The organism is Paraburkholderia edwinii (genome assembly GCF_019428685.1).
Lineage (GTDB): Bacteria > Pseudomonadota > Gammaproteobacteria > Burkholderiales > Burkholderiaceae > Paraburkholderia > Paraburkholderia edwinii.
Genome location: NZ_CP080095.1, coordinates 3,563,845 through 3,620,791 on the forward strand (window position 1 = coordinate 3,563,845; position 56,947 = coordinate 3,620,791).

At 63.5% G+C, this 56,947-nt stretch carries 54 protein-coding genes (2 of these 54 running past the window's edge); 32 read left to right on the top strand and 22 right to left on the bottom strand.

The window, feature by feature from the left end; genetic code table 11:
• Window positions 1-775: the beginning of a nitrite/sulfite reductase gene (locus KZJ38_RS15725; RefSeq protein ID WP_219797013.1), read on the bottom strand. 905 nt of this gene lie to the left of the window's left edge; 775 of the gene's 1,680 nt are visible here — the first part of the coding sequence; its start codon is at window positions 773-775; its stop codon lies beyond the left edge, outside the window.
• A 232-nt stretch (window positions 776-1,007) separates the two neighbouring features.
• On the opposite strand from KZJ38_RS15725, the gene KZJ38_RS15730 reads away from it, so the two are divergent.
• The 3 genes from KZJ38_RS15730 to KZJ38_RS15740 all read left to right on the top strand — a co-directional run bounded on the left by KZJ38_RS15730 (window position 1,008) and on the right by KZJ38_RS15740 (window position 3,648).
• Window positions 1,008-1,949 (top strand): CysB family HTH-type transcriptional regulator, encoded by a 942-nt coding sequence (locus KZJ38_RS15730; RefSeq protein ID WP_219797015.1) that lies wholly within the window; start codon window positions 1,008-1,010, stop codon window positions 1,947-1,949.
• Window positions 1,950-2,173: 224 nt separating this feature from the next.
• Window positions 2,174-3,334: an ABC transporter substrate-binding protein gene (locus KZJ38_RS15735; RefSeq protein WP_219797016.1), complete on the top strand. Its 1,161-nt coding sequence runs from the start codon at window positions 2,174-2,176 to the stop codon at window positions 3,332-3,334.
• Between the two features lie 56 nt (window positions 3,335-3,390).
• On the top strand, window positions 3,391-3,648 hold the full coding sequence (locus KZJ38_RS15740) for a hypothetical protein (protein ID WP_219797018.1): 258 nt from the start codon (window positions 3,391-3,393) through the stop codon (window positions 3,646-3,648).
• A 39-nt stretch (window positions 3,649-3,687) separates the two neighbouring features.
• Here the strand turns inward: KZJ38_RS15740 and KZJ38_RS15745 are convergent, their stop codons facing one another.
• The 6 genes from KZJ38_RS15745 to KZJ38_RS15770 form a co-directional block, all read right to left on the bottom strand.
• Window positions 3,688-4,827 (bottom strand): Gfo/Idh/MocA family protein, encoded by a 1,140-nt coding sequence (locus tag KZJ38_RS15745; protein WP_246641492.1) that lies wholly within the window; start codon window positions 4,825-4,827, stop codon window positions 3,688-3,690.
• Window positions 4,828-4,868: 41 nt separating this feature from the next.
• A complete protein-coding gene (locus tag KZJ38_RS15750) occupies window positions 4,869-5,921 on the bottom strand; it encodes a sugar phosphate isomerase/epimerase family protein (protein WP_219800374.1) in 1,053 nt (350 codons plus the stop codon).
• Between the two features lie 73 nt (window positions 5,922-5,994).
• Window positions 5,995-6,960, bottom strand: coding sequence for a substrate-binding domain-containing protein (locus tag KZJ38_RS15755; RefSeq protein ID WP_219797020.1), 966 nt, complete (start codon window positions 6,958-6,960; stop codon window positions 5,995-5,997).
• A 164-nt stretch (window positions 6,961-7,124) separates the two neighbouring features.
• A complete protein-coding gene (locus KZJ38_RS15760) occupies window positions 7,125-8,141 on the bottom strand; it encodes an ABC transporter permease (RefSeq protein WP_219797022.1) in 1,017 nt (338 codons plus the stop codon).
• Complete coding sequence (locus KZJ38_RS15765) at window positions 8,122-9,609, bottom strand: sugar ABC transporter ATP-binding protein (protein ID WP_219797023.1); 1,488 nt, start codon at window positions 9,607-9,609, stop codon at window positions 8,122-8,124. Before KZJ38_RS15765 ends, KZJ38_RS15760 begins: the two co-directional genes overlap by 20 nt.
• Window positions 9,610-9,634: 25 nt before the next feature.
• Window positions 9,635-10,660: a LacI family DNA-binding transcriptional regulator gene (locus KZJ38_RS15770; RefSeq protein WP_219800375.1), complete on the bottom strand. Its 1,026-nt coding sequence runs from the start codon at window positions 10,658-10,660 to the stop codon at window positions 9,635-9,637.
• 389 nt (window positions 10,661-11,049) lie between these two features.
• Between KZJ38_RS15770 and KZJ38_RS15775 the strand changes: the two genes are divergently transcribed.
• The 4 genes from KZJ38_RS15775 (at window position 11,050) to KZJ38_RS15790 (ending at window position 14,402) form a co-directional block, all read left to right on the top strand.
• A complete protein-coding gene (locus KZJ38_RS15775) occupies window positions 11,050-11,703 on the top strand; it encodes a protein-L-isoaspartate O-methyltransferase family protein (protein ID WP_219797025.1) in 654 nt (217 codons plus the stop codon).
• 58 nt (window positions 11,704-11,761) lie between these two features.
• On the top strand, window positions 11,762-12,085 hold the full coding sequence (locus KZJ38_RS15780) for a rhodanese-like domain-containing protein (RefSeq protein WP_219797027.1): 324 nt from the start codon (window positions 11,762-11,764) through the stop codon (window positions 12,083-12,085).
• A gap of 239 nt (window positions 12,086-12,324) precedes the next feature.
• A complete protein-coding gene (locus tag KZJ38_RS15785) occupies window positions 12,325-12,792 on the top strand; it encodes a DUF2844 domain-containing protein (RefSeq protein ID WP_246641493.1) in 468 nt (155 codons plus the stop codon).
• Between the two features lie 545 nt (window positions 12,793-13,337).
• Complete coding sequence (locus KZJ38_RS15790; RefSeq protein WP_246641494.1) at window positions 13,338-14,402, top strand: DUF3443 family protein; 1,065 nt, start codon at window positions 13,338-13,340, stop codon at window positions 14,400-14,402.
• A gap of 146 nt (window positions 14,403-14,548) precedes the next feature.
• On the opposite strand, the gene aptA is transcribed toward KZJ38_RS15790, so the two are convergent.
• Window positions 14,549-15,877 carry an omega-aminotransferase AptA gene (gene aptA, locus KZJ38_RS15795; RefSeq protein WP_219797028.1) on the bottom strand — a complete coding sequence of 443 codons (1,329 nt, stop codon included), beginning with the start codon at window positions 15,875-15,877 and terminating at the stop codon, window positions 14,549-14,551.
• 546 nt (window positions 15,878-16,423) lie between these two features.
• Here aptA and urtA point away from each other — a divergent pair.
• The 12 genes from urtA (at window position 16,424) to ureG (ending at window position 27,899) form a co-directional block, all read left to right on the top strand.
• Window positions 16,424-17,722: an urea ABC transporter substrate-binding protein gene (gene urtA, locus KZJ38_RS15800; protein WP_219797030.1), complete on the top strand. Its 1,299-nt coding sequence runs from the start codon at window positions 16,424-16,426 to the stop codon at window positions 17,720-17,722.
• Window positions 17,723-17,834: 112 nt separating this feature from the next.
• The gene (urtB, locus tag KZJ38_RS15805; RefSeq protein ID WP_219800380.1) at window positions 17,835-19,496 is read left to right on the top strand and encodes an urea ABC transporter permease subunit UrtB; all 1,662 of its coding nucleotides are present in this window, start codon (window positions 17,835-17,837) and stop codon (window positions 19,494-19,496) included.
• A gap of 5 nt (window positions 19,497-19,501) precedes the next feature.
• Complete coding sequence (gene urtC / locus KZJ38_RS15810) at window positions 19,502-20,719, top strand: urea ABC transporter permease subunit UrtC (RefSeq protein WP_219797032.1); 1,218 nt, start codon at window positions 19,502-19,504, stop codon at window positions 20,717-20,719.
• Window positions 20,720-20,791: 72 nt separating this feature from the next.
• Window positions 20,792-21,577, top strand: coding sequence for an urea ABC transporter ATP-binding protein UrtD (gene urtD / locus KZJ38_RS15815; protein ID WP_246641781.1), 786 nt, complete (start codon window positions 20,792-20,794; stop codon window positions 21,575-21,577).
• Window positions 21,578-21,596: 19 nt separating this feature from the next.
• Window positions 21,597-22,289: an urea ABC transporter ATP-binding subunit UrtE gene (urtE, locus tag KZJ38_RS15820; RefSeq protein ID WP_219797036.1), complete on the top strand. Its 693-nt coding sequence runs from the start codon at window positions 21,597-21,599 to the stop codon at window positions 22,287-22,289.
• Window positions 22,290-22,324: 35 nt separating this feature from the next.
• Window positions 22,325-23,236: an urease accessory protein UreD gene (locus tag KZJ38_RS15825; protein WP_219797038.1), complete on the top strand. Its 912-nt coding sequence runs from the start codon at window positions 22,325-22,327 to the stop codon at window positions 23,234-23,236.
• A gap of 208 nt (window positions 23,237-23,444) precedes the next feature.
• Entirely contained in the window at window positions 23,445-23,747 is a 303-nt protein-coding gene (gene ureA / locus KZJ38_RS15830) for an urease subunit gamma (RefSeq protein WP_075156485.1), read from the top strand.
• A gap of 19 nt (window positions 23,748-23,766) precedes the next feature.
• Window positions 23,767-24,120 (top strand): urease subunit beta, encoded by a 354-nt coding sequence (locus tag KZJ38_RS15835; RefSeq protein ID WP_219797040.1) that lies wholly within the window; start codon window positions 23,767-23,769, stop codon window positions 24,118-24,120.
• 62 nt (window positions 24,121-24,182) lie between these two features.
• Window positions 24,183-25,889, top strand: a complete 1,707-nt coding sequence (ureC, locus tag KZJ38_RS15840; protein WP_219797042.1) for an urease subunit alpha — start codon at window positions 24,183-24,185, stop codon at window positions 25,887-25,889.
• A 14-nt stretch (window positions 25,890-25,903) separates the two neighbouring features.
• Window positions 25,904-26,569, top strand: coding sequence for an urease accessory protein UreE (gene ureE / locus KZJ38_RS15845; RefSeq protein WP_219797044.1), 666 nt, complete (start codon window positions 25,904-25,906; stop codon window positions 26,567-26,569).
• Window positions 26,556-27,236, top strand: a complete 681-nt coding sequence (locus KZJ38_RS15850) for an urease accessory protein UreF (protein WP_219797046.1) — start codon at window positions 26,556-26,558, stop codon at window positions 27,234-27,236. Before ureE ends, KZJ38_RS15850 begins: the two co-directional genes overlap by 14 nt.
• A gap of 27 nt (window positions 27,237-27,263) precedes the next feature.
• A complete protein-coding gene (gene ureG, locus KZJ38_RS15855) occupies window positions 27,264-27,899 on the top strand; it encodes an urease accessory protein UreG (RefSeq protein ID WP_219797047.1) in 636 nt (211 codons plus the stop codon).
• 119 nt (window positions 27,900-28,018) lie between these two features.
• On the opposite strand, the gene KZJ38_RS15860 is transcribed toward ureG, so the two are convergent.
• The 9 genes from KZJ38_RS15860 to KZJ38_RS15900 all read right to left on the bottom strand — a co-directional run bounded on the left by KZJ38_RS15860 (window position 28,019) and on the right by KZJ38_RS15900 (window position 36,361).
• A complete protein-coding gene (locus tag KZJ38_RS15860; protein WP_219797049.1) occupies window positions 28,019-28,783 on the bottom strand; it encodes an SDR family NAD(P)-dependent oxidoreductase in 765 nt (254 codons plus the stop codon).
• 44 nt (window positions 28,784-28,827) lie between these two features.
• Complete coding sequence (locus KZJ38_RS15865; RefSeq protein ID WP_219797051.1) at window positions 28,828-29,478, bottom strand: ANTAR domain-containing response regulator; 651 nt, start codon at window positions 29,476-29,478, stop codon at window positions 28,828-28,830.
• A gap of 1 nt (window position 29,479) precedes the next feature.
• Complete coding sequence (locus KZJ38_RS15870) at window positions 29,480-30,634, bottom strand: transporter substrate-binding domain-containing protein (protein WP_219797053.1); 1,155 nt, start codon at window positions 30,632-30,634, stop codon at window positions 29,480-29,482.
• Between the two features lie 64 nt (window positions 30,635-30,698).
• Complete coding sequence (locus KZJ38_RS15875) at window positions 30,699-31,685, bottom strand: acetamidase/formamidase family protein (protein ID WP_219797055.1); 987 nt, start codon at window positions 31,683-31,685, stop codon at window positions 30,699-30,701.
• Window positions 31,686-31,698: 13 nt separating this feature from the next.
• Window positions 31,699-32,406, bottom strand: coding sequence for an ABC transporter ATP-binding protein (locus KZJ38_RS15880; protein WP_219797057.1), 708 nt, complete (start codon window positions 32,404-32,406; stop codon window positions 31,699-31,701).
• On the bottom strand, window positions 32,403-33,113 hold the full coding sequence (locus KZJ38_RS15885; RefSeq protein WP_219797058.1) for an ABC transporter ATP-binding protein: 711 nt from the start codon (window positions 33,111-33,113) through the stop codon (window positions 32,403-32,405). Before KZJ38_RS15885 ends, KZJ38_RS15880 begins: the two co-directional genes overlap by 4 nt.
• Window positions 33,110-34,165 carry a branched-chain amino acid ABC transporter permease gene (locus KZJ38_RS15890; protein WP_246641495.1) on the bottom strand — a complete coding sequence of 352 codons (1,056 nt, stop codon included), beginning with the start codon at window positions 34,163-34,165 and terminating at the stop codon, window positions 33,110-33,112. Before KZJ38_RS15890 ends, KZJ38_RS15885 begins: the two co-directional genes overlap by 4 nt.
• 24 nt (window positions 34,166-34,189) lie before the next feature.
• The gene (locus KZJ38_RS15895) at window positions 34,190-35,059 is read right to left on the bottom strand and encodes an ABC transporter permease subunit (RefSeq protein WP_219797062.1); all 870 of its coding nucleotides are present in this window, start codon (window positions 35,057-35,059) and stop codon (window positions 34,190-34,192) included.
• A gap of 66 nt (window positions 35,060-35,125) precedes the next feature.
• Complete coding sequence (locus tag KZJ38_RS15900; RefSeq protein WP_219797064.1) at window positions 35,126-36,361, bottom strand: urea ABC transporter substrate-binding protein; 1,236 nt, start codon at window positions 36,359-36,361, stop codon at window positions 35,126-35,128.
• Between the two features lie 409 nt (window positions 36,362-36,770).
• Between KZJ38_RS15900 and KZJ38_RS15905 the strand changes: the two genes are divergently transcribed.
• The 3 genes from KZJ38_RS15905 (at window position 36,771) to KZJ38_RS15915 (ending at window position 39,944) form a co-directional block, all read left to right on the top strand.
• On the top strand, window positions 36,771-38,024 hold the full coding sequence (locus KZJ38_RS15905; protein ID WP_219797065.1) for a glycosyltransferase: 1,254 nt from the start codon (window positions 36,771-36,773) through the stop codon (window positions 38,022-38,024).
• A 238-nt stretch (window positions 38,025-38,262) separates the two neighbouring features.
• A complete protein-coding gene (locus KZJ38_RS15910) occupies window positions 38,263-39,060 on the top strand; it encodes a DUF4118 domain-containing protein (RefSeq protein ID WP_219797067.1) in 798 nt (265 codons plus the stop codon).
• 2 nt (window positions 39,061-39,062) lie between these two features.
• A complete protein-coding gene (locus KZJ38_RS15915) occupies window positions 39,063-39,944 on the top strand; it encodes an alpha/beta hydrolase (RefSeq protein ID WP_219797069.1) in 882 nt (293 codons plus the stop codon).
• 137 nt (window positions 39,945-40,081) lie between these two features.
• On the opposite strand, the gene waaA is transcribed toward KZJ38_RS15915, so the two are convergent.
• The 4 genes from waaA to KZJ38_RS15935 form a co-directional block, all read right to left on the bottom strand.
• On the bottom strand, window positions 40,082-41,410 hold the full coding sequence (waaA, locus tag KZJ38_RS15920; RefSeq protein WP_219797070.1) for a lipid IV(A) 3-deoxy-D-manno-octulosonic acid transferase: 1,329 nt from the start codon (window positions 41,408-41,410) through the stop codon (window positions 40,082-40,084).
• A gap of 145 nt (window positions 41,411-41,555) precedes the next feature.
• Window positions 41,556-42,440: a Kdo hydroxylase KdoO gene (gene kdoO, locus KZJ38_RS15925; RefSeq protein WP_219797072.1), complete on the bottom strand. Its 885-nt coding sequence runs from the start codon at window positions 42,438-42,440 to the stop codon at window positions 41,556-41,558.
• Window positions 42,441-42,552: 112 nt separating this feature from the next.
• The gene (gene waaC, locus KZJ38_RS15930) at window positions 42,553-43,572 is read right to left on the bottom strand and encodes a lipopolysaccharide heptosyltransferase I (protein WP_219797074.1); all 1,020 of its coding nucleotides are present in this window, start codon (window positions 43,570-43,572) and stop codon (window positions 42,553-42,555) included.
• Between the two features lie 211 nt (window positions 43,573-43,783).
• Window positions 43,784-45,178 (bottom strand): phosphomannomutase/phosphoglucomutase, encoded by a 1,395-nt coding sequence (locus KZJ38_RS15935; RefSeq protein WP_219797075.1) that lies wholly within the window; start codon window positions 45,176-45,178, stop codon window positions 43,784-43,786.
• 245 nt (window positions 45,179-45,423) lie between these two features.
• Between KZJ38_RS15935 and KZJ38_RS15940 the strand changes: the two genes are divergently transcribed.
• The 4 genes from KZJ38_RS15940 (at window position 45,424) to galE (ending at window position 49,811) form a co-directional block, all read left to right on the top strand.
• Window positions 45,424-46,698, top strand: a complete 1,275-nt coding sequence (locus KZJ38_RS15940) for an oligosaccharide flippase family protein (protein ID WP_219797077.1) — start codon at window positions 45,424-45,426, stop codon at window positions 46,696-46,698.
• Window positions 46,699-46,841: 143 nt separating this feature from the next.
• On the top strand, window positions 46,842-47,609 hold the full coding sequence (locus KZJ38_RS15945) for a glycosyltransferase (RefSeq protein WP_246641782.1): 768 nt from the start codon (window positions 46,842-46,844) through the stop codon (window positions 47,607-47,609).
• A gap of 10 nt (window positions 47,610-47,619) precedes the next feature.
• Window positions 47,620-48,777, top strand: a complete 1,158-nt coding sequence (locus KZJ38_RS15950) for a glycosyltransferase family 4 protein (RefSeq protein WP_219797080.1) — start codon at window positions 47,620-47,622, stop codon at window positions 48,775-48,777.
• A gap of 11 nt (window positions 48,778-48,788) precedes the next feature.
• Window positions 48,789-49,811, top strand: a complete 1,023-nt coding sequence (gene galE, locus KZJ38_RS15955; protein ID WP_219797082.1) for a UDP-glucose 4-epimerase GalE — start codon at window positions 48,789-48,791, stop codon at window positions 49,809-49,811.
• A 166-nt stretch (window positions 49,812-49,977) separates the two neighbouring features.
• Here galE and KZJ38_RS15960 read toward each other — a convergent pair whose 3' ends face one another.
• Window positions 49,978-51,267, bottom strand: coding sequence for an acyl-CoA dehydrogenase family protein (locus KZJ38_RS15960; RefSeq protein WP_219797083.1), 1,290 nt, complete (start codon window positions 51,265-51,267; stop codon window positions 49,978-49,980).
• Window positions 51,268-51,509: 242 nt separating this feature from the next.
• On the opposite strand from KZJ38_RS15960, the gene KZJ38_RS15965 reads away from it, so the two are divergent.
• The 6 genes from KZJ38_RS15965 to KZJ38_RS15990 all read left to right on the top strand — a co-directional run.
• Window positions 51,510-52,010, top strand: coding sequence for a DUF2165 family protein (locus KZJ38_RS15965; RefSeq protein ID WP_219797085.1), 501 nt, complete (start codon window positions 51,510-51,512; stop codon window positions 52,008-52,010).
• 492 nt (window positions 52,011-52,502) lie between these two features.
• On the top strand, window positions 52,503-52,829 hold the full coding sequence (locus KZJ38_RS15970; RefSeq protein WP_219797087.1) for an ArsR/SmtB family transcription factor: 327 nt from the start codon (window positions 52,503-52,505) through the stop codon (window positions 52,827-52,829).
• A gap of 304 nt (window positions 52,830-53,133) precedes the next feature.
• The gene (locus KZJ38_RS15975) at window positions 53,134-54,522 is read left to right on the top strand and encodes a cytochrome ubiquinol oxidase subunit I (RefSeq protein WP_219797089.1); all 1,389 of its coding nucleotides are present in this window, start codon (window positions 53,134-53,136) and stop codon (window positions 54,520-54,522) included.
• A 156-nt stretch (window positions 54,523-54,678) separates the two neighbouring features.
• Complete coding sequence (gene cydB, locus KZJ38_RS15980) at window positions 54,679-55,677, top strand: cytochrome d ubiquinol oxidase subunit II (protein WP_219797091.1); 999 nt, start codon at window positions 54,679-54,681, stop codon at window positions 55,675-55,677.
• Window positions 55,678-55,755: 78 nt separating this feature from the next.
• Complete coding sequence (locus KZJ38_RS15985) at window positions 55,756-55,905, top strand: hypothetical protein (protein WP_219797093.1); 150 nt, start codon at window positions 55,756-55,758, stop codon at window positions 55,903-55,905.
• Window positions 55,906-56,057: 152 nt separating this feature from the next.
• Window positions 56,058-56,947 carry the 5' portion of an FdhF/YdeP family oxidoreductase gene (locus tag KZJ38_RS15990; RefSeq protein WP_219797094.1) on the top strand. The gene runs 1,429 nt beyond the window's last position, so 890 of the gene's 2,319 nt are visible here — the first part of the coding sequence; its start codon is at window positions 56,058-56,060; its stop codon lies off the right edge, out of view.

A 56,947-nucleotide genomic window follows, 5' to 3' on the forward strand; every position in this document is an offset into this window, starting at 1 on the left:
AGAGCGCCTTCACGAGAATCTTGATGCGCGCCTTGTACAGGTTGTCGCGGCGGCCGTAGCGGTTATACACACGCAGCACGGCTTCGCAGTAAGTCAGCAGATGCTGCCACGGCAGGTTTTCGCGGATGATCGCGCCGATGATCGGCGTACGGCCGAGGCCGCCGCCCGCGAGAATGCTCGCGACCACTTCGCCGTCGGCATTCTTCGACAGATAGACGCCGAGGTCGTGAATCTGCACGGCCGCGCGATCTTCCTTCGAGCCTGACACAGCAATCTTGAACTTGCGCGGCAGCCACGCGAATTCAGGGTGGAACGTCGACCACTGACGCAGAATTTCGGCCCACGGACGCGGGTCGATGTGCTCGTCGGGCGCGATGCCCGCGAACTGGTCGGCGGTGATATTGCGGATGCAGTTGCCCGACGTCTGGATGCCGTGCATTTGCACCGACGCGAGCTTGCGCAGAATTTCCGGCGTTTCCTCGAGCTCGACCCAGTTGAACTGGATGTTCGTGCGCGTCGAGAAATGGCCGTAGCCGCGGTCGTGTTCGCGCGCGATCGTCGCGAGCATGCGCATCTGGTCGCTGCGCAGATTGCCGTAAGGAATCGCGATGCGGTGCATGTAGGCGTGACGCTGCATGTACAGACCATTCTGCAGACGCAACGGGCGGAACTCTTCTTCGCTCAATTCGCCCGACAGCCGGCGGCGAACCTGGTCGGCGTACTGCGCGACGCGTTCGTCAACGATGGTCTGGTCGTACTGATCGTATTGATACATTCGGGGACCCCAGTTTGTTTGTCTCAACCCGCCCGGCGTTCCGGTTACGCCGCGCGATGGATACCGCTCTGTCCTGTTAGCCGAGCAAGTCACGTGCATTACGTTAGACCTGCCCGCGATTTGCTAATGACGAAAAGAGATATCCATATTGGAAAAGTTGGAGAAATCGTAATAAACTCCCTTAATATCTCAAACGACTAAAAAATTCTGTTGATATGCGGAGAGGTTATATATGAACCTGCACCAGTTCCGCTTCGTCCGGGAAGCCGTCCGCCAGAACTTCAACCTCACCGAAGCGGCCAAGGCGCTGTATACGAGTCAGCCTGGCGTCTCCAAGGCCATCATCGAGCTCGAGGACGAGCTGGGCGTCGAAATCTTCACGCGGCACGGCAAGCGCGTGCGGTCGCTGACCGAGCCGGGGCGCATCATTCTGGCGTCGGTCGAGCGAATCCTGCAGGAAGTGGAAAGCCTGAAACGGATCGGCAAGGACTACGCGGCGCAGGACCAGGGCAACCTCGTGATCGCCGCGACCCACACCCAGGCGCGCTATTCGCTGCCCGCCGCGATCGCCGAATTCAAGAAGCGCTACCCGAAAGTTCACCTTTCAATCTTGCAAGGCAGCCCGAGCCAAGTGGCCGAGATGGTGATTCACGACCAGGCGGACGTCGCGATCGCGACCGAGGGGCTGTCGAACTATAAGGAACTGGTGACGCTGCCGTGCTTCACCTGGCACCACGTCGCGGTCATGCAGGACGACCACCCGCTGCTCGAGCGCAAACAGCTGTCGCTCGACGACCTGTCGCAATACCCGCTCATCACCTACGAAAACGCGTTTGCCGGCCGCACGAAGATCAACGACGCGTTCCGGCTGCGCGGCCTGCATCCGGACATCGTGCTCGAGGCGATCGACGCGGACGTGATCAAGACCTACGTCGAACTGGGGCTCGGCGTCGGCATCATGGCCGACATCGCGTTCAACGCCGAGCGTGACCGGCACCTGCGCGCGATGCCGGTCGGGCATCTGTTCGGCAGCAACATCACGCGCGTCGGACTCAAGCAAGGCGCTTACTTGCGCAGTTACGTCTACACGCTGGTCGAACTGCTGTCGCCGAGCATGAACCGCAAGCTGATCGAGCAGGCGTTGAAGGGCGAGAGCGAGACGTACGAGCTTTGAGGGTTTCGATCATTCGATGGCACGCCGCAAACCTTCCGCACTTCGCGCACGCGCAAACCTTCGGTTTCCACATCAATGACGGCGCGTTCCAGGGGCCCGGGCGCGGCTTTGTCGATAGCGTAGGCAGCCGTGGCATTGCGTAACGCGTCCGGACCCGCTTTGCCCGGGCCACCGGCCGCGCCACGCGATCCCACTTTTTCGCTTTTACGCCACGGAGTTTCTGCATGACGTCATATAAGAAGACCCTGCGCCGGCTCGCCGCGCTCGGCGCATTGATGTTTGCCGCCGCCGCGCACGCGGACCTGAAGGTCGGCATCGACCTGTCGACGACGGGCCCCGCCGCCGCGATCGGCATCACAAGCAAGAACGCGATCCTGATGTGGCCGAAGACGATCGCCGGCCAGCCCGCGCAATACATCATCCTCGACGACGGCTCCGACCCGGGCGCCGCGGTCCGCAACATCCACAAGCTCATCAACGAAGACCACGTCGACGTGATCGTCGGCCCGAACGTGACGCCGGCCGCGCTGGCCGCGCTCGACCCCGTCGCCGAAAGCCAGACGCCGATGATCACGCTGATCGGCTCGGCGGCCGTCGTCGAACCGCAGGAAGGCAAGCGCGTCTGGGCGTTCAAGATGGCGCAGACCGATAGCGCGATGGCCGACGTGATGACGCGCTATATGGCGAACCACAACGTGAAGACGGTCGGCTTTATCGGCTTTGCGGACAGTTACGGCGACAGCTGGCTCAATGAGTTCACGAAATTCGCGGCGCTACGGCATATTCAGGTGGTCGCGACCGAGCGCTTCAATCGCACCGATACGAGCGTGACGGGCCAGGTGCTGAAGCTGATCGCGGCAAAACCCGACGCGATACTGATCGCGGGCGCGGGCACACCGAGCGTGCTGCCGCAACGCACGCTCGTCGAGCGCGGCTACAAGGGCGCCATTTATCAGACGCATGGCATCGCGACGCCGGAGTTCATCAGGCTCGGCGGCAAGGACGTCGAAGGCACGCTGTTTCCGACGCAGCCGGTGGTCGTCGCGCGCACGCTGCCGGCCGACCATCCGGCGAAGCGGGCCGCGCTCGCGTTCGTCGATTCCTATGAAGCGAAGTACGGTCCGAATACGGTCACGCAGTTTGCCGGCGACGCGGCGGGCGTCTATCCGCGTCTGCAGGACGCGGTCGCGCGTGCGTTGAAAACGGCGCAGCCCGGGACGCCGGCGTTTCGCGTCGCGCTGCGCGAATCGCTCGAGCAGGCGCATGAACTCGTGGTGCCGAACGGCGTCGTCAATACGAGCGCGAAGGATCACGTCGGGCTCGATCAGCGCGCGAGCGTGATGGGGACGATCAAGGGCGGGAAGTTTATCTACCTGAGCCAGTGACGCTGTTGTTAAAGTAGACGTCTTTCGTCGCCCTGATCGCGTTCCGCGTCTCCATCATGCGCACCACCCGAGCCATCCACGCCGTCGAACGGCTGAAGACCCGCAGCGGCAACGCCCGCTATGCGGCCATTGCGCTGTCCGGCGGCCTGTTCTATCTCGTCGACCGCTCGAGCGGCACCGATCAGAAAATGTCCGATCCGCTGCCGCTCGACGACTTCGTCAAATTCGTCGACGAATTCGGGCCGAAAAAGCCGCGCAAGGTCAGCAAGCTCGATCTTGCGTTCGAAGAGCAGATCAAGAAGAGCAAGAGTTAAGGCAGGCGTAGAGCCTTGAGCGGCGCGGCCGGCCCGACCTCAGATCTGCCGCCACTGCCCGCCCGCCGCGCTGCTGGCCAGCATCGCGTCGATAAACCGCAAACCTTCCACACCGTCGTCGACGGTCGTCAGAAGGCGGCTTTCCGGCGGCAACGGCTGACCGGCATCGAGCGCTTCGATCTGCTGCGCGGCGTCCTTATACAACTGCGCGAACGCTTCGAGATACCCTTCCGGATGCCCCGCCGGCACGCGCGTCGCGTTCGCGGCCGCGTCGCCTTTCACCCGCCCGCGCGTGATCCGCTGCCGCGCGCCGCCAAGCGGCGTGAACCACAGTTCGTTCGGCTCTTCCTGTTCGAACGCGATGCTCGCCTTCGTGCCGTACACGCGCAAACGCAGCCCATTTTCCTCGCCGCTCGCGACCTGGCTCGCCCACAGCATTCCGCGCGCGCCGTTCGCATAACGCAGCATCGCCTGCACGTGATCGTCGACGCGGCGCCCCGGCACGAACGTGTGCACTTCCGCGGCTAGCGCCTCCGGCAGCATGCCGCTGATGAAGCCGGCGAGGTGATACGCATGCGTGCCGATATCGCCGAGACACCCGGCCGGCCCCGACAGTTTCGGATCGGTGCGCCACACGGCCTGCTTGTTCGTGCCGCTTTGTTCGATCGGCTCCGCGAGCCAGTCCTGCGCATATTCGACCTGCACGACGCGAATCTCACCGAGTTCGCCCGCTTCGATCATCTCGCGCGCGTGCCGCACCATCGGGTAGCCCGAGTACGTGTGAGTCAGCGCGAACAGCCGTTGTTTGTCGTGCGCGAGCCGCGCCAGCGCCTCGCCTTCGGCAAGCGATACCGCAAGCGGCTTGTCGCAGATCACATGGATACCGGCCTCGAGAAACGCCGTCGCAACCGGCGCATGCAGATGGTTCGGCGTGACGATCGCGACCGCGTCGATGCCGTCGTCGCGCGCCCCTTCCGCGCGCGCCATCTCGCGCCAGTCCGCATAGCTGCGCGCGATGTTCGCTTCGTCGGCGCTGGCCTGCGCGCGCTTCGGGTCCGACGATAACGCGCCCGCGACCATCTCGAAGCGGTCGTCGAGGCGCGCCGCGATCCGGTGCACCGCGCCGATAAACGCGCCTTGCCCGCCGCCGACCATGCCCAGTTTCAGTCTTCTTGCCATCGCGTCCTGCTCCTTAGGTTTTCGTTGCGCGCGCAACCGGATCAATCGATGCCCAGTACACGCTGCAACTGTGCGCGATCGACGCCGCTTCCCGCAAAGTCGTCGAACGAGCGCTCGGCCACGCGGATGATATGCCGCTTGATAAACTCGGCCCCTTCGCGCGCGCCGTCGTGCGGATGCTTCAACGCGCACTCCCATTCGAGCACGGCCCAGCCCTGGTAGTCGTACTGCGCCATCTTCGAGAAAATCGCGCTGAAATCGACCTGCCCGTCACCGAGCGAACGGAAGCGCCCCGCCCGCTCGGCCCAGTTGCTGTAGCCGCCATATACGCCCTGACGCCCGGTCGGCCGGAATTCCGCGTCCTTCACATGGAACGCCTTGATCCGCTCGTGATAGATATCGATGAACTCGAGATAGTCGAGCTGCTGCAGCACGTAGTGGCTCGGATCGAACAGGATATTCGCGCGCGGATGATCGTGCAGCGTCGCGAGAAAACGCTCGAACGTGACCCCGTCGTGCAGATCCTCGCCCGGATGCAGTTCGTAGCAGACGTCGACGCCCGCTGCGTCGAACGCATCGAGAATCGGCTTCCAGCGGCGCGCGAGTTCGTCGAAGGCCGTTTCGATCAGACCCGCCGGACGCTGCGGCCACGGATAGATATACGGCCATGCGAGCGCGCCGGAAAACGTCACGTGCGTGTTGAAGCCCAGCCGCTGCGATGCTTTCGCCGCGAGCATCATTTGCGCAATCGCCCATTCGGTGCGCGCCTGCGGATTGCCGCGCACGTGCGGCGCGGCAAAGCCGTCGAACAACAGGTCGTAGGCCGGATGCACGGCCACGAGCTGGCCTTGCAGATGGGTCGCGAGCTCCGTCACGGTCACACCGGCATCGGCGGCAACGCCGAGCCAATCGTCGCAATACGTCTGGCTCGCCGCCGCCTGTTCGAGATCGATCAGTTGCGGGGCGACCGGCACCTGAATGCCTTTGAAACCGAGTCCCGCCGCCCATTGGGCGAGATGCGCGAGCGTGTCGAACGGCGGTTCATCGCCCAGGAACTGCGCGAGGTAAATCGCCGGTCCTTTGATGGTCTTCATCATGCGCCTCCGTCAGTGGTCGAACCCGTGCGGCGCAGCATGTCGCATGCCGCACCGCACGCGTTCGCGTCGCTCAGAACGGCGAGTCAGGGAAGTAGAACTGCTGCGCGTTTTCCTTCGTAATCAGCACCGAGGGAATGATCGTCGTGGGCGGCAGCTTCTCGCCTTTCAGGCGCGCTTCGGCCGTCAGCTTGATCGCGTCGTAGATGAATTTCGGCGAGTACGACACGTCGGCCTTGATCATCGGCGCGCCGTCCATCACGTTCTTCACCATGCCTTTCGAGCCCGCGCCGCCGAACACGATCTTGATGTCGGTGCGTTTGGCCTGATCGATGGCCTTGATCACGCCGACGGCCATATCGTCGTCAGAGGCCCACACGGCGTCGATATGCTTGAAGCGCGTCAGGTAATCCTGCATCACCTTGAACGCGTCGTCACGATTCCAGTTCGCGTACTTCGCATCGAGAATCTTGATGTTCGGATATTGCTTCATCACCGACGTGAAGGCGGTCCAGCGCTCATTGTCGAGCGTCGTCGGAATGCCGCGTAGCGCGACGATATCGCCCTTGCCGTCGAGCGCCTTGGCCAGATACTCGGCCGGAATCTTGCCGAACGCCGTGTTGTCGCCGGCCACGTACGCGTCCTGCGCGCTCGTGTCGGTCAGGCCGCGATCGACCACCGTCACGTACACGCCCTTCTTCTTCACTTGCGCAACGGGCTGCGTCAACGACGCAGACTCCTGCGGGAAGATCACGAGCGCGTTGATCTTGTTCACCGTGACGAGATCCTGCAGCTGGTTCGCCTGTTCAGGCGCACTCGCTGCGGTCTTCACAATGATCTTGAGCCCGGGGTGCTGTTTTTCGAGGTCCGTTTTCGCCTTGTTCGCCCACCAGACGATGCCGCCCGTAAACCCGTGGTCCGCCGTCGGAATCGAGACACCGAGGATAACCGGGTCGTCGGCGCGCGCGGTGCCCGTCGTGATGCCCAGCATCGTAAGCGCCAGCATGCCGGCGCCGACCGCTCGTATGACGTGTTTCATGATGTTTGTCTCCTTTGTGCGGGCGCTTTCGTGGTTGCGCCCGGATTTCATTGTCGAACGACCGAAACGACTGAAACGAACCTTAGCGACTAAACAAAATAAGCCCTGCCAGGCCAACCAGGCCAACTTCCTTTCCTGATGCTGCTTCCCCTCCACAAACCGCCTTAACGCCGCCCGCGCTGCAAAAACGCGACGACGATAATCACGACGCCCTGCACCGCCGCGTTCAGATACACGCTGATGATGCTGGTCAGATTCAGGATGTTGGCGATCACCGACAGCAGGATCGCGCCGATCACCGTGCCGATCACACGGCCCTCGCCGCCCTTGAGCGCGGTGCCGCCGACCACCACCGCGGCGATCGCTTCGAGTTCCCACAGGAGGCCCGTGGTCGGCGTCGCCGAACCGAGCCGCGGCACATACAACACCGTTGCCACGCCGACGCATACGCCGAGCAGCACATACGTGACGATCTTCACCGTATCGACGCGAATCGCCGCATAGCGCGCGACCTGCTCGTTCGAGCCAATCGCCTGCACATGGCGGCCGAATGCGGTGCGATTGAGAATCAGCGCGCCGCCCGCTGCGACGACGAGAAACACCCAGATCGGCACGGGCACGCCAAGCAGACTTGCGTAGTACACCGGCCCATACAGATCGGACAGATTGTTATCGAGCGTCAGTGCGCCGCCATCGGCAAGCCATGTGAGCACCGCGCGAAAAATCCCCAAGGTGCCAAGCGTGACGATAAACGGCTCGATGCGCCCTTTCGTGATCAGCAGTCCATGTGCACAGCCGAACAGCGCGCCGAGCACGAGCGCACAAACAATGCCGATCGCGACGATCGCCAGCGGCGCAAGCGTATGCGCCGCTGCGCTGCCGGCCAGCCCGTTCATGAGCCAGATCATCACGCCCGCGATCAGCGCGGCCATCGAGCCGACCGACAGATCGATGCCGCCGGAAATAATCACGAAGGTCATGCCGACCGCGATGATCCCGATAAACGACGTGCGCGTGAGCACGTTCATCATATTGTCGACGGTCGCGAAGTCGCGGTTCAGCAGCGTGCCCGCGATGCACAGCGCGATCAGGCCCGCGAGCGGACCGAAGCCATACAGTATGTGTGCGACGCGCAGGGCGCGCGGCGTCGGCGTGGAAGTGTCAGTGGGTGCCGGTCGCATGAGCGATCAACTCCTCTTCGGTCAGATGGTCGAGGCCGAGCGTCGCCTGCAGCCTGCCCGCGCGCATGACCGCAACGCGATGGCACAGGCCGATCAGCTCGATCAGTTCGGACGAAATCACAATCACCGCCCGCCCTTCCGATGCGAGCCGGTGAATCAGGAAATAGATGTCGCGTTTCGCGCCGATATCGACGCCGCGCGTCGGTTCGTCGAGCACGATCACGTCGGGGTTCGGCTGCAGGAATTTCGCGAGCGCGAGCTTCTGCTGGTTGCCGCCCGACAGCATGCGCGCGCGGCTATTGAGATCACCGGTGCGAATGCCGAATTCGCGCACCGCTTCGGTCAAGGCAGCACGGCCTGCTTTGACGTCGAGCAGCGGATGCGTATAGCGATCGAGCGTCATCAGCGTCAGGTTGTCCTGCAGGCTCAGGTCCACATGCAGGCCCTTGCCCTTGCGGTCTTCGCTCAGATACGTGAGGCCGTGACGCATCGCGTCGCGCGGGCTCTTCAACTCCGCGCGGCGGCCGGCAATCTCGATGCGGCCCGCGCTGCGCTTGCGCAGTCCGATAATCGCTTCGAACGCTTCGGTGCGGCCCGCGCCGACGAGGCCCGCAAAGCCGAGCACTTCGCCCGCGCGCACCTCGAAGCCAAGATCGTCGACCCAGTCGGGCACGCTCAACCCTTCGACACGCAGCGCGACGCGCGCATCCGCCGCGACCGGTATCTTGTCCGGGAACATATCGGACAGCTCGCGGCCGACCATCAGATTCGCCATCTGCTGCCGCGCAAGCGCCGCCGTTTCGCTGCGCGCGACGAAGCGGCCGTCGCGCATCACAATCACTTCATCGGTGATGCGCTCCACTTCGTCGAGCTTGTGCGAGATATAGACGATCGTCACGCCGTCCGCCTTCAGCTTTGCCATCAGCGCGAACAGGCGCTCGGTTTCGGAGGGCGTGAGCGTCGCAGTCGGCTCGTCCATGATCAGCAGTCGCGCGTTGCGCGACAGCGCCTTCGCGATCTCCACCATCTGCTTTTCGGCCACGATCAGATCGCGCACCTTCGTATCCGGCTGCTTCATCAGGCCGACCTGCGCGAGATAGCGCTTTGCGTCGGCACGCATCGCGGCGTCGTCGAGCAGCAGGCCGCGGCGCTTCTCGTGACCGAGATACATGTTCTGCGCGATCGTCAGATGCTCAGCGAGATTGAACTCCTGGTGAATCAGCACGATGCCCGCTGCTTCCGCCGCGCGCGAACCGTCGAACTGCCGCGGCGTGCCGTCCACCAGCACCGCGCCCGAGCTCGCGCGCTCGTAGCCCGCGAGTATTTTCATCAGCGTCGACTTGCCCGCGCCGTTCTCGCCGAGCAGTCCGTAGATGCGGCCCGGCGCGAGGTCGAAACTCACGCCGTGCAGCACGCGCACGGGGCCGAAGTCTTTGCGGATATCGTCGAAGCGGACGGCTAGGCTCATCGCCAGGGGGCTCCTCAAGCGCGCATCATGCGCTGCCGCGCACGACGAGCCGATGCGGCAGCAGCACGCCCGGCACCGTCGCACCACGATTCGCGAGGCGCTTGAGCAACAGCCGCGCGGCCGTTTCGCCGAGCTCGCGCATCGGCTGGGAGATCGTTGTGAGAGGCGGATCGATTTGCGCCGCAAGCGAGATATCGTCGAAGCCGACTACCGCGACGTCATCCGGCACGCGCTTGCCGACTTTGCGCAGGCCGTTGATCACACCAATCGCGAGCGTGTCCGATACCGTGAAGATCGCCGTCGGCGGATCGGGCTGCGCCATCAGCAACGCGGCGGCAGACGCGCCCGCTTCGTAATCGAGGCTATCCAGATGAATGAGCCAGCGCGCGTCGGGAACGAGGCCCGCGTTGTGCATCGCGTCCATATAGCCGCGCTCGCGCTGCTGCGCGTACAGGTAGCCGTCGCCCGAGTTAATCAGCGCGATGCGCGTGTGGCCGCGCGACAGCAGATGCAGCACCGCGTCGCCGGCCGCGCGGTAGTTGTCGATGCCGACATACGGCACGCCGACGTCCGCATCGAATTCGCAGCATGCGACCCACGGCAGCGTGGTCATCTCTTCGGACAGCGCCTGCTGCGCGGCAGCCGGGTCGAGGCAGATCGCGCCGTCCGCGCGGCGCCGCCGCAGCATATCGAAGTAGCTGCGCTCGCGGCCCGGGTCCGCGCCCGTGTCGCACAACAACATGAAATAGCCATGCTGGCGCGCGACGCTGTCGATGCCGCGCACGATTTCCGCGTAAAACGGATTGCCGAAGTTAGGCACCATCGTCAACAATAAGCGGCTTTCGGCGGTGCGCAGGTTGCGCGCGAGTTCGTTGACGCGATAGCCGCTCTGCTCGATCGCCGCCAGCACGCGCTCGCGCGTCTCGGCGCGCACGTTCGAATGGCCGTTCAGCACGCGCGACACGGTCGCGACCGATACCCCCGCCTGCTCGGCGACGTCGTCGATCGAAATGTCCTTCGGCACGCTGAACGAGGCCCGCGCACGGCCCAGCGGCGGCGCTGATGCGGCCTTCGCTCTGGGCTTCGGCGCGGACGCCCGGGCGGCGGATGGCCTTGAAGGCACCCCGTCGTCGGGATCGTTCGGGGCGTGCGGCAACGGTCTTGGCACGAAATGGTCTCCAGGCGATGTAATCGATTACATTCTATCCGTATATTCTTGTTCGAGCACCGCCAAATCGCAAGGACGACAGCGTAGGGATTTATACCGAGACTTGAAGAACCCGAGACTCGCGGGACCCGAGACTTGAAGGGCGCCTGATCCGGCCGGATGCGCGCGTCGCGAACGCCCGGTTTGGTACAATCGCGAGGTTCTCCCGCAGCGGCCCGCGCGTCTCGCGCGGTCTTTGCCGGCATTCCAACCACACGCAGAACGAACCCACCATGAACATCGAGCAAGCGCGCTTCAACATGATCGAACAGCAGATTCGCCCCTGGGACGTGCTCGACCAGGACGTGTTGAATCTGCTGTCGATCGTCAAGCGTGAGAACTTCGTCCCCGCCGCGTACCGCGAACTGGCTTTCGCCGATCTGGAAATTCCGCTGCCCGCCGGCCAGCACATGCTGGCGCCGCGCGTCGAAGCGCGTGTGCTGCAGGAACTGTCCGTGAAGAAGCACGAAAGCGTGCTCGAAATCGGCGCCGGCTCCGGCTATATGGCCGCGCTGCTCGCCCATCGCAGCCAGCACGTGCTGACTGTCGAGATCGAGCCGGAACTGGCCGAACTCGCGAAGTCGAATCTCGCCGCGAACGGCGTGCTCAATGCCGAAGTCGTGACCGGCGACGCCGCGCGCGGCTGGACCGCGGCCGCGCCGTACGACGTGATCTGCGTGTCGGGCGGCCTGCCCGTGCTGCCGCAGGAAATGCTCGAGCACCTGAAGGTGGGTGGGCGCCTCGCGGCTTTTGTCGGCTCGTTGCCGGTCATGAAGGCGCAAATCATCACGCGCGTCGACGAAAAGCAGTTCCGCGTCGCCGATGTGTTTGAAACGTACGTCGAGCCGCTCGCGAACGCGGTGCAGCCGCCGCGCTTCAAGTTCTAAGCAGCGGCCGCTCTCCGGTCCGCCCGCCCCCGTTTGAGTTGATCCACAGGATTCACTGATGCAAAACCTGTCTGCCCCCGCTCTTGCCGAATGGCTCGCCGATCAATCGCGCCCCGCGCCCGTGGTGCTCGACGTACGCGAACCGTGGGAAATTGAAACGGCAAAGATCGCCGGCAGCGTGTCGATTCCGATGCGCGAGATCCCGGCGCGCAGCGAGGAACTCGACGACGAAGCGCCCGTCGTTTGCGTCTGCCATCACGGTGCGCGCAGCGCGCAGGTCGCAATGTTCCTCGAATCGCGCGGCCATAAGAATGTGTTTAATCTGCAGGGCGGCATCGATGCATGGTCGCGGCAGGTGGATCCGTCGGTTCCGACTTATTGAGCTTGCGGGTTTGTCGATGTTGTGAGAGAAGCGCCGGCGTTGGCCGGCGCTTTTTTTTGCTCTGCGTGATGTGCGCTTTTTTGTTTTGTCTTGCGCGTTTCGCCTTTCGCTTCTTGCGTGGGTCTGCACTGCGCGCGCCTCATCTGATGCCTTTTCCACGCATCGATTCTGAAGTTTCGTAAGCCATCCTGATGTGTTCGTCTGGCACCATGCTTCGACCTTTTTTCGGAGCATGACCTGTGACCCGATGTTCACCGATCGCGGCCTGTGCAACCGCCGCGCTGCTGCTATTCCCCGCCCTGTCCCATGCGACGTTGGGCGGCAAGCCGACGCCTGCCGCGTCGAATGCACCCGTACAGCTGCTTTTGCGCAGCGCAGCGCAGCCGACGGCTTCGAATCCGCCCTGGTCCCTGCACAGCACGCGTAGCGACGATGGCGTCACCGTGCACGAATACGCGTCGCTCGACGGCGTGGTGTTCGCGGTCACGTGGAGCGGCCCCGTGCGCCCCGATATGGCCGCGCTGCTCGGCAGCTACTTCCCGAACGTCGCGTCCGCGGCTCGGCGCGGACGACGCGGCACGGGTCCGCTCGTCGAACGCAACGGTGACTTGCAGATCGAGTCGATCGGGCATCAAGGACAGTTCACCGGCAAGGCGTGGCTGCCGCGGCTCGTGCCGGCGCGCGTCGATATGGGCGATCTGGAGTGAGGCCGATGATGTTCGAGACGAGGAAATACATGATGATCGGCGCACCGCGAGTGGGATTTGGCAGGACGCTATGTGTGGCCGCGTTTGCGGCTGTCGCGTTGTCCGCGTGCGGCGGTGATGGCGGCAATGAACTGGATACACAGTCCTGGCTCGGCAAGCCGGTTGAGCCGTCGAAGAGTTCGACCGTTGCGAATACGGGCGATGGCGGGAGGGCGAATGGAGCAGCGGGCGGGGCGCGTGGAAATAACACTTCCGGTGGTGGTTCTTCGGGCGGTGGTTCTTCGGACGGTAGCTCTTCGGGCGGTAGCTCTTCGGGCGGTAGCTCTTCGGGCGGTAGCTCTTCGGGCGGTAGCTCTTCGGGCGGTGGCTCTTCGGGCGGCGGTTCTTCCGGCGGTAGCTCCTCCGGCGGCAATTCTTCCGGCAGCGGTGCTTCGGGCGGCGGTTCTTCCAGCGGCGGCTCTTCCAGCGACACACCCAGCGGCGACACCCCCACCCCTCCGTCAAACACCGCATCCATCACCATCGACAACACACTCGGCGCAACGGTGAATCAACCCTACGTCACCGTCAAACTGTGCCCACCCAACGCGCAAACCGACGCCGCATGCTCCACCGTCGACCACATGCTGCTCGACACCGGCTCGATCGGCGTGCGTGTTTTCGCCAGCGCACTCGGCTCATCGCTAACCTCACGCCTGCCGCAGCAAACCGGCGCATCGAACGATTCAACCGGCAGCGCGCCGCTCGCCCAATGCGCGCTATTCGGCTCCGGCTATCTCTGGGGCTCGCTGCGCCGCGCGGACGTGACGATCGGCAGCATGACCGCGCGCGACATCCCCGTGCAGATTGTCGGCGACGCCGCCTATGGCGCGACGCCCGCCGACTGCGAATCGCGCGGCGTCGCCGACCTGGGCACGGTCGACTCGCTCGGCGCGAAGGGTGTCGTCGGCATCGGCCATCGTGTGCGCGACTTCCCGCAGGCCGCGCAGACCGCGCTTGCCGCAACCTACTACTACTGCGCAAGCGCCACATCGTGCACGGCCGCGCGCGTGCCGCTCGAGCGGCAGGCAATGAACCCGGTCGCCGGTTTCGCCACCGACAACAACGGCACACTCATCCGACTGCCCGCCCTGCCGCCCGCCGGTCAGGCAAGCGCGACCGGCGAGCTGATCTTCGGCGTCGGCACACGCTCGAACAATGCCTTGCCCGCGAACGCAACCATCCTCGCCGTCTCCGCTCAAGGCACGTTGACGACGCTCTACGCGAACCGCTCCGTGCCCGCCATCGTCGACAGCGGCACCAACGGCTTGATGTTCCGCGATACGACGATCCCGACCGGCGTCAACAACTGGTTCTCGCCGCAGACCACGCTGAGCCTCTCCGCGACGATGATGTCGACCATCGGCCTGCAAGCCACGGTGCCGTTCTCCATTGCGGATGCCGAGCGGCTGTTCGAATCGAACTACGCGGCCTACGACAATCTGGGCGCGCTATCGCTGTCGTCGAACATGTTCGTCTGGGGCTTGCCGTTCTATTACGGACGCAGCGTCTATACCGTGCTGAGCGGCGCGCAGGCCGGCGACAAACCGGGTCCGTTCGTCGCGTTCTGAAGCGGCTTTGAAGCGGCAACGAAGCCGCAACGAAGCCGCTCTGAAGCAGTTTTAAAGCCCCAAAACGAAACACGGCGGCGTGGACCGTGCGGCTCAACACGCCGCCGCGGCCCGCGCCGCCGCATCAATCGCCCAGCCGGTCTTCTTTAATCGACTTCGTTCAACGCCTCGCCGACGGTCTTGAAGATCTCCGCAATCTGTTCCTCTTCGGCAATAAACGGCGGCGAAAACTCGAGGATGTCGCCGGCGGGACGCACGAGCACGCCCTTCTGGAAGCAGCGCACGAAGGTTTCATAGCCGCGCGCGCCCGGCGCGCCATCGCGCGGCGCCAGCTCGACGCCGCCGATCAGCCCGAGGTTGCGGATATCGATCACATGCCGCGCGCCGCGCAGCGAATGAATCGCTTCCTCGAACACCGGAGCCAGCTTCGCGGACCGCGCAAACAGCTGCTCGCGTTCATAGAGATCGATCGTCGCGCACGCAGCGGCCGTCGCGATCGGGTGCCCCGAATATGTGTAACCGTGGAAGAGCTCGATACCCGCGGGCGTGCCGTTGACGATCGCATCGTGAATCCGCGCGCTCGCCGCGACCGCGCCCAACGGCGCCGCCGCATTGTTGGTGCCCTTGGCCATCGTCAGCAGGTCCGGCGTGACCTTGAAGTACTGCGCGGCGAACGGCGTACCGAGGCGTCCCCAGCCCGTGATCACTTCATCGAAAATCAGCAGGATGCCGTGCTTGTCGCAAATCTCGCGCAGCCGCTCCAGATAACCTTGCGGCGGCACCAGTACGCCGGTCGAACCGGCCACGGGCTCGACGATGACCGCGGCAATCGTCGATGCATCGTGCAGCGCGACGAGACGCTCGAGTTCGTCGGCCAGATGCGCGCCCCACTTCGGTTGCCCTTTCGAGAATGCCGCTTCCTTGATGTTCAGCGTATGCGGCAGAAAGTCGACAGCCGGCACCATCGCGCCCGAATACGCCTTGCGGTTGGCCGGAATGCCGCCCACCGACGTGCCGCCGAAGTTCACGCCGTGGTACCCGCGCTCGCGGCTGATAAAGCGCGTGCGGTGCCCTTCGCCGCGCGCGCGATGGTAAGCGAGCGCGATCTTGAGCGCCGTATCGACGGCTTCCGATCCCGAGTTGGCAAAGAAGATGTGCTTGAGGTCGCCCGGCGTGTGTTTCGCGATTTTGGTCGCCGCTTCGAACGCTTTCGGATGGCCCATCTGGAAGGTCGGCGCGAAGTCCATCTCGGCCGCCTGCTCCTGCACCGCCGCGACGATCTCGTCGCGGCAATGGCCCGCATTCACGCACCACAGGCCTGCTGTGCCGTCGAGAATGCGCCGGCCGTCATGCGACGTGTAGTACATCCCTTTCGCCTTCGAAAGCAGCCGCGGCGCGCTCTTGTACTGGCGGTTCGCGGTGAACGGCATCCAGAACGCGGACAGGTCGAGCATGTTGGCAGCGCGGTCATTCATCTTGCGTCTCCAGGTATTCGGTTGATTGGTTGGTTGCTTGGTTAATCGGTTAACGGGTCGCCCGCAAGATCAACCGCGGGGTCGACAGCAGGGTCAGCCTCAGGATCAACCGCGGGGCCGACCGCGGTTTTTCCGGTCGCAGTCTTTCAGTGTATGCAGCCGCGCCCTGGTGCACAACCAGTGCGCAACCTCAGGCAGCGGCTGCACCGATCGTGCGCGCCCGCCTTGCGCGTGTTCACGGCCGCGCTTCGTTGCGGCGCGTCACGCACCGCAACGAAGCACACCGCCCGTTCATGCACCGCTTTGGCCCTTATCACGCATGGAAAGCTCGCGTCCGCCGCGGGCCGGAACCCGCCTCACAGCGCGCATGGTAGCCGTTCAGTGCTGCTTTGCAACGATTGGCATATGCCTTGCAGTAACGAGCACGGCCAGTCATGCACTACGCAACCATCAGCCGGTCCGCCACTTCGACCGGCCGCCGCAAAAGCCACGCGGCGCAAGCCGCAAGAACTAACAACACTCAACATCCAAGGCAAGGGGTAGCACATGAAACGTCGCAGTCTTCTGAAGCTCGGTTCGATGTCGGGCGCGCTCGCGCTCGCGGGCAAGGTGCCGTTCGCCAACGCGCAGTCGAACAGCGGGCCGATCAAGGTCGGCATTCTGCATTCGCTGTCCGGCACGATGGCGATTTCGGAGACGTCGCTCAAGGACACCGCGTTGATGACGATCGCCGACATCAACAAGAACGGCGGCGTGATGGGCCGGCAGATCCAGCCCGTGGTGGTGGACCCGGCGTCGAATTGGCCGCTGTTCGCCGAAAAGGCCCGCGGGCTGCTGACGCAGGACAAGGTGGCCTGCGTGTTCGGATGCTGGACATCGGTGTCGCGCAAGTCGGTGCTGCCCGTGTTCGAAGAATTGAACGGGCTGCTCTACTACCCGGTGCAGTACGAAGGCGAAGAGATGTCGCGCAACGTGTTCTATACGGGCGCCGCGCCGAACCAGCAGGCGATTCCCGCCGTGGAGTACCTGATGAGCAGCGAAGGCGGCGGCGCGAAGCGCTTCTTCCTGCTCGGCACCGACTATGTCTACCCGCGCACGACGAACAAGATCCTGCGCGCGTTCCTGCATTCGAAGGGTGTGCAGGACGCCGACATCCAGGAGGTCTACACGCCGTTCGGCCATAGCGACTATCAAACCATCGTCGCGAACATCAAGACGTTCTCGCAAGGCGGCAAGACCACGGTCGTCTCGACCATCAACGGCGATTCGAACGTGCCGTTCTACAAGGAGCTCGGCAACCAGGGGATCAAGGCGACCGACGTGCCCGTCGTCGCGTTTTCGGTCGGCGAGGAAGAGCTGCGCGGCATCGATACGAAACCGCTCGTCGGGCATCTGGCCGCGTGGAACTACTTCATGTCGGTGAAAGGGCCGAACAACACGTCGTTCAAGGAAGAGTTCGCCTCGTATGTGAAGGCGCAAAGCCTGCCGGGCGGTGCGAAGCGCGTGACGAACGATCCGATGGAAGCGACCTTCGTCGGCATCCATATGTGGAAGCAAGCCGTCGAAAAGGCGAAGAGCACGGACGTCGACAAGGTGCGCGTCGCGATGATCGGCCAGAAGTTCGCGGCGCCGTCGGGCTTCACGCTTGAAATGGACGGCAACCACCATCTGCACAAGCCCGTGATGATCGGCGAGATTCGCGGCGACGGTCAGTTCAATGTGGTCTGGAAGACGAAGACCGCGGTCCGCGCGCAGCCGTGGAGCCCGTTTATCGCCGGTAACGAGAAAAAGCCCGATGTGGTGACCTCGATTCCGTCGTTCCTGCGGCGCTCGCGCGTGGCGTAAGCGAAGTCGGCTGCCTTCCGGGGTTGACCCGGGTTTTACCTGCATCAGGCGGCAGCGGACTCATCGTCCGCCGCCGCCGACATGCATGCCGCTTTTCTCTTCAAAGGCCATCATGGCGTTCTTCCTTTCCAGAATCGCGCGGCGCGGGGCTCACGCCGCGCGCTCTTTCTCCGCGGTTGCGGCGTGTACGCTGTTTGTGGCGCTGGCCATCCCGCAACACGCGTTCGCGCTCACCACCGCCGATGTCGCACCGCTTGCCGGCGACGACTTCGACGCAAAGTCCGCCGCGATCGACAAGCTGATCGCGATGCACGACGCGCCATCGCTCGCGCTTTTGAAAGCGCTCTCCGAAGACAACGCACTCGCGACCGACGCCGGCGCAGTGCTGATCCAATCGGCTGACGGCGGCGACCACACCTACGATGCGGTAACCGGAAAAACCGTCGCAGCAGGCGACGCACAACCGGTCACGCTGAACAACCTCTTACGCTCGAAAGTCGCAGGTGCCCTATCGGGCCTGCAGCTCGCCTCGCCGGACCTCGAAACACGGCGCGCCGCGATCGGCGAACTGCTGAAAAGCCCCGACATCGCCATGAAGCCGATGATCGACGCGGCACGCGCCAAGGAAACCGACCCGACGCTAAAACGCCGCCTCGATGTGCTCTGGGCCATGACCGCGCTGCACGACACCGACGCCGCGAAGCGTCTCGAAGCCGTGCAACTCGTCGCGGCACGCCACGATCTCGAGATGAACGAACTGCTGCGCCCGATCGTCGCGAAGCAGCCGGACGGCAGCTTCACCGAACCCGACGCGCGCGTGCGCGCGGCCGCGCAGCAAGGCATCGACGCACTCGATGCGATCCAGCGCCGCAGTGAAATCGTGGGCACCGTGTTCGCGGGGCTGTCGCTTGGCAGCGTGCTGCTGCTCGCGGCACTCGGTCTGGCGATCACGTATGGCCTGATCGGCGTGATCAATATGGCGCACGGCGAATTCCTGATGATCGGCGCGTACGCGACCTATGTGGTGCAGAACCTGATTCAGCACTATGCGCCCGGCGCGTTCGACTGGTATCCGCTGTTCGCCATTCCTGCCTCGTTCGTCGCGGCGGCTGCGGTCGGCATCGTGCTCGAACGCCTTGTGCTCAAGCATCTGTATGGCCGTCCGCTCGAAACGCTGCTGACGACTTTCGGCGTCAGCCTGATCCTGATCCAGGCGACACGGATGATCTTCGGCGCGCAGAACGTGCAAGTGGTGAACCCGTCGTGGATGAGCGGCGGCGTGACCGTGATGCAGAACCTGATCCTGCCGTACAACCGGCTCGCGATTCTCGCGTTCTCGCTGATCGTGGTCGGCATCGCATGGGCCGTGCTGACAAAAACGCGTCTCGGCCTGTTCGTGCGCGCCGTGACGCAGAACCGCCGGATGGCCGCATGTGTCGGCGTAAAGACCGCACGCGTCGATTCCTATGCGTTCGCGTTCGGCGCGGGCATCGCGGGCCTCGGCGGCTGCGCGCTCTCGCAAATCGGCAACGTCGGCCCGGATCTCGGCCAGAGCTACATCATCGATTCGTTTATGGCGGTTGTATTGGGTGGTGTTGGACAGATCGCGGGGACGGTGCTCGGTGGCTTTGGCCTCGGCCTCGTCAGCAAGGCGATCGAACCGTTCTGGGGCGCGGTGCTCGCGAAAATCGCGGTGCTCGTGCTGATCGTGCTGTTTATCCAGAAGCGTCCGCAGGGCATGTTCGCCCTGAAGGGCCGCAGCGCGGAGGCCTGATCATCATGACACTCGCTGCTTCTTCCTCACCCGCCGCCGTCGATGCACGCGCCGCGGCAAGCGGCACAGCAAGCGGCACAACGGGCGACGCGCACCCGGCCGACCTGTCCGGCTTCACGCTCGGCTTGCCGCCCCGCCCGGCGCTGCTGTCGCGCCGCGCATGGCAGGCGCTGCTCGCGCTGATTATCGTGATCGGCCTCGGCGTCCCGTTCTCCGCGCTCGTGCTGCCCGAAACCAGCGCGTTCCACCTGTCCGCGTATGCGATGACGATTGCCGGCAAGTTCATGTGCTACGCGATCGCCGCGCTCGCGCTCGACCTCGTCTGGGGCTACTGCGGCATTCTGAGCCTCGGGCACGGGTTGTTCTTCGCGCTCGGCGGTTACGCGATCGGCATGTATCTGATGCGCGCAATCGGCCACGACGGCAAATACGGCAGCGACCTGCCCGACTTCATGGTCTTTCTCGACTGGCACCAGCTACCGTGGTACTGGCAAGGCACGCAGCATCTCGCGTATGCCTTGCTGCTGGTCGTGCTCGCGCCGGCGGTCGTGGCCTGGGTGTTCGGCTTCTTCACATTCCGCTCGCGCGTGAAGGGCGTGTATCTGTCGATCATCACGCAGGCTATGACGTTCGCGGCAATGCTGCTGTTCTATCGCAATGAAACCGGCTTCGGCGGGAATAACGGTTTCACCGATTTCAAGCGGATTGCCGGCTTTCCGATCACGCATCCGGGCACACGCACCGTGTTGTTCCTGATGACCTTCGCCGTGCTCGTGCTGACCTTCATCGGCGCGCGCGCGGTCGTCACGTCGAAGCTCGGCCGCGTGGTGACCGCGGTGCGCGACGGCGAAACGCGGCTGATGTTCCTCGGCTATAGCCCGCTCGCGTACAAGCTGTTCGTATGGACTGTGTCCGCCGTGCTGTGCGGCATCGCGGGCGCGCTGTACGTGCCGCAGGTCGGCATTATCAATCCGGGCGAAATGTCGCCGGGCAATTCGATCGAAATGGCGATCTGGGTCGCGGTCGGCGGGCGCGGCACCCTGATCGGGCCGATTATCGGCGCGTTTGCCGTGAACGGCGCAAAGAGCTTTTTTACGGCGCACTTCGCCGAATACTGGCTGTTCTTTCTCGGCGCGATTTTCGTGCTCGTGCCGCTGTTTTTGCCGAACGGCATCATGGGGCTGATCGAGACGCTCACGATGCGCAAAAAGAACCGCCCTTAAGGACCGCACATGAGCGACTACGTATACGACGCGGACGCGATCGACGAGCGTGCCTTCGGCGGCGATGCCGGGATGGGCCACGTCGCGACGCCCGGCGAGATCGATATCTCGCACGGCACGATTCTGTATCTCGACGACGTGACCGTCAGCTTCGACGGCTTTCGTGCGCTGAACAAGCTGTCGCTGGCGATCGACGCGGGCGAACTGCGCTGCATCATCGGCCCGAACGGCGCCGGCAAGACCACGATGATGGATGTGATCACCGGCAAAACCGAACCGGACTCGGGCAAGGTTTTTCTCGGCCAGACGATCGACCTCACGCGCATGAACGAGCCCGAGATCGCGCGCATCGGCATTGGCCGCAAGTTCCAGAAGCCGACCGTGTTCGAGCAGCACCCGGTGTGGGAAAACCTCGAACTGGCGATGAAAACCGATAAAGGCTGGTTCGCTTCGCTGCGCGCGCGGCTCGACCGCGCGGCGCAGGCGCGCATCGAGGAAACGCTCGCGTTGATCCGCCTCGAAGGTGAAGCGCGGCGGCCGGCCGGCGAGTTGTCGCACGGGCAAAAGCAGCGGCTCGAAATCGGCATGCTGCTGATGCAGCAGCCCGCCCTGCTGCTGCTCGACGAACCGGCCGCCGGCATGACCGACGACGAGACCATGCAGCTCGCCGAGCTGCTCAACCATTTGCGCGGCACATGTTCGATGATGGTCGTCGAACACGATATGGAATTTGTCGCCGCGCTCGCCGGCGATACAGGCATGGTCACCGTGATGGCCGAAGGCAGCGTGCTCGCGCACGGCACGCTCGACACCGTGAAAAACGACCCCAACGTGATCGAGTCGTATCTCGGACGCTGAATACGGAGCCCTGAACACTATGCTCGAAGTAACGAACCTGAACCAGTACTACGGCGGCAGCCATATTCTGCGCAACGTCAAGCTCGAAGTGCCCGACGGCCAGCTGACCGTGCTGCTCGGCCGCAATGGTGTCGGCAAGACCACGCTGCTGCGCTGCCTGATGGGCGTGGTGCCGACGAAGAACGGCTCGATCACCTGGCGCGGCACGCCGCTCACGAAGTTGCCGCCGCATGCGCGCGTCACGCAGGGGCTCGCGTATGTGCCGCAGGGCCGCGATATTTTCCCGCGGCTGACCGTCGAAGAAAATCTGCTGATCGGCGCGGCGAGCCGCAAGGCGCCCAAGCGCATTCCCGACCGCATCTATGAGCTGTTTCCCGTGTTGAAAGATATGCGCGCGCGGCGCGGTGGCGATTTGTCAGGTGGCCAGCAGCAACAGCTCGCAATCGGCCGCGCGCTGATGAGCGAGCCGCAGTTGCTGATTCTCGACGAGCCGACCGAAGGCATCCAGCCTTCGATCATTCAGGACATCGGGCGCACGTTGCGGCAGCTTGTCGAGGAAATGGGGCTGACGGTGCTGCTCGTCGAGCAGTATTACGACTTCGCAAAGGCGATCGCGGACCGCTACTGGGTGATGAGCCGTGGTGAAATCATCGCCGGCGGAGCGGGTGCGGATATGGATAACGATGGGGTACGGGCGTTGATTGCTGTTTGAGGCGCGGCCCCCTGTTCATGTGATACCTTCGCCGCATGTCGCTGCATGAAAACCACGCGGCTCTTGCCGCCGCCGATCCCACTTCGCATGCGCATTGGCGCGCGCGGCTCGAACTCGGCTTCGAAAAGCATCGCGAGGCTCGCACCACGCTCGCGCATCGACTCCATGAGGGACCGTTGCGCGTGCAACGGCCGCTCTACCCGGAAGGCGATGCGATCTGTCATGCGGTGATCGTGCATCCGCCGGGCGGCATTGCGGGCGGAGACGCGCTCGACATCGACATCGCGCTCGCCGCCGACACGCATGCGGTGCTCACCACGCCCGGCGCAACGAAGTGGTACAAGTCGAATGGCCGTACCGCGCGGCAACGTATCGGCATTCGTGTCGGGCCGCGCGCCAGGCTCGATTGGCTGCCGCAAAACAATATCGTGTTCGACCACGCGCATGCGTCGCTCGACTTCACGCTTTCGGTGGCCGAAGGCGCAAGCGCAATCGGTTGGGACGCGATGCAACTGGGCAGGCAAGCGGCCGGGGAACGTTGGAGTGCCGGCCATGTGCGTTCGGTATCGCGCATCGTCGGGCCGGATGGCCAACCGCTGTGGTTCGAACGCGCGCTGATCGCGGCCGACGCCGCCTTGCGCGATGCGCCGCAAGGGCTCGCCGGCTATCCGGCATTCGGCACGCTATGGGCCGTCGGCGCCGCTTGCGACGATACGCTGGCCGAAGCGCTGACCGCGAAGCTGCCGTTCGATGCGACGCTGCGCGCGGCGGCGTCGTGCGTGCGCTGCGAAGCCAACGGCGCGGAAAGCGGCACCGGCGTGCTGCTGATTCGTGCGGTCGCGCGCTCGATGGAGCCGCTCCAGCGCGCGTTGATTCAATGCTGGACGGAGCTAAGGCCGATCGTGCATCACGTCGATGCCGTGCCGTTGCGGTTGTGGACCACATGAACCGTCGACGCGCTTCGCACCACAACGAAGCACGCGCTTGCGCTATCACGGTGCACGTCAAGCGCTTGCTCTTCGCAGCACGGCCATGCACCACGATGGCATAGCCTTTGCTCGTTCCTTTGCTCCATAGCCTTTGCTCATTAACCGCTCACCCTGAAAGACGACGCCACCGTCCGCCTTCCACTCACCCGTACTACAACAACATTCGATGAAGCTGACACCACGCGAGCGAGACAAACTACTGATCTTCACCGCGGCGCTGCTTGCCGAACGCCGCCGCGCACGCGGCCTGAAACTGAACTATCCGGAAGCGGTTGCGTATATCACCGCCGCGCTGATGGAAGCCGCACGCGATGGCCGCACCGTCGCCGAGGTCATGCATTACGGCACCACCCTGCTCACGCGCGACGACGTGATGGAAGGCGTGCCCGAGATGATTCCCGATATCCAGGTCGAAGCCACCTTTCCCGACGGCACGAAGCTCGTAACCGTCCACCACCCTATTCCGTGAAGTTTCGAAGGAGCGCGCGATGATTCCCGGCGAACTGATCACCGACGACGGCGAGCACGAGCTCAATGCCGGCCGCACGACAATCACGCTAACCGTAGCGAATACCGGCGACCGGCCAGTGCAGGTCGGCTCGCATTACCACTTCCACGAAGCGAACGCGTCGCTCGCGTTCGATCGCGCGGCTGCGCGCGGCTTCCGGCTCAATATCGCGGCAAGCACCGCGGTGCGTTTCGAGCCGGGCCAGGAACGCACGGTCGAGCTGGTCGAACTTGCGGGCGACCGCGTCGTGTACGGCTTTAACGGCAAGGTGATGGGCAAGCTCGATCAGCCGATCGAAGTGCCGGTATCGAACGAGACGAACGTCGAAGCCTGATTCATCGAACCCGCAGCGGGTCCAGCAGCGGGTCCAGCAGCGCATTCTTTCGGATTTAAAACATGACATTACGCATTGGCCGCCGCGCCTACGCCGAGATGTACGGTCCCACGACGGGCGATCGCGTTCGGCTCGCCGACACCGACCTCGTGATCGAAGTCGAACGCGACTTCACCGTCTATGGCGAGGAAGTGAAATTCGGCGGCGGCAAGGTGATTCGCGACGGCATGGGCCAGTCGCAACGTCTCGCGGCCGACGTGGTCGATACGGTGATCACGAACGCCGTGATACTCGACCACTGGGGCATCGTGAAGGCCGACATCGGCCTGAAAGACGGCCGCATTGCGGCGATCGGCAAAGCCGGCAATCCGGATATCCAGCCGGGCGTGACGATACCGCTCGGCGCCGCGACTGAAGTGATCGCCGGTGAAGGCATGATCGTGACCGCGGGCGGCATCGATACGCATATCCACTTCATCAGCCCGCAGCAGATCGACGAAGCGCTCGCCAGCGGCGTAACGACGATGCTCGGCGGCGGCACGGGCCCCGCCACGGGCACGAACGCGACCACTGTGACGCCGGGCCCGTGGCATATGGAGCGCATGCTGCAAGCGGCGGACGGCTATCCGATGAACCTCGGCTTCCTCGGCAAAGGCAACGTGAGCCAGCCGGCGCCGGCGCTCGAGCAGATCGCCGCGGGCGCGATCGGTCTCAAACTGCACGAAGACTGGGGCACGACGCCGGCCGCGATCGACAATGCGCTTTCCGTTGCCGACGACACCGACACGCAGGTCGCGATCCACACCGATACGCTGAACGAAGCGGGTTTTGTCGAAGCGACCGTCGCGGCGTTCAAGGGCCGCACGATCCACACGTATCACACGGAAGGCGCGGGCGGCGGCCATGCGCCCGACATCATCAAGGTGTGCGGCGAAGCGAACGTGCTGCCGTCGTCGACGAATCCGACGCGGCCGTACACGGTCAATACGCTCGACGAGCATCTCGACATGCTGATGGTGTGCCACCATCTCGACCCATCGATTGCGGAAGATATCGCGTTCGCCGAATCGCGGATTCGCCGCGAGACGATCGCCGCCGAAGATATCCTGCACGACCTCGGCGCGCTATCGATGCTGTCGTCGGATTCGCAGGCGATGGGACGCGTCGGCGAAGTAATCATCCGCACGTGGCAGACCGCGCACAAGATGAAGGCGCAGCGCGGCGCGCTGCCCGAAGACAACGCGCGCAACGACAATTTCCGCGCCAAGCGCTATGTCGCGAAGTACACGATCAATCCCGCGCTCACGCACGGCATCGCGCACGAGGTCGGCTCGATCGAGCCCGGCAAGTGGGCGGACCTCGTGCTGTGGGAGCCGGCGTTTTTCGGCATCAAGCCGTCGCTGATCCTGAAAGGCGGGATGATCGCACTCGCGCAGATGGGCGATCCGAATGCGTCGATTCCGACGCCGCAGCCGGTTCACTATCGCGAGATGTTTGCGACGCGCGGCGGTGCGTTGGGGCGTACGTCTTTGACATTTGTGTCGCAATTGGCGGCTGAGGCGGGCGTGGCGGAACGGTATGGGCTTTCGAAGCGCATCGTCGCGGTAAGAGGCTGCCGCAGCGTGACGAAAGCCGACATGATTCACAATGCGTGGCAACCTTCTATTAGCGTCGATCCGGAGACTTATCAGGTGATCGCGAACGGCGAACTGCTGACCTGCGAGCCCGCGAAGGTGCTGCCCATGGCGCAGCGGTATTTTCTTTTCTGACGTTTTTGACGTGTATGAGAACGATCGACAAACGCCTTGACCCGCGCGTGAAGATCGCGCGCGTTCTGGTTGCGCGCGCACCGGGTTTGACGCTGCCGTTCGAGGCGCGTTGCAAGAGCCGGCTCGCGGCCACGCTCGACACGGGCGAGGAAGTCGCACTTGTGCTGCCGCGCGGCACCGTGCTGCGCGACGGCGATGTGCTCGTGGCCGACGACGGCGGCCTCGTGCGAGTCTCAGCGGCCGCGGAAGCGGTGCTGCTCGTTCGTGCGCCCGATGTGCTGACCTTGACGCGCGCCGCGTATCACCTCGGTAACCGGCATACGCCGGTTGAAGTGGGCGTCGATTATCTGAAGCTCGAATACGATGCCGTGCTTTCCGATATGTTGACGCGGCTCGGTGCATCGGTCGAGCAGGTGTCGCTGCCGTTTCAGCCGGAAACCGGCGCGTATGGCGGCGGGCATCGGCACGGGCACGATGAATCGTTCGCCGAGGACTATGCGGTCGCGCAGAAGGTGTTCGATGAGCATCATGGGCATGGGCACTCGCATGGGCGTGAGCACGAGCACGATCACGCTCATACCTCCGGCCATGCACATGCGCACTCGCATGATCACGGCCACGACCATGACCACTGCGATGCGTCGTGCTCGCACGGCCACCCTCGCCATGCGCATCGCTGAACTCACCGCGCTGCTGCATCTCGCGTCGCCCGCCTTGCCGATCGGCGCATTCAGCTATTCGCAAGGGCTCGAAGCGGCTATTGAAGCGCAGTTGATCACCGATGCCGATAGCGCACGCGACTGGATCGAAAACGGCCTGACGAACGTGCTCGCAATCGGCGAGTTGCCGTTTCTCGCGCATCAGCTCGAACGCTGGCGCACGCACGATGCCGCCAGCCTCGCGACGGCCAACATCGAATTTCTCGCGAGCCGCGAGTCATCGGAATTGCGCCGCGAAACCGAGCAAATGGGCTGGTCGCTGCGGCAGCTGTGCGCCTCGCTCGAATGGGGCGACGCCGCACGGCGCGCCACGCTCGACGCCATGACGCCGATCGCGCAACCGACCGCATTCGCCTTCGCCGCGTTCGCTCACGATGCCCCTGCCGACGCCACCCTCGCTGCCTACGCATTCAGCTGGGTGGAAAACCAGGCGGCGGCGGCGTTGAAAGCGGTGCCGCTCGGCCAGCTCGCGGGACAACGGATTATCGTCGCTCTACGCGGCGCGATCGACGCCGCGGTGACACGCGCGTTAGCGACATCGCCCGACGACATCAACACCTTCGCGCCGCAGCTCGGCATTCTGTCGGCGCGCCACGAGTCGCAGTATTCGCGGCTATTCCGCTCATAGCTATTCGCTCAGAAGGTTTGGAACACCATGAACGCACGCACTCCACGCACGAAGAAACTGCCGCCGCTGCGCGTCGGCGTCGGCGGCCCGGTCGGTTCCGGCAAAACGACGCTGCTCGAAATGCTCTGCAAGGCGATGCGCGAGCGCTACGACCTCGTGGCGATTACCAACGACATCTATACGAAGGAAGACCAGCGTCTGCTAACCGTTGCGGGCGCGCTGCCTGCCGAGCGGATCATGGGGGTCGAGACCGGCGGCTGCCCGCACACGGCGATTCGCGAAGATGCGTCGATCAATCTCGAAGCGGTCGACCGGATGCTGACGCGCTTTCCCGACGCGGATATCGTGTTTATCGAATCGGGCGGCGACAATCTGGCGGCAACGTTCAGTCCGGAGCTTTCCGACCTGACGATTTACGTGATCGATGTTGCCGGCGGGGAGAAGATTCCGCGCAAAGGCGGCCCGGGCATTACGAAGTCGGATCTGCTGGTCATCAACAAGACGGATCTTGCACCGTTCGTCGGCGCGAATCTCGATGTGATGGCGTCGGATGCAAAGAAGATGCGCGGCGAGCGGCCGTTTGTGATGTGCAACCTGAAAGCGCTCGATGGACTCGATCAGGTAATCGCGTTTATTGAGAAGAAGGGGTTATTGGTGGTTTGAGCGGCGGCCCGCTAGTGAGTAGGGACGAGCCGACAGGTATCGGCTCGTCAGGTGGAACATCGCCCCGCTTGCTCAGAACAACCCGAAAACCGGGCTGACTATTCGCATCACCGAGCGCTTCAAAGTTGCACGCCGCGCGTCAGCGCACCGTCGACGACGAAGTTGGTTCCGCTCACGAAGCTCGCCGCCGGGCTCGCGATAAATGCAACCGCATTGGCGATCTCCTGCGGCTTTGCCATGCGTCCCGTCGGGTTCAACGCAAGCGAACGCTCGTACAGCGCCGGATCGTTGTGCTCGATCCAGTCCCACACGCCGCCTTCGAAATACACATTGCCCGGCGACACGGTGTTCGCGCGAATTCCCTTCGACGCCAGCTGATTCGCGAGCCCCTGTATGTAGTGAACGAGCGCGGCCTTGAACACGCCATAAGGACCTGCCGCAAAATCGATCTCGCGTCCCGACACGCTCGAAATCGCCACGATCGACGCGGCCTTGCTCGCTTCCAGAAAAGGCATCGCGGCATCAATCAGATTGACTGTGCCGAGCAGATCCGTCTCGAACTCCTTGCGCCACGACTCGATGTCGTTGCCGATCGCAAGCGCGCTCACATTGGCCACGACGATATCGAGCCCGCCCCATCGGGAGCCGACGCTTTTCACCCACTCCTGCAACGCCGCGCCGTCCGCCACATCAATGGCCGCGCCTTCCGCACGCGCGCCGCTCAGTTCGGCCAGTGCCCTTGCGGTTGTTTTGACGCTCTGCGCATCGCGTGCACAGATCGCGACTTCAGCGCCTTCTCTCGCGAATGTTTGCGCAATCGCCAGACCGATACCCTTGGTGCCGCCGGTCACGATCGTCTTCAAGCCCTTCAATTGCAGGTCCATGCTCGTCTCCTGTGCGTATTGGGAAATAACGGTGTGAACGCTCCCTAGTCTTCTTCGCGGTGATCCGCCGAGGCGAGACCGCGCTTGATCTGCAGCACCTCGCCCGCCTGAATGACCGAATGACAGATGTCATCGATGGTCACGCGCTTTTCCATCGCCTGCGCACGCAACATGTCGTATGCGTCCCGTTCGCTGACACGATGCATCGTCATCAGAATGCCCTTGGCTTCCTGCAGATGACGGCTGTCGAGCAGCTTCTGCTCGAGCCGCGCGATACGCTGCACATGCTGACGCGCGCGCTTCGCGTGATACAGCGCCATCACGACGGTGGACAGCAGCCCCGAGGCGCGAATCGGCGTAGTCACGATGCCGTCCGCGCCCATCTTGATCGCCTGATCGATAAAGGTGGGGTTTTCGTAGGCCACCACGCAAATTACCGGAGGCGAGTCCGGCCCGGACCACTCGCCCTTCAGCGCGCGCTCCTCCGGCAACAACGCGCGAAACACCAGATCGGTCCGATCGGGCAGCGTCTGCAGCGGCGGCCAGCATCGCTCCACCTGGAACCCCATGCGCCGCAGGTGGTTCGTCAGCGTCAAACCGTCGTCGTCGTCCGGATGGAACACGACCACCCGCGCATGGCGCTCGAGGATCGAACCCGTCAGGCTGCGTTGGCCCCTGTCCGCTCGTACGCTCACGTTAGTAGTCCCGCGTGCTCAACTTCGTGACCCAGTCCCCGAGCGTCTGACGCGTCATATACGGATCGGGAACCACCGCAAACTTCGATTCGCGCAGAATGTTGAACTGCCCATCCGGCCTGACGCGGCCGATGCGCGGGTAGAGCGCCATGTGGTGATTGACCGGATCGATGCGCACCCGGCCTTGCGGCGCCGCGAATTCCGAACCGAGAAGTTGCGGCATGATCGCCGCGATCTCGTCCGAGCCCGCGCGTGCGCAGGCCTCCGCGAACATATGCATCTGGTAGTACGCCGCCTCCCAGTTCATGTCGGCGGGCATGTCGGCGCCGAAGCGCGCCTGGTGATGCCGCACCGCACGATGGTTCTCGTCCGTGTCGATGCTCTGGAAATACGGGGCGGCCGTGTAATGTCCTGCTGCAATGCCGCGCTGCATCGCGTGAATCTCGGTCTCCGACGTGTTGAGGCTGCCGATCGGCAACTTCGCCGGATCGAGATCCGCATGTGCATAGGCATCGTACAGATAAGGGACGGTCGCGCCGATCACCGTGCAAAAGATCCAGTCCGGCGCCTTGCGTTTGATGTCCGCGATGATTTGCGTGAACTGCTCGCGCGTCGCGTCAAGCGGAAGATAGCGCTCGCCGACGATCGCGCCCTCGGGGTGCTGAAGCAGCAGCTCCTGCATCGTGCGGTTGCATTCATACGGGTACACGTAGCTCGAGCCGACGAAATAGACCCGGGCGCCGAAGGTTTCCGCCATGAAGTCCGCGAGCTGGACGCCGTTCTGGTTCGGCGAAGCGCCGCTATAGATGATGTTGTCGGAGTATTCGAAGCCTTCGTATTGTTGAGAGTAGACCAGCAGCCGGTTGTGCTTCTCGACCACAGGCAGCATCGCCTTGCGGCTGGTGGACGTATACCCGCCGAAGATCACGTTCACGCCGTCGTGAACGATCAGCCGCTCGGCAAGCTCGCGAAACACCGCTGGATCCGAGCAGGGATCGTAGTGAATGGCGACCAGCTCACGTCCGTCGATGCCGCCGCGTGCATTGATTTCCTCGATGGCAAGGCTGGCGCCGCGCCATTGAGACTGCTCGAGCAACGCGGTCGAGCCGCTCGCCGAACATAACAGGCCCACTCGGACAGGATCGGACAGAGCCATGTGATAGAACGCCCTTGAATGCGCGGAGCGAGGCCCCGCGCCTTATCGGTGTAACGTAATTGTTCTACTTGAGGTAGTGCTTCGCGACCATCGCGCCTACCGTATATTTTGGATCGACAAAATTACCGAGGCGAACCTTGCCGACCTGACTCAGCATCATGTACGCGTCCCACTTGTCGAAGCCGTAGTCCGCGGCCATCCACAGCACCAGCTCGCGATACGCGATGCGCGTCGCGTCCTCCAGCGGCCGCGCGCTGCCGATGCTCATCAGCGCAGCCTCGTTCTCAAGCCGCGGCCAGTCGATTTTCCACTTCTTGATCAGGTCGACGCGCACTGTCGTCGTGCTCTGATACTCGACGGCCGTCCCGCATACTTCGCCATCGCCCTGACATGCATGCGCATCGCCGATAAAGAGCCGCCCGCCCGGCGAGCGCACCGGCAGGTACGTGATGCTGCCCGGGCCCATATCGGGCACGTCCATGTTGCCGCCATGCGAATCGGGCGTCAGCGAGTTAATCGAATCGATCTCCGGCGACAGGCTCAGCGTGCCGATATGCGGCTTGTACGGCAGCGTGTGGCGCTTGCTCCAGTACACGTTTTCTTCGTCGATCCTGATCTTGCGCACGACCTCGGGCAATGGCTCGTTCAGCAGCGCGGTGTAATCGGTACCCGTCAGTCCGCCGAAGTTCGGGATCATGCAGCAGAAGCCATGTGGATCGGGCCCGCGCGGCGCCATTTTCTCGATGTACACGGCGACCACATCACCCTTTTCCGCGCCCTCGATCATGATCGGCCCGTTCTGCGGATTCAGAAACGGCACCTGCAGAACCTCGGACGGTTTGTCTGTCTCTTCCTTGATCTTCCCTTCGAACGCATCGCGTGTCTCCACCACGACGCGATCGCCTGGCTTCACATTCAACACCGGCTGCGAGTATGGTCCGATCGTGTAGTGATACGTTTTCTGCATCTTCTCGGTCAGATGATGCTCCACCGGTTCACGATCGGCGCCGACACCTCGCTTCATCATGATCGATTCTTCAAGCCATTTCATATTCTGCTCTCCGTCACAATGCCAGGTACTGGCGAATCAGTTCTTCATCCCCAAGCTGGGCGGGGCTCAATGTGTCGACGATACGGCCTTTATCCATCACGCAGCAGCGCGTTGCAATCCGTTCGACCATGCCCATGTCCTGCTCGACGAGTACCACGCCAATGCCTGTCTCGCGTGCGACCTGCAGCAGCGTCTCGCCGATCAGATCGACAATCGAAGGCTGAATGCCTTCCGAGGGTTCATCGAGCAGCAGTACCTTAGGGGAGCTGATCAGCGCGCGCGCGATCGCGAGTTGCTGTTGTTCTCCGCCGCTCATCGTGCCGGCTTTCTGTTCGTAGCGGTTCTTCAGTATAGGAAAGTAACCGACGACTTTCTCCTTCATTCGGGCCGCCTGCGCGCGATTGGCCTGCGCGCCGACCTGAAGGTTTTCCGCCACGGTCAATGCGCCGAAGATTTCGCGGCCTTGCGGCACATAGCCGATGCCCTTGCGCGCGCGCACGTCCGGCTTGGCCGCACCGATGGCTTCGCCGTCGAGCGCGATGCTTCCCGCATCGAGCGCGACGAGGCCGATCAGCGCACGCATCAACGTGGTTTTCCCGACGCCGTTGCGGCCGATCAGCGCAAGCACCTCGCCCTTATCGACGGTGAACGATACGCCGTTGAGCACGCGTCCGCCGCCATAGCCGCCTTCCACGCCCGACACCTGCAGCAGCGCGCTCATTTCTTCTTCCCCAGGTAGACTTCGGCGACATCGTCGCGCGCGAGGATTTCTTCGAGCGGTCCGTCCGCGAGCAGGCAACCGCCATGCAATACCGTCACACGCGACGCGATCTGCCTGACGAAGGTCATGTCGTGCTCGACCACCATCATCGTCAGACCTGCTGCCGACAGGCGCTTGACCAGCTCGCCGGTCGCATGCGTTTCCTCGACGGACATGCCCGCCACCGGCTCATCGAGAAACAGCAGCTTTGGACGCAGCGATACCGCCATGGCAATTTCGAGCCATTGCTTCTTGCCGTGCGACAGATGGCGCGCCGGCACGTGCGCCTCGTCCTGCAGCATGAAGCGCTGCAGCAGGTCATCGAGGCTTTCAGGCCGGTCGTCCCTGGCGCGATGCAGCGAAAGTTGCAGATGCTGGCGCACGCTCAGATCCGGGAACACGCCGGGAATCTGGAACTTGATGCTCATGCCCATGCGGATGCGCTGATGCGGCAGCACATGACTCATATCCTGACCGAGAAACAGCACGCTGCCTTCAGAGGGCCGATGCTCGCCCGTGATCAGTTTGAAGAACGTGCTCTTGCCGGCGCCGTTCGGCCCGATCACGCAGCGGATCTCCCCCGCGTCGATCTTGAAATCGATGCCGTTGATTACTTGCGCGCCGCCGAAGTGCTTTTTGAGCCCGCGGGTTTCCAGCAGCGTGGTCATGATTGGCCCTCCTCGTGCTTCAGGCAGGTGCTGCGCCGGTGCCGGCTAGCGTCAACGCGTTTCGCGACGCGCCGCAGATGCCGCGTGATGAACGGCAGCAGGCCTTCCGGTGCAGCGAGCACGACGACGAGCAGAATCGCGCCGAGCAGAATCAACGCGTACTGGCTGCCGTATATCGCGAGGTTCTGCGACAGCCACACTAGCAACGCCGTGCCGAGAATGGCGCCGCCAAGGCTCGAGCGGCCGGACGTCGCTACCCAGATCACGGGCATCGCGGCGGCAGTGAGGCCCATCGTCGATGGCGTGATGTAGGAACCCCAGATCGTGTACAGGGCGCCCGACAATCCGCCCAACGTGCAACCCAGCACGAAGACGAGCAGTTGATGCCGTCGAATATCGACGCCCAGCATCTCCGCGCGTTGCGGGTTCTCGCGAATCGCGATGAGCGTGAGGCCGAACGTGCCGTCGAGCAATCTGCGCATGATTGCGTAGACCACCAGCAGCAAAATCAGCACGAGGTAATAGAAGCTCGTGTTCTCGATCGTCAGCGGTCCGCCTGGCCAGGGAATGGTCAGCTGGGGCATGCCGCCCATGCCGTTGTAGCCGTTCAGCCGCGCTTCGCCGATCGTCCATTGCGGTCCCGCCGTCTGTGCCATGAAGGTTTCGAGCACGAGCGTCACCGATAGCGTGACGATGCCGATAAACACGCCCTTGATGCGCCCGAAAAAAATCATGTAGCCGATCAGCGCCGCAACGACCACGCTCACGGCCAGGCCCGCGCCGAGACCGAGCCACGAGTCGAACCAGGCGTCGCCATAGTTGAGCGTGAAGATGCCGTAGCTGTAACCGGACAGGCCGAAGAATGCCGTCTGCCCGAACGACAGGATGCCGCCATAGCCCCACATCGCGGCGAGCCCCAGTGCGCTGAACGCCCATAGCAGGCAGTACGCGAGATTGCCGCTGGTGGTGGCATCGACGAAGAGCGGCAGACACAATGCGACGAGCCATGGCAGGTAGCGTAGCGTGCGCGTCGCGGCGTTCGTCGGAGTCACGTGCCGTTGCTTCACGTCCGTCTCCTATCGCAAGCGGGTGAAGAGGTTGCCGAGCCCTTGCGGCATCAGCCTGATCACGACGATGACTGTCACCAGCAGGCCGATCTGCCCGATCAACTGGCCGTATGACGCCGTGAGCGCGGTCTGGATGATCGCGAGCACGCCCGCGGCAGGCGTCGTCCCCGCGATCACGTTGGCGCCGCCGACCACCACCGACACGAACGCCTGCACGATAAAGTTGCTGCCCATCGTGGGCACGGCCGTCATGGTCGGTGCATAGAGCGCGCCGGTGAGTCCGGCAAGCCCCGCGCCGAGCGCGAAGGTCAGGGTATAGAGCCGGTCCGTGCGCAAGCCGAGGCATCGCGCGATGTTCGCGTTCTGGATGGTCGCGCGTGCGCAGACGCCGTAATTCGTCTTGAAGAACAGCAGGTAAAGCCCGAACAGAATCAACAGCGCGATGATGGGCAGCACGGCGCAATACGTCGAAAACGAATAGTCGCCGAGCGAGAACGATCCGAATGGCGTTCCGATGCCTTCGAGCGATGGACCGGCCACGAGCAGCATGGTCTGTTGCACGATCAGACTGATCGCCCATGTCGCCACGACCGAATCGAACAGCCGGTCGTAGAGGTGACGAATCACGAGCCGCTCGATGACGACACCCGCGAGTGCCGCCGCAATCGCGCCGAGCAGCATCGCGAGCGGGAGCGGCACACCGCGCTTGGCCGCGATGATCGTGACATAGGCGCCGCACATGATGAACTCCCCATGCGCGAGATTGATGACGCCCATCATGCCGAAGATCACCGCCAGCCCGAGCGCCGCGAGGACCAGATACGCAAAGCTGTCGCCGAACTGATAGATGAGCGAGTAAAGAACCGATAGCGTGGCCATGCTGGCTCCACTTTCAGGAAGCCGGCGCGCTCGCATCCTCGTTGCGAGGCAGCGCGCCGGCCTGAATCAGGATTTCTTGGGCAGATTCGACGGTGTGTACTGGCGATGATCGGGCTTGTTGGGCAGATCGCAACCGACCTTGCCGAGCCAATACGGCTGCACGTCGGCCCAGACCTTCGGAATGTCGACGGAGTGATCCGCGTTCACATGCACGAGATAGATCGTATGGCTCGCATGATGGCTCTTCGGATCGATGCAGACCTTGCCCTGCTCGCCGTCCGTGCAGATGTTGCCGCTCTCGAGCGCTTTGCGCACCGCGTCCTGATTCGTCGTCCCGGCCTTTTCGACCGCCGCCTTGTAGAGATAGATCGCGTCGTAGGCGTTCGCGGCTTCCTGGTTGATGTACGGCTCGTTCGGAAATTTCGCGTGGAAGCGCTTCTTGAAATCGTTGCTCGCGGGCGAGTCGACTTCTTCGACGTAGTTCGCCGTCACATACATGTCCTTGAGCGCGGGCGCCTTGAAGCGCTTGTGCTCATACGCCTGACCGACATTGACGGAACTCGCCATCGGCAGATTCAGATGCGCCGAGGCCTGTTGCTCGTAATACGACGCCTGATTCGCGCCGACCAGCAGCGTGACCACGAAATCGGGCTTGGCCTTCTGGATGTTCTGGATGGTCTGGCCGAACTGCGAAACCGACAACGGAATGAATTCCTCGCCGACCATCGTGCCGCCGTTTTCCTTGACGATGTTGCGCACCCATTCGGCGGAGATTTGCCCGAAGTTGTAGTCGGCGGCGATCGTGTACACCTTCTTGCCGTACTTCTGCATCATCCACGGAAGGAGCGTCGAGAACTGCTGCTCCGGCACCGCGCCAGTCACGAAGGTGGTGGTGTCGCATACGCCGCCTTCGTACTGGTTGTCGTAGAAGTAAAGCTGATGCGCACGGTCCATGATCGGGCGAATCGCTTCGCGCGATGCGCTCGAGAACGCGCCGAAAATCACGTCCGGCTTGTCCGTCTGAACGAGACGCCGCGCCAACTCCTGGAATTTGGTGTTGTCGGACTGGGTGTCGTAGGCGATCAGCTTCACGGGACGTCCGAGAATGCCGCCTTTCTGGTTAATCTCATCGACGGCGAGTTCCGTCGCGTGGATCTTTGGAATGGTTGCCAGTGCGAAGTTACCGGACGCATCTTCGAGCAAGCCGATTTTCACGGGATCAGCGGCGCTTGCCGCGAGCGAAGTGACTGCGAGTCCTGCAGTAAGGGCCATACGCATCCAGCCCGACAGCTTCAGCAACATGCGGATTCTCCAGAAGTAGACGCCAGACCAAGGGAAAATTTGGACAAAAAAAGCCCCCTGACGAACCGCTGGTTCGTCAGGGGGCTTCCATGCCGCATCCCGGGCGGACAACATTGTCAAGCCACGGGGGATGGCTGGAGTCTAAAGCGCCGTATTTCTTCTTGTCAACGGCGGTCAAAAATCGCCGGCGTGATCGGCGCCGGATGCATTTCATGTCCAGAACTAAGTAATGATCTTCGCGCGCTGCCAGGGACCGGGAACCGTGAGAACGGACCTGCGGGCATCACTGAGGCGCCCACCGCCCGATGCTAAAATATCGCGAAGCATTACAAATTCCTGCACGCATCGGCTTCACACACCGGCTTTACATCGGCTTCACCCCCGGCATCGACTCACGCTCCACAGACCCATGCCCCAAACGGCCCTGCGCACTTCCGTTCTGTTCAACGTCGTCGACTTCAACGACGGCGGCATCGAGTCCTCGCTGATGCAATGGCTGAGCATCCTCGATCGCAGCCGCTTCGAGATCACGCTCGCGGTGATGTACGCGTCGCCGGCGTTCGTGAGCCGCTTTCGCGCGCTGATTCCGCAGGATGTGAAGGTCGAAATACTCGTCGACCGCCCGTGGCTCAACTACTTCCAGTCGCGCCGTTACGCACGTAAGCTCAGCAAGCCCGGCCGCATCGGCCGCGACGTGTTCAACACGCTCGCCGTGCGCCCGCACATCAGGAGGCGCATCGCGGCGCTCGCGAAGCGCCACGATGTAATCGTCGACTTCGATATGTCGCTGCGGCGCTGGGCCTCGCAATTCGACATCGCGTGGCTGGGCGTCAATCATTTCAGCTTCGACGCGCGTCTCGGCAACCGTCCGCGCAAGGCGCGCCGTCTCGCGCTGCAGTACGCGCGTTACGACGCGGTGATCGCGCTGAACCAGCATATGGCCGACGAAGCAAAGCAGATGTTCGGCGATACGTTGCACCGGCTCGTCGTGCTGCCGAATGCGATCGATATCGATGCGATTCGCGCGTCGGCCAGCGCGCCGAATGCAACGAAAGCGCCGACTGCGGCACCGTACATCGTGTCCGTCGCGCGGCTCGACGAGATTCAGAAAGATCACCGTACGCTGTTGCACGCGTACGCGAAGATGATCGAAGACAGTGATGTCAAAGACGATCTTGTGATCGTCGGCAACGGTGCGTTCAAGCAGGAACTGGAAGCACTCGCGGTGCAGCTCGGCATCGCGCCGCGCGTGCATTTCGTCGGTCATCAGGACAATCCGCATGCGCTGATCGCCAATGCTCGCGCACACGTGCTGAGCTCACGCTACGAAGGCATGCCGATGGTATTGCTCGAAGCGCTCGCGCACGGCAAGCCGATCGTTGCGACCGACTGCCCGACGGGCCCGCGCGAGATTCTCGATGATGGCCGCGCCGGCATGCTTGTGCCGATCGGCGACGTGGATGCAATGGCCGATGCGCTCACCCGTATCGTCACCGACGCCGCCTTGCGCGACACGATGACCGCGAACGCGTTGGCGCGTGCGCAGCACTATGGGATCGAGCAGAGCAACCGGCGCTTTGCCGCGTGCGTCACCGACATTCTCGCTGTGCGGCGTGGTCACCAGTCCGCAAAGGCAGCAGCGCAGAGTCCGGCCAGAAGCTAAGCGCAGACTGCGATAAATTTATCGCCCCCGGTTCCTGCACGTCGGATCTCTGCTTCCTTGGGCATCCATACGGATGTCCGCGATTTATGCCGGACGCCGCTCCCTTCATCGACGCAATTTCATGTGCACGCGCCCCATGAAAATCTTCATCGACAGAAATCATCAGGCACACTAAAGTAATACGCTATACCCATTTGTAGCGTCACTACCCACGCGAAGCCACCTTTTTGTCAAACAAATGGAAGTCAGGAATGCTCGGCGGTGGGCACCGCATGGCGGAAACCGGTGGGTCATCGCAGCTACTGCACTGTTTGCCGCCGTCTCGATCCGGGCAGCGCTGCATCCGCTGCTCGGCCCTGTCATGCCGGAAACCAGCTTCCTGATCGCCGCTATCCTCGTCGAGTACTATTGCGGCATCGCGCCGGCGGTTTGCGTGATGCTCGCCGGCCTTTGCATCGCCGACTACCTGTTTATTCCGCCCTATAGGCGTCCCGAGATCATCAACCAGGCGGACCTCTGGCTGCTGATCTCGTATTCACTCGTCACGATCCTTGTGATCACGCTGGTCGAGCGGCTCAAGCGCGCGCAGTATCGCGCCCAACTGCTGACCGCCGTGTCCCAGTCGCGCTACGAAATGCTGCTGCGTCACGACAACGAGCGCCTGCTCGCACGGCGCGCCACGGATGAGATGCGGCGCATGCTCCACTACATCGCGCAGCACAACCGCTCGCTGATCCTGATCAGGGCGCTCGATTCCGCGAACAGTCTGTCGCCCGGCAGTTTCCTCGCCGCGGCGGCGACCGCGACCCCGAGCGGCATCATCGACGACCAGTCGTTTCGGGTGGGCGTCGCTTACGGTGCGAAGCATTCGCAGGTGCATCAGGAGGACCTGGCGCGCGTCACCGAGCGGCTCGTGCCGGGCCTTCACCGCATGCGCTTTCTGTCGGCCGGACACGGGTGGCGGCCCGTCGAATGCGTATGCGACCGCTTCATGACGACGTCCGGCGAATTTCTGGTCCTGCGCGCGAACGACTGATCATGAAAGCGCCTCCGTTCCCTACCGCCCAGAACAGCGATCACACGGTCCTGCTGTTGCACGGCTTGTCGAGCTCACCGCTGGAAATGCGCTTCCTCGCGCGCTTTCTCGCCGACGAGGGCTTCGCCACGCACACACCGGAACTGACCGGCTATAGCGCGGGTACCGGACATCAGCCGATGGAGCAGTGGATCAACGCAGCGGTGGCGCAGTTCGACGCGCTTGCCGCGCAATATCGCCACGTCTCGGTGTGTGGCCTTTCGATGGGCGCCACGCTGGCCGCAGCAGTCGTGCAACGGCGCCCGGCCGCGCGCGCCCTGCTGCTGCTATCGATCACACTCGATTACGACGGCTGGGCAATTCCGTGGTACCTGTTTATGTTCGACTGCCTCTACTACACGCCGCTGCGCTCACGCTACCGCTATCGCGAGCACGAGCCGTACGGCCTGCGCAACGAGGCATTGCGCGCAAAGATCGCGCGGGCAATGCAAAAAAACGAAATCAGCGAGGTGGGACCGGCTTCCATTTCGATGGCGGCGTTGCACGAAGCCAGGCGTCTTGCCGCCTCGATGCGCAACACGCTGAAGGGCATCACCGCCGATTGCCTGATCGTCCACGCAATCGACGACGAAACATCGAGTCCGCATAACGCACGCTTTGTCGAATCGAACGTTGAGGCTTCGTTCCTTCGCACTATCTGGCTCGACGATTCGTACCATATGATCACGTCGGACAACGAACGCGAGGTCGTCGCGCGCGAATGTGCGCTCTTTCTGCGCGAAAGCGAGGCAACCTCGGCGGCAAGCAGCAATCCAACGCCAGTGGTGTCGCGCGCGCTTGCGCGGCGCCTGAGGCAACTGGCCACCGTGGCGGGCAAAGCATAAAAGCGCGCGACGATATCGAGCGGATGCCTGCGTTGCGCTTGCGGTGGGAACTGCGTGCGGCGTGCCAGACGCCGGCAGTGTGTCGAGCGGTACGGTCTACGTTCAAGGGCCAGGCTTGCTGGCCCGTGCACCGTACGTCACTCCCCCGCCAACACCGGCGCCGGATCCTCCGGCAACAACGTCGTCAGCACATCCACCGTGCGCACCGTTGCCCCACGATGTCGCGCGGCAAACGCGGAAGCCGCGGCGCCCATCGCCGTGCGGCGCGGTTTGTCATTGAACAGTTCGCGCAGCACGCGCGCGAGGTCCGCGGGGTCTTTCACCTGAATCGCCGCGCCGGCCGCAACGGCATCGGCCGTCGCCTGCGTGAAGTTGAAGACGTGCGGGCCGATCAGCACCGGCAGACCGACCGCACACGCCTCGATCAGATTCTGCCCGCCCAGCGGCAACAGACTGCCGCCGATAAACGCCACGTCGGACGCCGCATAGTAAGCGCCGAGCTCGCCCATCGAATCGCCGAGCAGCACCTTCACATCACGCGGCAACGGCTGCACCGGCTCAAGCGCGGCCGCAGCAGCGCCGGCCGGCGCCCACCCGGAGCGCCGTTCGATGCGCATGCCTTGACGCTCCACTAGCGCCGCGACTTCGTCGAACCGCTGCGGATGGCGCGGCACAAGCACCAGCAACGCGTCGTCGATCGCCAGCGCCGCAAACGCCTGCAGCACGAGTTCTTCTTCGCCTTCGCGCGTGCTCGCCGCGACCCATACCGGACGCTCGCCGATCGCCGCGCGCCACGCATGGCCGCGCGCCACAAGTTCCGGCGGCGTATGCATATCGAACTTCAGATTGCCGAGCACGGTCACGTTGCGCGCGCCGAGCGCGGTCAGCCGTTGCGCGTCGGATGGACTTTGCGCCAGCACACGCGCAAAGCCGCCGAACACATCGCGCGTCGCATGCCCGAAACGCGCCGCGCGGCGGTACGAGCGCTCCGACATCCGCGCGTTGGTCAGCACGAGCGGTACGTCGGCGCGCCGGCATTCGTCGATGAGCGTCGGCCATACTTCGGTCTCCATCACAAGACCGAGCGACGGCCGCCACGCGCGCAGAAAGCGCCGCACCGCGTGGGGCAAATCGTAAGGCAGGTAGCAGCGCAGCACGCGGTCGCCGAAGATCTGCTCGCCCGTTGCACGGCCGCTCGGCGTCATGTGGGTCAGCAGAATGCGCGCGTCGGGGCGCGCCTTGATCAGCGCATCGATCAGCGGCTGCGCGGCGCGCGTCTCGCCGACCGATACCGCGTGCACCCAGATCAGCGGCGCGTCGTCTTCGGGCAGACGTGCGCGCCCGCGGCCGAAGCGCTCGCCGATATGCCGGCGGTAGCCCGGCTCCTTGCGCGAGCGCCACATGAGGCGCGCCACCGCGACCGGCGCGGCGATCCACCAGAGCGCGTTATAGATCGCTCTTAGCATCGCGCCTCCACAAAGGCATCGAAGCATGAGCGGCCATCGAAGCAGGCCAGCATCGCCGGGCCTCGCAATATCCGCCGCAGCAAACTGCAGTGCCGCACACCGGCGCCGGCAGCGCCGCAACGCCGCAATCCACGAGCGCCGCCCGTCAAACCAGCGCCCGGCCCTGCAGCCGCTCGAGAATGCCAAGCGGCGCGCATTCGGGCTGCGCCATCGACTTGACCGGCAGGAAGAACGTCTGCTCGAGCATGAACTGCCCGGACATCACCGCATGCGAGGTCTGATCCGAAAAGCACACCCAGACGCTGCCCGGCGGAAACGGCATCGTCTCCTGCGGCGACGACTTCTGGTATTCGAGGTCCGCTTTCATGCCGTCGTGCAATTGCAGCATCAGATGGTCGTATTCGCTACGCGGCGACTTCGTGACGTGCAGCAGGTTCAACAGCCACGCGGCGCCCGGCATCTGCGGCTTGATGCGCGGCAAAAAGCGCTTCGCCATGGCTTCGAACGGCTCGCCGACGCGCCAGACGCGCGGCGTACCGTGCGGATTCACATTCGTGAACACGCGCAAGATGCGCTCGCCGTAGTTCGGCCGCGACGGAAACGCATCGACGTGCAAGCGGCTGTCGTCCTTGCGCCATGAGGTCTGGCGCGTTTCGACCTGATGCAGCCGCAGGCTCGTCGGCGCGACGCGCAGCTTGTTGCGGTACTCGGGAAACAGGCCGTCGACCAGCGTGCGCGCATTGGTCTGGTAGCGCGCGATCAGCGCACGCACCGCCGATTGCGTGACCGTGTCGCCGAGCACGCCATGCAGCGCCCCGCCGTTCGCTTCGAGGCTGATGTTCTTGCGGTTCGGATCGGCGATCGCGGGATCGAGCAGCGCGGTTTCGCCGCCTTCGATCGCGAAACGCAGATTCGGGAAATACAGCACCTTGCCGCGCTCGACGCCCGCGAGCAGCGTTTCGCGCGCCACCGACAGGTTCTGCGCCTGCCAGTCGCCGCTTGTCACTTCAATGATCTGGGATTCGTTCATGGTCGCCCTTCTTTTGCAGCGGATGAAGCGTAGGTAGCGTGTGCGGCGCGTTAAGCGGGGTTAAGCCGGGGTGATCGTCTCCCGGCATACGCCGGCCGTATCGCAAAGGCTCTTACAGCAGACCAAAGCCCGCCAGCGCGCTCTTCACCGCCTGCAGCGTCGGCGGCTGGCCGGCCGTGCCGAGATTGATCACATTCGGCGACCAGTAGCCACCCGTACGCCACGCGGTCGCGAAATTGTACAACTCGACCGTCGGCCGCTTGAGCGCTGCGGCAATATGCACAAGGCCCGTGTCGACGCCGACCGTCGCGGCGGCGCCTTCGAGCAGGCCCACCACGGCCGGCAGCGACAGCTTCGGCGGCACGATCGCGGCCGCGCCGAACTCTTTGGCGAGCCGCTCGCTCGTCGCGCGCTCGGCCTCGCTGCCCCACGGCAGCACGAGCGACGCACCGCGCCGCACGAGCGACTGGCCCAGCTCGATCCATGCGGTGTCGGGCCACTGCTTGTCCTCACGCGACGTCGCGTGCACGAACACCACATACGGCACCGGCAGGTTCAGTTGCGCCTGCGAGACCGCCAGCGACGCGCGGCCGACGTCGATGCCGAAGTCGATTTCGTCTGTGGGTTGCGGCGCAGGGTCGTTGAGCGCGGCCGCCACGAGCTGGCGCGTGCGCTCGACCACATGCGTGCGCGGCTCGATCGGCACACGCTTGCCGTAGAAGAAGCGCACCGGCCATTCGTAGCCGGCGCCGTCGGTGCGGTTACCGAGCCCAACCACCGGCCCACGCGCCATCCGCGCGAGCCACGCGGTCTTGATCAGCCCCTGGCAGTCGATCACGAGGTCGTAGTGCTCGGCCGCCAGCGCGCGGCGAAATGCGCGGATCTCGGCCCAGTTGGCCGGCGAAAACAGCTTTTTGCGCCAGCGCCGCAGCGACACCGGGATCGCGCGATGCACGCCCTGCACGAGCTCGACCAGCCCCACGAAGCTCTCTTCGACCAGCCAATCGATCTGCGCGTCCGGATGGCGGCGGCGGATATCGGCAATCGCCGGCATGTTATGCACGACGTCGCCCAGCGATGACACCCGTACGATCAGTATCTTTTGCGCGCTCAAGGAGGGGGTGCCGGTCATTCCGGCATCACGGTACGTTGAAAGGACGCAATTCTATCGCGCCGCGCGAAAAAACCATGAAAAAACGCGGCGCGGTCCGTGTGGACTCGCGCCGCGTTTGTGCGGCCTGTTTGTGCGGCCTTTCAACCGTCAGGTCGGGACGAAGCGGAACAACGCGTGGACGAAGCGTGTACGAAGCGCGAATAACCCGCGCCCGCCTCGCCTCGAACCGTCAGAACGGCAGCTTCGCGTCCGCCTTCTCCGCCATGATCACGCGGCGGAAGTCCTCCTGGATGCGCTTGAGCGCCGCATCGTTATCGGCCTCGAAGCGCATCACGACCACGGGCGTCGTATTCGACGAGCGCGCGAGGCCGAAGCCGTCCGGATACTCGACGCGCAGCCCGTCGATCGTCACGACCTGGTCGGCTTGCGGAAACTTCGCGTTCTTCTGCAGACGCGCGATCAGCTCGAAGTTTTCGCCTTCCTGCAGCTTCAACTGAAGCTCCGGCGTCGAGTGCGAGTTCGGCAGGCTGTTGAGCAGTGCGCTCGGATCCTTCACGCGCGCGAGGATTTCGAGCAGGCGCGCGCCGGTGTACAGGCCGTCGTCGAAGCCATACCAGCGGTCCTTGAAGAACACATGGCCGCTCATCTCGCCCGCGAGCGGTGCGCCGGTCTCACGCAGCTTCGCCTTGACGAGCGAGTGGCCCGTCTTCCACATCAGCGGCTCGCCGCCCTTCTCTTTCACCCACGTCGCGAGGTTACGCGTGCACTTCACGTCGTAGATGATCTGCGCGCCCTTGTTGCGCGACAGCACTTCTTCGGCGAACAGCATCAGCTGGCGGTCCGGATAGATGATCTGGCCGTCCTTCGTGACCACGCCGAGACGGTCGCCGTCGCCGTCGAACGCGAAGCCGATTTCGGCGTCCGTTTCCTTCAGCGCGCGAATCACGTCCTGCAGGTTCTCGGGGTGCGCCGGGTCCGGATGGTGATTCGGGAAGTTGCCGTCGATCTCGGTAAAGAGCTCGACGAGCTCGCAGCCGAGCGCCTTGAAGAGCCGCGGCGCGAGACCGCCCGCCACACCGTTGCCCGTATCGACGACGATCTTCAGCGGCCGCGCCAGCTTGATATCGCTGACGATGCGATCGATGTAGGCATCGGCGATGTCGTAGTCGGCATAGCTGCCGCTGCCGGAGTCGAACTTGTTGTCGACGATGCGCTTGTAAAGCGCCTGGATCTGGTCGCCGTAAATCGCCGCGCCGCGCAACACCATCTTGAAGCCGTTGTAGTCGGGCGGATTGTGGCTGCCCGTCACGACGATGCACGAATCGACGCGCCGCTCGCCGCCCGCGAGCTTCAACGGCACGCTCGCCGCGAAGTAGCCGACCGGTGTCGGCACCATGCCGACATTGACCACGTCGACACCGGCGGAACGCAAGCCTTCGGACAGCGCCGCGATCAGTTCCGGGCCCGACAGGCGGCCGTCGCGCGCCACGACGACCGCATCGCCGCCCTGCGCGCGCACTTCGCTGCCGAATGCGCGGCCGATCGAACGCGCCGTATCGGCATCGAGCGTCTTGCCGATCACACCGCGGATGTCATACGCCTTGAAAATCGATTGGGAGATCATGGATAGGCTCACTTACGTGCAATGAAGTGCAATGGAAATTTTGTCCGGCGCATGACGTGGTCGCGTCTGCACCTTGCCGGAAGCGGTCCGGTTCCAACTTATAATTGCGTTTTTTAGCGAACGCCTACTCGTCCTATTCTAATGCCTAGACGCGTCCCGATTGTAAAGTTGCGGTTGCAAATGGCGCGCCTGACCGTGCTGATGGCGGATTCGGCGGGTTTGACAAACGACCGGACGGGTGCCGGATGCTGACATGGAAGCGTTACGCGAATCCCGACGTCACGCGCGCATTCGCCAATATCGTCTGGCTCGGGCTTGAGCGGCTGACGCAGATCGCCGTGGCGATCGCGATCAGCGGACTGCTGGCGCGCTACTTCGGCCCGGACGTATTCGGCAAATGGCAGTATGCGAATACGCTGCTGCTCGTGCTCGCGCCGCTCACGTGGGTCTGCGGCGCCGAGATTCTGGTGCCGACCATCGTGCGCCGCCCCGCCGCGGAACTCGGCACCGTGCTCGGCAGCGCCTTCGTATTGCGGCTGACCGTGTCCATCGCCGCGCTACTGGTTACGTGGGCCGCGATCGCGGCGAACCGCGACATCCACTTTACCGATCCGCTCGTCGGCACGATGCTCGCCGGGCTCGCGGTCACGATGCTGTTTCGCGAACCGCTTACCGGCGTGATCAACGCGTGGCTGCAGAGCATGACTTACAGCAAGCCGCAGCTGCTGACGAGCATGTCGACCGCCATCGTCAAGGCGCTGCTGGTCTGGCTGCTGGTGCGCGCCGCGGCGCCGGCCGGCAGCTTCGGCTGGCTATGGGCGCTCGAGGCGGCGGCGATCGGCGCGATTCTGCTCGTGTACTACATGAAACGGCATGGCGGCACGCTCGGCTGGCATATCGAGCGGCCTTTGGTGCGCCATTTCGCGAGCGCCGGAACGGTCTTCTGGATCGGGCTCATTTGCATGTACCTGTTCCTGAAGCTCGACCGCCTGATGCTCGAGCGCGCGATCTCATTCGCCGACCTCGGCCGCTATTCGGCGGCGCAGCAGCTCAACGAAAACTGGATCACGCTCGCGCTGATGCTCGCGCAAACCATTGCACCGGCCTTCGTCTACCGTGTCGACGAAGCCGCGCGGCTGCGCCGCAATATGTGGCGCCTCGCGGCGATGACGTTCGCCGTGATGGCGGGCGGCGCGTTCGTGCTCGATCTGCTCGCAGGCTTCATCATCCGTCATGTGTTCGGGCCGGACTACGAAGGCGCGATCGGTATTTTCCGCTGGGCCGTCTGGCTTTCCGTACCGGCCGGCATCGAGGCGATCGGCAATCTCGTCGTGCTCAAATACCAGGCGAAGTTCGTGCTGCTGTCGAAATGGCTGCTCGCGCTCGCGGTGGCGTTCGCGGTCAATCTGCTGGCGATTCCGCGCATGGGCGCATACGGCGCGCTGGTCGGGCTCGCCGCCGGGTATCTGGCGGCCGCGGCGGTCAATCTTTATTACATCCGTTTGAAACTCGGCTCATGACGTCTTCTTCCGCATCCGCACGCTCGCCGCGACGCACCGACCCGCGCGCGGACCCGTCTGCGCCGAAGCACGCGCCACACGCCGGCGCGCCGGGCGGTTCGGCTACGCCATACGGCGCTTCGCTGGCCGACGTCGCGGTGCTGATGCCCGCCTACAACGGCCAGGCCGACGTCGAGCGCACGCTCGCGTCGTTCAGCGAAAGCGAGCCCGTGCATGTGCTGATCGTCGACGACGGCAGCACGCCGCCGCTCTTCGCGCCGGCGCTGCCGAACCTGACTGTCGAGATTCTGCGGATGCCGCAAAACGGCGGTATCGAGCGCGCCTTGCAAGCCGGCATCGAAGCGCTCGCCGCGCGCGGCTTTCGTTATGCAGCGCGAATCGATGCCGGCGACGTGACAGTGCCGCAACGGCTCGCGAAACAGCGTGCGTATCTCGAAGCGCATCCGAACGTGGCCGGTCTCGGCATGTGGGCGCAAGTGGTCGCGCTCGACGGCACGCCGCTTTTCATGCTCTCGCCGCCGGCCGATCCGCACGCGATCCGCCGCATCCGTTTCTTGCGCGCCTGCTTCGTGCACCCTTCGATGATGTTGCGCATCGACGCGGTGCTCGCGGTCGGCAACTATCGCGCTGCCTACCGTTCCGCCGAAGACCTCGACCTGTTCCTGCGGCTGATGGCGCGCTACGACTGCGCGAACCTGCCCGAACTCGGCCTTTACTACGAACTGAACGAGAGCGGCATCAGCGCAACGAAGCGGCGCCGCCAGATCGTGTCGACGCTCAAGCTGCAACTGCATTACTTCAACGCCGCGAACCTGTACGACTGGCTTGGCCTCGCGAAGAACCTGTTGCACTTCGTCACGCCGTACGGCACGCTGCGGCAGATCAAACGCGTCGTTTATGCGCGCCACTAACCGCGACTTCATGAAACCACGCATCGAGCGCCCCTCCGAGCTTCGCGTCGTACTCGTCTGCAATACGTCGTTTGCGATTTACACATACCGGCAAGGGCTGATCCGCACGCTCGTCGCGCGCGGCGTCGAGGTCAGCGTGATCGCGCCGCGCGATCGCACGACGGACCTGCTGACCGGTATGGGCTGCCGCTTTATCGAACTCGCGGTCGCCTCGAAAAGCACGAACCCGCTCGACGATCTGCGTACACTGTTGCAGCTCTACCGGCTTTATCGCCGCATTCAGCCGCATGTTGTGTTCCACTACACGATCAAGCCGAATATCTACGGCTCGGTTGCCGCGCGGCTTGCGGGTGTCGCGTCGGTCGCGGTCACGACCGGTCTCGGCTATGTGTTTATCCAGCACAGCCGCGCCGCGCAGGTCGCGAAACGCCTCTACCGCTTCGCGTTCCGCTTTCCGCGCGAAGTCTGGTTTCTGAATCGCGATGACGAAGCCGCGTTTATCGAGCAGAAGCTGCTCGTGTACCCTGAGCGGGCACGTCTGCTGCATGGCGAAGGCGTCGACCTCGAACAGTTCGCGCCCGCGCCGCTGCCGCCGCGTACTTCGCCCGATCGGTTCGCCTTCGTACTGATCGGCCGGCTGTTGTGGGATAAAGGTATCGGCGAATATGTCGAAGCGGCGCGCCAGTTGCGCGCGCGTTATCCGCAGGCGCGTTTTCAGCTGCTCGGGCCGCTCAACGTCGACAACCCGAGCGCGATTTCGCGCGCCGATGTCGACGCGTGGCAGCAGGAAGGCATCGTCGAATATCTGGGCGAAGCACACGACGTGCGGCCCGTGATCGCGGCGGCCGATTGCGTGGTGCTGCCGTCGTATCGCGAAGGCGTGCCGCGCACGCTGCTCGAAGCAGCCGCGATGGAACGGCCGCTCGTCGCGACCGACGTGCCCGGCTGCCGCGAAGTGGTCGAGCATGGTGTCAACGGCTTGTTATGTGAAGTGCGTAATGTAGATAGCCTTGCGGACGCACTCGCGCGCATGCTCGAGATGAGCGAAACGGAACGGCGCGCCATGGCGGAACGCGGCCGGCAGAAAGTCGCGAACGAATTCGATGAACGGCTCGTCATCGAACGCTATAAAGACCTGCTAAACAATCTGACGGGCGTCACACTTTAACGGAGCAAAGCATGGCGATGAAGGGCACGATTCTGGTAACGGGCGGCGCGGGCTATATCGGCTCGCATACATGTGTGGCCTTGCTCGACGACGGCTACGACGTCGTCGTCATCGACAACCTCGTGAACAGCAATCGCAAATCGCTCGAACGCGTCGAGCAGATTACGGGCAAGCGCGTCGCGTTCTACGAGGCCGACGTGCGCGATAGCGCGGCCCTCGAACAGATTTTCGACCGCCATCCGATTAGCGGCGCGATTCACTTCGCGGCATTGAAAGCGGTGGGGGAATCGGTCGCGAAACCGATCGAGTACTACCAGAACAACATCGGCAGCCTGCTGACGCTGCTCGACGTGATGCGCCGGCGCAATGTGAAGCAGTTTGTGTTCAGCTCGTCGGCTACCGTCTACGGCGTGCCGGAAAGCTCGCCGATCGACGAATCGTTTCCGCTTTCGGCAACGAATCCGTACGGCCAGTCGAAGCTGATCGCCGAGCAGATTCTGCGCGACGTCGAAGTGTCGGACGCGTCGTGGCGCATCGCCACGCTGCGTTACTTCAACCCGGTCGGCGCACATGACAGCGGCCTGATCGGCGAGGCGCCGGGCGGCATTCCGAACAACCTGATGCCGTATGTGGCGCAGGTCGCGGTCGGCAAGCGCGAGAAGCTCAACGTGTTCGGCGGCGATTACGATACGCCCGACGGCACGGGCGTGCGCGATTACATCCATGTGGTCGATCTCGCGCAAGGGCATATCAAGGCGCTCGATGCGCTGGCGAAACTCGATAAGAGCTTTGTCGTGAATCTCGGCACGGGCCAGGGCTATAGCGTGCTCGACGTGGTCCGTTCGTTCGAGAAGGCGTCGGGCCGCAAGGTGCCGTATGAAATCGGCCCGCGGCGGCCCGGCGATATCGGGCAGTGCTTCGCGAATCCGGCAGCGGCCGAACGGCTGCTCGGCTGGCGCGCGCAGTACGGCATCGAGCGCATGTGCATCGACCACTGGCGCTGGCAGGAACGCAATCCGAACGGGTTCGAATAAGGCATTCGCCGCGCGCCGCGCACGGTGTGCGACATGCGCGACATGCGCGATGTGCGCGATGTGTTCCGAGATGTTCCGTTGTGTCTGTTACGCGCCGGCATCGATCGTTGTGTCATAGCATCGAGCCGGCGCAAGCCACGGGAAACGCGGCGCCCGTCGTGCGGCCTTACATCGGTTCCGGCAGCAGGAATGTGTTCGGCGCCTTCCCCGCTGCGACGCGGCCATAAATCTCAAAGCAGGTGTCCGCGTAGAGCGCGCCGTGCATGGTCGCGACTCGCACGTCGTGCCAGATCCGGTTCATCGGGCCGTTGCGGTTGACAAACGCGGTCCCCGATGCACCGGCCAGGCGGTCCACCGCTTCCCATACCAGCTGGCTCGCAAACGCCGCATCACGCCACATGCGCGCGCGCTGCTCCACGCTCATGCGCTCGCGGCGCTCCGTGCCCAATTCCAGCAGGCGGATCGCCTGCCTGAGCACCGCTTCGGCCGCATCGATCTTCGCGGTCGCCTCGCCGAGCTGCAGATGGGTGACGGCCGCCTCGTCCTGCTTTTCGTACGTCGTGAAGGCGATGCCGCGCGTGCCGATCTTTTCGGTCAGAAGCTCGACGGCCGCCCGCGCCATGCCGACCATCGGGCACACGAGACGCAGCGCGAGCGTCGGCACCACCGGCGTCCGGTAGGCCGGAATATCGCGCAGATGCGTCGCCGCGTAGTCGTCCTGCAGGTTGCGGCCCATCGGCGCAATCCGTTCGTCGGGCACGAACACGTCCTTGACCGTGACGGATGTGCTGCCGGTGCCGCGCAGGCCGATCGTGTCCCAGTCGTTGACCGGTGTCACATCCGAGATCGGCAACAGAGCGGCGCCGCGGCCGATCACTTCACCGGCTTCGTCGACGAGCGGAATGCCAAGCTGATCCCATTGCGCGTGATAGAAACCGGTGTTGTACATCCACAGTCCGTCTTCAATCACATAGCCGCCTGCCACACGCCGCGTCTTCGCCCGGCGCGGCCCGATCGAACCGCAGATGCGCACGCTCGCGCCCGGCACGAAGATCTCGTCGGCGACATGCTGCGGGTACGACACCGACGTGAGCCACGTAAACGTCGTCATCAGCGCGAGCGTCCATGCGGTCGAGCCATCGCCGCGCGCGAGCTCGATCATCGTATCGAGGTAGGTTTCGTAAGAAACCTGAAGGCCGCCATACATTTTGGGGCGCACCATGTCGAAGAGGCGCGCCTTCTCCAGATCGGCGATCGTCGCCTCGGGCAGCTTCGACAACGCGTCGGTTTCCGCGGCGCGCGAGCGCAGCGTGGGAATCAGCGCCGCAGCCGCAGCGACAACGTCATGGGCGCCGCTGGCCGCCTGGTCGCCTGCTGACGGGCCGCGCTCGCCCGACTTGCCGTTATAGGCGGCGTGCGCGGTGCCTGCGCGCTTCGCCGTATCGATCGTACTCATACAACCTCCAGATGGGGCGCGCTGCCGGTTCGCATAAAACTTGCGACGGCGCGCACGACCGGCCGAAATCGCGCGGCCAGCGCGGCGGGCGTTCATATGCGCTCGTGACATACGTCCGCCCTACCAGGACTTAACATCCGAGTCCGGTGAATATTCCTGCGTAAGCGCAATCTCCGGGTATCGAGGAATAGCCCATCGAGTTAACTGTTTCAGAGGGACAGACAAACTCACCCACCCCACCGATGACCATTCGCCTCGTCAAAATCGCCTTGTCCCTCATGCTTGCCGCGTTTGCCGGCATCGTCGCGTTCGACAATCTCGTCGACTACGGCTCGAACTACCTGTTCGTCGAGCACGTGCTGAGCATGGACACCACGTTTCCGCACAATGCGCTGCTGGGCCGCGCAACCACTAACCCGGCCTGGTGGCAACTGAGCTACTGGGCGATCATCGCGGGCGAGGCCGTGACGTGCCTGCTGCTCGTCGCGGGCGCGCTCGTGCTGTGGCGTAACCGTTACGAGCGCGGCGCCGTGTTCAACCGTTCGAAAAGCTGCGTGATCGCGGGCCTCGCCGTCGGCTTTCTCATCTGGTTCTTCGGCTTTATGGTGGTTGGCGGCGAATGGTTCGCGATGTGGCAATCGAAAATCTGGAACGGGCAGGAAAGCGCGTTCCGCTTTTACGTTGCCATTGCCGGCGTGCTGATTTTCGTCAACCAGCGCGATGACGATCTTGTCTCGGGCTGAACCTTTTATTCATGGCGATTTGATTCATTTCGGGATCCAAATTCAGATATCTACCTTCATATCGCCCCTCATACCTCGGGCCATATGGCGCGACGGCAATCATCAGATTATTGCGCTTGCCGGTGTCGATTGACTGCATCGTGCACAGCCTGTTCTGCAACGTTCGTTGTCGGGCTGCCGTTCCGGCCTCGCGTGCGGCCCGCGGAATAAAGCGAAAACGAAGCGTGTTTAAGAGTGCAAGGGCAGCACACAACTGCAACACACGACAGGCACTCGACAAAGGCCGACCATGCAGAGATTCATCTCCACAAACACCGGCGGCATCGTGCCCGCCGACCCGATGCACGCTTTCATCGCCCGCTTCGACAACGCGGCGCTGATCAGCGTGCTTCGTATCCCGAATCAATTGCGACGCACGCTCACTTCTAACGCATAAATAACAGCGACGGCACGGCGTCCACCACCGCCGATACCGCGCAGAGACATCACACCATGGATACGACCGACGCTCTCACCGCGCTCCACGCGCTTGCGCAGGAGTCGCGGCTCACGGTATTCCGGACGCTGGTCCAGTTCGGGCCCGCCGGGCTCTCGGCCGACATGCTCGCGTCATTCGTCGACGCGCCGGCGCCTTCGTTGTCGCCGCATCTGCAGCGGCTGCTCGATGCGAAGCTCGTCTCGCGGCACACGAAAGGCCGCTCAGTGATCTATGCCGCACGCTATGACGAAATCAATGCGCTGCTTGCCTACCTGATGGGCTACTGCTGCGATGGAAACGGGTGCCGGCCTATTGCTCTCAAGTCCGGAAAATTTCTATAACGCACGTTTGACACTGCCGTCGCTGGCCTGGCCTCAAACCGCGCAATGATTCGCCAGACCGCGCGGCCCGCCTTGACTGGCGCGGAGCGGCGATGACCACACCATTGCGCGCGCAGGTGTACCCTAAACCTTCGTTTATCCGCGCGCTACGCCCGTAGACTATCGTCGCCAGGTGAGCGCATATATCGTGCGGTAATCCGTGGGAAACGCGTTTTACCTGCGATGTGTGCATGCGCCGGCTTCTGGCTCGCACCTCGCTGCGTATCCCGTCTCAAGAACGCAATAAACACGGCAGGGTACGACGATGAATCCGAGCGCACTTGAACTTTCCCGCATCCAGTTTGGATTTACCGTATCGATGCACATCATTTTCCCGGCATTGAGCATCGGGCTAGCGAGCTTTCTTGCCGTGCTCGAATTCGCATGGCTCAAAACGGGCAAACCGCACTATAAGGAGCTGTGTCATTACTGGGCGAAGATCTTCGCAATCGGCTTTGGCATGGGTGTCGTATCGGGTGTCGTGATGGCCTACGAATTCGGCACGAACTGGTCCGGCTTCGCGCGTTTCGCCGGCCCGATCACGGGGCCGCTCCTCACCTATGAAGTGATGACCGCTTTCTTTCTCGAAGCGGGCTTTCTCGGCGTCATGCTGTTCGGCTGGGAGAAGGTCGGACCCAAGCTGCATTTCGGCGCGACGCTACTCGTGGCGATCGGCACGCTGATCTCGACGTTCTGGATTCTTTCATCGAATAGCTGGATGCAGACGCCGCAGGGTTTCATCATCGAGAACGGGCATGTCGTGCCGGTCGACTGGTGGAAGGTGATCTTCAACCCATCGTTTCCGTATCGCCTCGCGCATATGACGCTGGCCGCGTTTATCGTGGCGGCACTCGTGGTGGCGGCGACCGGCGGCTGGCATCTGCTGAAGGGCCGGCGCGATGCGGCCGTCAAGACTACGTATTCGATGGCGCTGTGGCTGCTGCTGATTCTCGCGCCGATTCAGGCCTTCGTCGGCGACCAGCACGGGCTCAATACGCGCAAATATCAGCCGGCGAAAATTGCCGCGATCGAAGGCCTGTGGGAAACCGAGCACGGCGGCACGGCGCTGAACCTGATCGGTTTTCCCGACATGAATGCGGAAGTGACACGCTATGCGATCCAGATTCCGCACCTCGGCAGCCTGATTCTGACCCATTCGTGGGATGGCGAAATCAAGGGCCTCAAGGAGTTTCCAAAAGAGGACCGGCCGAATTCGTCGGTAATCTTCTGGACCTTCCGCATCATGGCCGGCCTCGGCATGCTGATGATCCTGACCGCGCTGATCGGCGTCGCACTTCGGCGCGGCGGGCGCCTGTTCGAGACGCGCTGGTTCAACTGGCTGACGGTGCTGATGGGGCCGACCGGTTTTATCTCGCTCGTCGCCGGCTGGGTCACGACCGAAGTTGGACGTCAGCCTTGGGTAGTCTATGGGCAGCTGCGCACGGCCGACGCGGTCTCGCCGATCACGCCGCAAGCAGCGGGCATTTCGCTGCTGATCTTCGTGATGGTCTATTTCCTCGTGTTCGGTACCGGGATCTTCTACATCGTGAAACTGATCCGCCAGGGCCCGTCGGCAGGCGAAGAGCGCAAGCCCGCCGAACAGGCGAGCTACGACTCGCCGACCGGCAGACGGCCGCTGGCCGTTGCCGAATAACGGCGGCCCAATCGGGTTTCGCCAAGCGATTGCACTAAGCGATTGCACTAAGCGACTGCGTTACACGACTGCACTACACGACTGATTGACAGGCTGGCTTTACAGGTTCACTGCCAGCCCTGACCCGCACACTGAAGCCACGCACGGAGGCACCGCATGGTCATCACCACAATCTGGGCTGCAATCATTGCGCTCGGCATCTTCATGTATATCGCGCTTGACGGCTTCGATCTCGGCATCGGCATCATCTTTCCGTTTTTCCCGGACGATGCCGAACGCGACATGATGATGCATACGATCGCGCCGGTCTGGGACGGCAACGAAACCTGGCTCGTGCTCGGCGGCGCCGCCCTGCTCGCGGCGTTTCCCGCCGTCTATTCGATCGTGCTGTCCGCGCTCTATCTGCCGATCGTGTTCATGCTGATCTGCCTGATCTTTCGCGGCGTCTCGTTCGAGATTCGCGGCAAGGCGGCACGCTCGAAAAACCTGTGGAACGTCGCGTTCATCTGCGGATCGGCCGGCGCCACGTTTTTTCAGGGCGTGATTCTCGGCACCTATCTGCACGGCATTCCGGCCACCAACGGCGTGTTCTCCGGCGATCCGTTTTTCTGGGTCACACCGTTCAGCTTCTTCACCGGCATGGGGCTGATGGCCACTTACGCGTTGCTCGGTTGCGGCTATCTCGTGCTGAAGACGAGCGGCGATCTGCAACAGCGCATGCATGGCCTGATCGGGCCGCTCACCCTCGTGCTGCTGGGCTTTATCGCCGCGGTGTCGATCTGGACGCCGCTGACCGATCCGCATATTGCAGAACGCTGGTTCGAGTCGCCGTTCCGCTATCGGCTTTATCCGGTGCCGATTCTCGTGCTGCTCGTTGCTGCGTGGATGTATTCGGCCGTTAAACGGCGCAGCGATGCGATGCCGTTCGTGCTGGCGCTTGCGCTGATCCTGCTCGGCTATATCGGGCTACTCGTCAGCATCTGGCCTTACGCGATTCCGAACACGATGACCCTCGCCGAAGCGGCCGCGCCGCACTCGAGCCAGGTGTTCACGCTCGTGGGCGCGGTCATCATTATTCCGATCATCACCCTCTATACGACCGCCGGCTATTGGGTGTTCCGCGGCAAGGTGGAACCCGGCGCGGGTTACGAATAAACCACGCGCCGGTTTCACACTGCAAGGCTACCGAAGCAACGTGAATCAATCCGCACTCCGCGCCTAAGGAGAATGAAGATGTCGCAACCCACCGTCGAGACAGTACGCCCGCGCAGCCTCGCGAACCGGATCATGTGGCTCGTCATTCTGTGGTGTGGGGGCTTCGGTGCGACTTTTCTCGTCGTGCTGCCATTTCATCTGCTTGTGCAATGGGCGTCGCATCACTAGCCTGGCGTCACTAGCCCTGCATCGTCGCCTTTCGTGCAGTCGCCGTGCGTACGTGTGTTTCGAAAAACCATTAGAAATCTTGAAAGACCGTCTGCCGGCCACTGCCTAACATTGCTTCGTTCAACACCGTCTTATGCTTAGGGGGCACCACCATGGCAGAGAGAAAATCGATCCGCATCTATCGCGAGCCGGCCGGCGGATGGGGCGCACTGAAAGCCACCGGCAAGGCGCTCGCCGAACAGGGCATTCCGGTATTCGGCGCACGCACGCTGTTGCGGATGAATCAGCCCGAGGGCTTCGATTGCCCCGGCTGTGCGTGGCCCGATCCGAAGCACACGTCGTCGTTCGAGTTCTGCGAAAACGGCGCGAAGGCCGTGGCCTGGGAAGCAACCGCGGACCGCTGCACGCCGGATTTCTTCGCGAACCACACCGTCACCGAGTTAAGTGCGTGGGAAGACTTCGACCTCGAGATGGCCGGCCGTATCACGCACCCCATGGTCTACGACAGCGCATCGGACCGCTATGTGTCGATCGGCTGGGACGACGCTTTCACGCTGATCGCCTCGCATCTGAACGCGCTCGCTTCGCCGAACCAGGCCGACTTCTATACGTCGGGCCGCGCGTCGAATGAAGCGGCGTTTCTCTATCAGCTGTTCGCGCGCGAATACGGCAGCGGCAACTTCCCCGATTGCTCGAACATGTGTCACGAAGCGACGAGTGTCGGCTTGCCGGAATCGATCGGCGTCGGCAAAGGCACCGTATTGCTCGAAGACTTCGACCATGCGGACGCGATTTTCATTTTCGGCCAGAACCCGGGCACCAATAGCCCGCGCATGATGACGAGCCTGCACGACGCCTCACGGCGCGGGGCGCGCATCATTTCGTTCAACCCGTTTCGCGAGCGTGCGCTCGAGCGCTTTCAGGCGCCGCAAAATCCGGTCGAGATGGTCACGCTCTCGTGGACCGCGATCAGCAATCCGCTATATCAGGTGCGCGTGGGCGGCGATGTCGCTGCGTTGAAAGGCATCATGAAAGCGATTAT

Excerpts from the sequence above, each read along its gene's own strand:
- KZJ38_RS15730 (WP_219797015.1), top strand. The coding sequence starts at position 1,008 with ATGAACCTGCACCAGTTCCGCTTCGTCCGGGAAGCCGTCCGCCAGAAC.
- KZJ38_RS15735 (WP_219797016.1), top strand. The coding sequence starts at position 2,174 with ATGACGTCATATAAGAAGACCCTGCGCCGGCTCGCCGCGCTCGGCGCA.
- KZJ38_RS15740 (WP_219797018.1), top strand. The coding sequence starts at position 3,391 with ATGCGCACCACCCGAGCCATCCACGCCGTCGAACGGCTGAAGACCCGC.
- KZJ38_RS15745 (WP_246641492.1), bottom strand. The coding sequence starts at position 4,827 with ATGGCAAGAAGACTGAAACTGGGCATGGTCGGCGGCGGGCAAGGCGCG.
- KZJ38_RS15750 (WP_219800374.1), bottom strand. The coding sequence starts at position 5,921 with ATGAAGACCATCAAAGGACCGGCGATTTACCTCGCGCAGTTCCTGGGC.
- KZJ38_RS15755 (WP_219797020.1), bottom strand. The coding sequence starts at position 6,960 with ATGAAACACGTCATACGAGCGGTCGGCGCCGGCATGCTGGCGCTTACG.
- KZJ38_RS15760 (WP_219797022.1), bottom strand. The coding sequence starts at position 8,141 with ATGCGACCGGCACCCACTGACACTTCCACGCCGACGCCGCGCGCCCTG.
- KZJ38_RS15765 (WP_219797023.1), bottom strand. The coding sequence starts at position 9,609 with ATGAGCCTAGCCGTCCGCTTCGACGATATCCGCAAAGACTTCGGCCCC.
- KZJ38_RS15775 (WP_219797025.1), top strand. The coding sequence starts at position 11,050 with ATGAACATCGAGCAAGCGCGCTTCAACATGATCGAACAGCAGATTCGC.
- KZJ38_RS15780 (WP_219797027.1), top strand. The coding sequence starts at position 11,762 with ATGCAAAACCTGTCTGCCCCCGCTCTTGCCGAATGGCTCGCCGATCAA.
- aptA (WP_219797028.1), bottom strand. The coding sequence starts at position 15,877 with ATGAATGACCGCGCTGCCAACATGCTCGACCTGTCCGCGTTCTGGATG.
- urtA (WP_219797030.1), top strand. The coding sequence starts at position 16,424 with ATGAAACGTCGCAGTCTTCTGAAGCTCGGTTCGATGTCGGGCGCGCTC.
- urtB (WP_219800380.1), top strand. The coding sequence starts at position 17,835 with ATGGCGTTCTTCCTTTCCAGAATCGCGCGGCGCGGGGCTCACGCCGCG.
- urtC (WP_219797032.1), top strand. The coding sequence starts at position 19,502 with ATGACACTCGCTGCTTCTTCCTCACCCGCCGCCGTCGATGCACGCGCC.
- urtD (WP_246641781.1), top strand. The coding sequence starts at position 20,792 with ATGGGCCACGTCGCGACGCCCGGCGAGATCGATATCTCGCACGGCACG.
- urtE (WP_219797036.1), top strand. The coding sequence starts at position 21,597 with ATGCTCGAAGTAACGAACCTGAACCAGTACTACGGCGGCAGCCATATT.
- KZJ38_RS15825 (WP_219797038.1), top strand. The coding sequence starts at position 22,325 with ATGTCGCTGCATGAAAACCACGCGGCTCTTGCCGCCGCCGATCCCACT.
- ureA (WP_075156485.1), top strand. The coding sequence starts at position 23,445 with ATGAAGCTGACACCACGCGAGCGAGACAAACTACTGATCTTCACCGCG.
- KZJ38_RS15835 (WP_219797040.1), top strand. The coding sequence starts at position 23,767 with ATGATTCCCGGCGAACTGATCACCGACGACGGCGAGCACGAGCTCAAT.
- ureC (WP_219797042.1), top strand. The coding sequence starts at position 24,183 with ATGACATTACGCATTGGCCGCCGCGCCTACGCCGAGATGTACGGTCCC.
- ureE (WP_219797044.1), top strand. The coding sequence starts at position 25,904 with ATGAGAACGATCGACAAACGCCTTGACCCGCGCGTGAAGATCGCGCGC.
- KZJ38_RS15850 (WP_219797046.1), top strand. The coding sequence starts at position 26,556 with ATGCGCATCGCTGAACTCACCGCGCTGCTGCATCTCGCGTCGCCCGCC.
- ureG (WP_219797047.1), top strand. The coding sequence starts at position 27,264 with ATGAACGCACGCACTCCACGCACGAAGAAACTGCCGCCGCTGCGCGTC.
- KZJ38_RS15860 (WP_219797049.1), bottom strand. The coding sequence starts at position 28,783 with ATGGACCTGCAATTGAAGGGCTTGAAGACGATCGTGACCGGCGGCACC.
- KZJ38_RS15870 (WP_219797053.1), bottom strand. The coding sequence starts at position 30,634 with ATGGCTCTGTCCGATCCTGTCCGAGTGGGCCTGTTATGTTCGGCGAGC.
- KZJ38_RS15875 (WP_219797055.1), bottom strand. The coding sequence starts at position 31,685 with ATGAAATGGCTTGAAGAATCGATCATGATGAAGCGAGGTGTCGGCGCC.
- KZJ38_RS15880 (WP_219797057.1), bottom strand. The coding sequence starts at position 32,406 with ATGAGCGCGCTGCTGCAGGTGTCGGGCGTGGAAGGCGGCTATGGCGGC.
- KZJ38_RS15885 (WP_219797058.1), bottom strand. The coding sequence starts at position 33,113 with ATGACCACGCTGCTGGAAACCCGCGGGCTCAAAAAGCACTTCGGCGGC.
- KZJ38_RS15895 (WP_219797062.1), bottom strand. The coding sequence starts at position 35,059 with ATGGCCACGCTATCGGTTCTTTACTCGCTCATCTATCAGTTCGGCGAC.
- KZJ38_RS15900 (WP_219797064.1), bottom strand. The coding sequence starts at position 36,361 with ATGTTGCTGAAGCTGTCGGGCTGGATGCGTATGGCCCTTACTGCAGGA.
- KZJ38_RS15905 (WP_219797065.1), top strand. The coding sequence starts at position 36,771 with ATGCCCCAAACGGCCCTGCGCACTTCCGTTCTGTTCAACGTCGTCGAC.
- KZJ38_RS15910 (WP_219797067.1), top strand. The coding sequence starts at position 38,263 with ATGGAAGTCAGGAATGCTCGGCGGTGGGCACCGCATGGCGGAAACCGG.
- KZJ38_RS15915 (WP_219797069.1), top strand. The coding sequence starts at position 39,063 with ATGAAAGCGCCTCCGTTCCCTACCGCCCAGAACAGCGATCACACGGTC.
- waaA (WP_219797070.1), bottom strand. The coding sequence starts at position 41,410 with ATGCTAAGAGCGATCTATAACGCGCTCTGGTGGATCGCCGCGCCGGTC.
- kdoO (WP_219797072.1), bottom strand. The coding sequence starts at position 42,440 with ATGAACGAATCCCAGATCATTGAAGTGACAAGCGGCGACTGGCAGGCG.
- waaC (WP_219797074.1), bottom strand. The coding sequence starts at position 43,572 with ATGACCGGCACCCCCTCCTTGAGCGCGCAAAAGATACTGATCGTACGG.
- KZJ38_RS15935 (WP_219797075.1), bottom strand. The coding sequence starts at position 45,178 with ATGATCTCCCAATCGATTTTCAAGGCGTATGACATCCGCGGTGTGATC.
- KZJ38_RS15940 (WP_219797077.1), top strand. The coding sequence starts at position 45,424 with ATGCTGACATGGAAGCGTTACGCGAATCCCGACGTCACGCGCGCATTC.
- KZJ38_RS15945 (WP_246641782.1), top strand. The coding sequence starts at position 46,842 with ATGCCCGCCTACAACGGCCAGGCCGACGTCGAGCGCACGCTCGCGTCG.
- KZJ38_RS15950 (WP_219797080.1), top strand. The coding sequence starts at position 47,620 with ATGAAACCACGCATCGAGCGCCCCTCCGAGCTTCGCGTCGTACTCGTC.
- galE (WP_219797082.1), top strand. The coding sequence starts at position 48,789 with ATGGCGATGAAGGGCACGATTCTGGTAACGGGCGGCGCGGGCTATATC.
- KZJ38_RS15960 (WP_219797083.1), bottom strand. The coding sequence starts at position 51,267 with ATGAGTACGATCGATACGGCGAAGCGCGCAGGCACCGCGCACGCCGCC.
- KZJ38_RS15965 (WP_219797085.1), top strand. The coding sequence starts at position 51,510 with ATGACCATTCGCCTCGTCAAAATCGCCTTGTCCCTCATGCTTGCCGCG.
- KZJ38_RS15970 (WP_219797087.1), top strand. The coding sequence starts at position 52,503 with ATGGATACGACCGACGCTCTCACCGCGCTCCACGCGCTTGCGCAGGAG.
- KZJ38_RS15975 (WP_219797089.1), top strand. The coding sequence starts at position 53,134 with ATGAATCCGAGCGCACTTGAACTTTCCCGCATCCAGTTTGGATTTACC.
- cydB (WP_219797091.1), top strand. The coding sequence starts at position 54,679 with ATGGTCATCACCACAATCTGGGCTGCAATCATTGCGCTCGGCATCTTC.
- KZJ38_RS15985 (WP_219797093.1), top strand. The coding sequence starts at position 55,756 with ATGTCGCAACCCACCGTCGAGACAGTACGCCCGCGCAGCCTCGCGAAC.